At 48.2% G+C, this 56,041-nt stretch carries 57 protein-coding genes and 5 tRNA genes (2 of these 62 running past the window's edge); 30 read left to right on the forward strand and 32 right to left on the reverse strand.

Features of this window, described 5'->3' with window-relative positions:
- A protein-coding gene (locus tag EHO60_RS00505) for a sigma-70 family RNA polymerase sigma factor (RefSeq protein WP_135766212.1) crosses the window boundary here: on the reverse strand, positions 1 to 416 show its 5' portion. Its footprint begins 169 nt before the window's first position; only the first 416 of its 585 coding nucleotides appear in the window; its start codon is at positions 414 to 416; its stop codon lies off the left edge, out of view.
- Between the two features lie 125 nt (positions 417 to 541).
- On the opposite strand from EHO60_RS00505, the gene EHO60_RS00510 reads away from it, so the two are divergent.
- Positions 542 to 1,171, forward strand: a complete 630-nt coding sequence (locus EHO60_RS00510; protein WP_135766213.1) for an NrsF family protein — start codon at positions 542 to 544, stop codon at positions 1,169 to 1,171.
- 4 nt (positions 1,172 to 1,175) lie between these two features.
- Here EHO60_RS00510 and EHO60_RS00515 read toward each other — a convergent pair whose 3' ends face one another.
- From EHO60_RS00515 to EHO60_RS00555, 9 genes are all read right to left on the reverse strand, one after another.
- Complete coding sequence (locus EHO60_RS00515) at positions 1,176 to 3,056, reverse strand: AAA domain-containing protein (protein ID WP_135766214.1); 1,881 nt, start codon at positions 3,054 to 3,056, stop codon at positions 1,176 to 1,178.
- 4 nt (positions 3,057 to 3,060) lie between these two features.
- A complete protein-coding gene (locus EHO60_RS00520) occupies positions 3,061 to 4,062 on the reverse strand; it encodes a PLP-dependent cysteine synthase family protein (protein ID WP_135766215.1) in 1,002 nt (333 codons plus the stop codon).
- 38 nt (positions 4,063 to 4,100) lie between these two features.
- Positions 4,101 to 4,727, reverse strand: coding sequence for a 3-isopropylmalate dehydratase small subunit (leuD, locus tag EHO60_RS00525; protein ID WP_135766216.1), 627 nt, complete (start codon positions 4,725 to 4,727; stop codon positions 4,101 to 4,103).
- Between the two features lie 11 nt (positions 4,728 to 4,738).
- Positions 4,739 to 6,136 (reverse strand): 3-isopropylmalate dehydratase large subunit, encoded by a 1,398-nt coding sequence (leuC, locus tag EHO60_RS00530; protein ID WP_135766217.1) that lies wholly within the window; start codon positions 6,134 to 6,136, stop codon positions 4,739 to 4,741.
- Between the two features lie 158 nt (positions 6,137 to 6,294).
- Positions 6,295 to 7,746 carry an FHA domain-containing protein gene (locus EHO60_RS00535; RefSeq protein WP_135766218.1) on the reverse strand — a complete coding sequence of 484 codons (1,452 nt, stop codon included), beginning with the start codon at positions 7,744 to 7,746 and terminating at the stop codon, positions 6,295 to 6,297.
- 4 nt (positions 7,747 to 7,750) lie between these two features.
- On the reverse strand, positions 7,751 to 8,548 hold the full coding sequence (locus EHO60_RS00540; protein WP_135766219.1) for an ATP-binding cassette domain-containing protein: 798 nt from the start codon (positions 8,546 to 8,548) through the stop codon (positions 7,751 to 7,753).
- Positions 8,549 to 8,557: 9 nt separating this feature from the next.
- Complete coding sequence (locus tag EHO60_RS00545) at positions 8,558 to 9,145, reverse strand: D-sedoheptulose 7-phosphate isomerase (protein ID WP_135766220.1); 588 nt, start codon at positions 9,143 to 9,145, stop codon at positions 8,558 to 8,560.
- 3 nt (positions 9,146 to 9,148) lie between these two features.
- A complete protein-coding gene (locus EHO60_RS00550) occupies positions 9,149 to 9,937 on the reverse strand; it encodes an LBBP_01157 family protein (RefSeq protein ID WP_135766221.1) in 789 nt (262 codons plus the stop codon).
- The gene (locus EHO60_RS00555) at positions 9,938 to 10,831 is read right to left on the reverse strand and encodes a glycosyltransferase family 2 protein (RefSeq protein ID WP_135766222.1); all 894 of its coding nucleotides are present in this window, start codon (positions 10,829 to 10,831) and stop codon (positions 9,938 to 9,940) included. It lies immediately after the preceding gene.
- A gap of 105 nt (positions 10,832 to 10,936) precedes the next feature.
- Here EHO60_RS00555 and EHO60_RS00560 point away from each other — a divergent pair, with 105 nt between their 5' ends.
- Positions 10,937 to 12,925 (forward strand): O-antigen ligase family protein, encoded by a 1,989-nt coding sequence (locus EHO60_RS00560; protein ID WP_246028078.1) that lies wholly within the window; start codon positions 10,937 to 10,939, stop codon positions 12,923 to 12,925.
- A 14-nt stretch (positions 12,926 to 12,939) separates the two neighbouring features.
- On the opposite strand, the gene EHO60_RS00565 is transcribed toward EHO60_RS00560, so the two are convergent.
- The 3 genes from EHO60_RS00565 to guaA all read right to left on the reverse strand — a co-directional run bounded on the left by EHO60_RS00565 (position 12,940) and on the right by guaA (position 15,013).
- Positions 12,940 to 13,026, reverse strand: a tRNA-Leu gene (locus EHO60_RS00565).
- Positions 13,027 to 13,071: 45 nt separating this feature from the next.
- A tRNA-Cys gene (locus EHO60_RS00570) sits at positions 13,072 to 13,142 on the reverse strand.
- 56 nt (positions 13,143 to 13,198) lie between these two features.
- Entirely contained in the window at positions 13,199 to 15,013 is a 1,815-nt protein-coding gene (guaA, locus tag EHO60_RS00575; protein ID WP_135766223.1) for a glutamine-hydrolyzing GMP synthase, read from the reverse strand.
- Positions 15,014 to 15,093: 80 nt separating this feature from the next.
- Between guaA and queF the strand changes: the two genes are divergently transcribed.
- Positions 15,094 to 15,513, forward strand: coding sequence for a preQ(1) synthase (gene queF / locus EHO60_RS00580; RefSeq protein WP_135766224.1), 420 nt, complete (start codon positions 15,094 to 15,096; stop codon positions 15,511 to 15,513).
- A gap of 2 nt (positions 15,514 to 15,515) precedes the next feature.
- Positions 15,516 to 15,785 carry a SemiSWEET transporter gene (locus tag EHO60_RS00585; RefSeq protein ID WP_135766225.1) on the forward strand — a complete coding sequence of 90 codons (270 nt, stop codon included), beginning with the start codon at positions 15,516 to 15,518 and terminating at the stop codon, positions 15,783 to 15,785.
- A 69-nt stretch (positions 15,786 to 15,854) separates the two neighbouring features.
- Here EHO60_RS00585 and lsa33 read toward each other — a convergent pair whose 3' ends face one another.
- Complete coding sequence (gene lsa33 / locus EHO60_RS00590) at positions 15,855 to 16,784, reverse strand: surface adhesin Lsa33 (RefSeq protein ID WP_135766226.1); 930 nt, start codon at positions 16,782 to 16,784, stop codon at positions 15,855 to 15,857.
- 272 nt (positions 16,785 to 17,056) lie between these two features.
- Between lsa33 and EHO60_RS00595 the strand changes: the two genes are divergently transcribed.
- Entirely contained in the window at positions 17,057 to 17,281 is a 225-nt protein-coding gene (locus EHO60_RS00595; RefSeq protein WP_135766227.1) for a ferredoxin, read from the forward strand.
- Positions 17,282 to 17,338: 57 nt separating this feature from the next.
- Here EHO60_RS00595 and fliM read toward each other — a convergent pair whose 3' ends face one another.
- The 6 genes from fliM to EHO60_RS00625 form a co-directional block, all read right to left on the reverse strand.
- On the reverse strand, positions 17,339 to 18,364 hold the full coding sequence (gene fliM, locus EHO60_RS00600; protein ID WP_135766228.1) for a flagellar motor switch protein FliM: 1,026 nt from the start codon (positions 18,362 to 18,364) through the stop codon (positions 17,339 to 17,341).
- Positions 18,361 to 19,347 (reverse strand): hypothetical protein, encoded by a 987-nt coding sequence (locus EHO60_RS00605; RefSeq protein ID WP_135766229.1) that lies wholly within the window; start codon positions 19,345 to 19,347, stop codon positions 18,361 to 18,363. The genes fliM and EHO60_RS00605 overlap by 4 nt, the downstream gene beginning before the upstream one ends.
- A 160-nt stretch (positions 19,348 to 19,507) precedes the next feature.
- Entirely contained in the window at positions 19,508 to 20,116 is a 609-nt protein-coding gene (locus EHO60_RS00610) for a hypothetical protein (protein ID WP_135766230.1), read from the reverse strand.
- Positions 20,113 to 20,985 (reverse strand): peptidylprolyl isomerase, encoded by an 873-nt coding sequence (locus EHO60_RS00615; RefSeq protein WP_135766231.1) that lies wholly within the window; start codon positions 20,983 to 20,985, stop codon positions 20,113 to 20,115. Before EHO60_RS00615 ends, EHO60_RS00610 begins: the two co-directional genes overlap by 4 nt.
- Entirely contained in the window at positions 20,982 to 22,403 is a 1,422-nt protein-coding gene (gene argH, locus EHO60_RS00620) for an argininosuccinate lyase (protein ID WP_135766232.1), read from the reverse strand. Before argH ends, EHO60_RS00615 begins: the two co-directional genes overlap by 4 nt.
- 9 nt (positions 22,404 to 22,412) lie before the next feature.
- Positions 22,413 to 22,847 (reverse strand): heme-binding domain-containing protein, encoded by a 435-nt coding sequence (locus EHO60_RS00625; RefSeq protein WP_135766233.1) that lies wholly within the window; start codon positions 22,845 to 22,847, stop codon positions 22,413 to 22,415.
- A gap of 68 nt (positions 22,848 to 22,915) precedes the next feature.
- Between EHO60_RS00625 and EHO60_RS00630 the strand changes: the two genes are divergently transcribed.
- From EHO60_RS00630 to EHO60_RS00640, 3 genes are read left to right on the forward strand one after another with little or no spacing between them, the layout of a single operon-like run.
- Positions 22,916 to 23,392 (forward strand): NfeD family protein, encoded by a 477-nt coding sequence (locus EHO60_RS00630; protein WP_425460259.1) that lies wholly within the window; start codon positions 22,916 to 22,918, stop codon positions 23,390 to 23,392.
- 39 nt (positions 23,393 to 23,431) lie between these two features.
- Complete coding sequence (locus tag EHO60_RS00635; RefSeq protein WP_135766235.1) at positions 23,432 to 24,358, forward strand: SPFH domain-containing protein; 927 nt, start codon at positions 23,432 to 23,434, stop codon at positions 24,356 to 24,358.
- Positions 24,359 to 24,366: 8 nt separating this feature from the next.
- A complete protein-coding gene (locus EHO60_RS00640) occupies positions 24,367 to 25,296 on the forward strand; it encodes an SPFH domain-containing protein (RefSeq protein ID WP_135766236.1) in 930 nt (309 codons plus the stop codon).
- Between the two features lie 69 nt (positions 25,297 to 25,365).
- Here EHO60_RS00640 and fliN read toward each other — a convergent pair whose 3' ends face one another.
- Positions 25,366 to 25,893 (reverse strand): flagellar motor switch protein FliN, encoded by a 528-nt coding sequence (gene fliN / locus EHO60_RS00645; protein ID WP_135766237.1) that lies wholly within the window; start codon positions 25,891 to 25,893, stop codon positions 25,366 to 25,368.
- An 81-nt stretch (positions 25,894 to 25,974) separates the two neighbouring features.
- Here fliN and EHO60_RS00650 point away from each other — a divergent pair, with 81 nt between their 5' ends.
- The 4 genes from EHO60_RS00650 to EHO60_RS00665 all read left to right on the forward strand — a co-directional run bounded on the left by EHO60_RS00650 (position 25,975) and on the right by EHO60_RS00665 (position 29,534).
- A complete protein-coding gene (locus EHO60_RS00650; protein WP_210409299.1) occupies positions 25,975 to 27,270 on the forward strand; it encodes an AAA family ATPase in 1,296 nt (431 codons plus the stop codon).
- A 135-nt stretch (positions 27,271 to 27,405) separates the two neighbouring features.
- Positions 27,406 to 28,230: a flagellar-coiling protein FcpB gene (fcpB, locus tag EHO60_RS00655; protein WP_135766239.1), complete on the forward strand. Its 825-nt coding sequence runs from the start codon at positions 27,406 to 27,408 to the stop codon at positions 28,228 to 28,230.
- Positions 28,231 to 28,296: 66 nt separating this feature from the next.
- Positions 28,297 to 28,758 (forward strand): hypothetical protein, encoded by a 462-nt coding sequence (locus tag EHO60_RS00660; protein ID WP_246028079.1) that lies wholly within the window; start codon positions 28,297 to 28,299, stop codon positions 28,756 to 28,758.
- On the forward strand, positions 28,758 to 29,534 hold the full coding sequence (locus tag EHO60_RS00665) for an RsmE family RNA methyltransferase (RefSeq protein ID WP_135766241.1): 777 nt from the start codon (positions 28,758 to 28,760) through the stop codon (positions 29,532 to 29,534). The genes EHO60_RS00660 and EHO60_RS00665 overlap by 1 nt, the downstream gene beginning before the upstream one ends.
- Here the strand turns inward: EHO60_RS00665 and EHO60_RS00670 are convergent.
- Positions 29,508 to 31,037 (reverse strand): hypothetical protein, encoded by a 1,530-nt coding sequence (locus tag EHO60_RS00670; RefSeq protein WP_246028093.1) that lies wholly within the window; start codon positions 31,035 to 31,037, stop codon positions 29,508 to 29,510. The genes EHO60_RS00665 and EHO60_RS00670 overlap by 27 nt on opposite strands.
- Before the next feature lie 506 nt (positions 31,038 to 31,543).
- Between EHO60_RS00670 and EHO60_RS00675 the strand changes: the two genes are divergently transcribed.
- The 3 genes from EHO60_RS00675 (at position 31,544) to metW (ending at position 34,667) form a co-directional block, all read left to right on the forward strand.
- Positions 31,544 to 32,848 (forward strand): O-acetylhomoserine aminocarboxypropyltransferase/cysteine synthase family protein, encoded by a 1,305-nt coding sequence (locus EHO60_RS00675; protein WP_135766243.1) that lies wholly within the window; start codon positions 31,544 to 31,546, stop codon positions 32,846 to 32,848.
- Between the two features lie 102 nt (positions 32,849 to 32,950).
- The gene (metX, locus tag EHO60_RS00680; RefSeq protein ID WP_135766244.1) at positions 32,951 to 34,069 is read left to right on the forward strand and encodes a homoserine O-acetyltransferase MetX; all 1,119 of its coding nucleotides are present in this window, start codon (positions 32,951 to 32,953) and stop codon (positions 34,067 to 34,069) included.
- Positions 34,059 to 34,667 carry a methionine biosynthesis protein MetW gene (gene metW, locus EHO60_RS00685; protein ID WP_135766245.1) on the forward strand — a complete coding sequence of 203 codons (609 nt, stop codon included), beginning with the start codon at positions 34,059 to 34,061 and terminating at the stop codon, positions 34,665 to 34,667. The genes metX and metW overlap by 11 nt, the downstream gene beginning before the upstream one ends.
- Here metW and EHO60_RS00690 read toward each other — a convergent pair.
- Positions 34,664 to 35,728, reverse strand: a complete 1,065-nt coding sequence (locus EHO60_RS00690; protein WP_135766246.1) for a D-alanine--D-alanine ligase — start codon at positions 35,726 to 35,728, stop codon at positions 34,664 to 34,666. The two genes, metW and EHO60_RS00690, sit on opposite strands and share 4 nt — an antisense overlap.
- Positions 35,729 to 35,771: 43 nt before the next feature.
- On the opposite strand from EHO60_RS00690, the gene EHO60_RS00695 reads away from it, so the two are divergent.
- The 6 genes from EHO60_RS00695 (at position 35,772) to EHO60_RS00720 (ending at position 40,611) form a co-directional block, all read left to right on the forward strand.
- A complete protein-coding gene (locus EHO60_RS00695) occupies positions 35,772 to 37,172 on the forward strand; it encodes a hypothetical protein (protein WP_135766247.1) in 1,401 nt (466 codons plus the stop codon).
- A 4-nt stretch (positions 37,173 to 37,176) separates the two neighbouring features.
- Positions 37,177 to 37,956: an MlaE family ABC transporter permease gene (locus tag EHO60_RS00700; RefSeq protein ID WP_135766248.1), complete on the forward strand. Its 780-nt coding sequence runs from the start codon at positions 37,177 to 37,179 to the stop codon at positions 37,954 to 37,956.
- A 10-nt stretch (positions 37,957 to 37,966) separates the two neighbouring features.
- Positions 37,967 to 38,734: an ABC transporter ATP-binding protein gene (locus EHO60_RS00705; protein WP_135766249.1), complete on the forward strand. Its 768-nt coding sequence runs from the start codon at positions 37,967 to 37,969 to the stop codon at positions 38,732 to 38,734.
- A gap of 68 nt (positions 38,735 to 38,802) precedes the next feature.
- On the forward strand, positions 38,803 to 39,552 hold the full coding sequence (mce, locus tag EHO60_RS00710) for a mammalian cell entry protein Mce (protein WP_135766250.1): 750 nt from the start codon (positions 38,803 to 38,805) through the stop codon (positions 39,550 to 39,552).
- A 52-nt stretch (positions 39,553 to 39,604) separates the two neighbouring features.
- Entirely contained in the window at positions 39,605 to 40,492 is an 888-nt protein-coding gene (locus EHO60_RS00715) for an NAD(P)-dependent oxidoreductase (protein ID WP_135766251.1), read from the forward strand.
- Between the two features lie 47 nt (positions 40,493 to 40,539).
- A tRNA-Pro gene (locus tag EHO60_RS00720) sits at positions 40,540 to 40,611 on the forward strand.
- A gap of 13 nt (positions 40,612 to 40,624) precedes the next feature.
- On the opposite strand, the gene EHO60_RS00725 is transcribed toward EHO60_RS00720, so the two are convergent.
- The 4 genes from EHO60_RS00725 to EHO60_RS00740 are packed head-to-tail and all read right to left on the reverse strand — an operon-like array spanning position 40,625 to position 44,295.
- On the reverse strand, positions 40,625 to 41,509 hold the full coding sequence (locus EHO60_RS00725; RefSeq protein ID WP_135766252.1) for a M48 family metalloprotease: 885 nt from the start codon (positions 41,507 to 41,509) through the stop codon (positions 40,625 to 40,627).
- Positions 41,510 to 41,550: 41 nt separating this feature from the next.
- Positions 41,551 to 42,408 (reverse strand): DUF2797 domain-containing protein, encoded by an 858-nt coding sequence (locus tag EHO60_RS00730; protein WP_135766253.1) that lies wholly within the window; start codon positions 42,406 to 42,408, stop codon positions 41,551 to 41,553.
- A complete protein-coding gene (locus tag EHO60_RS00735) occupies positions 42,405 to 43,001 on the reverse strand; it encodes an LIC_11883 family protein (RefSeq protein ID WP_135766254.1) in 597 nt (198 codons plus the stop codon). The genes EHO60_RS00730 and EHO60_RS00735 overlap by 4 nt, the downstream gene beginning before the upstream one ends.
- Before the next feature lie 31 nt (positions 43,002 to 43,032).
- On the reverse strand, positions 43,033 to 44,295 hold the full coding sequence (locus EHO60_RS00740; protein WP_135766255.1) for an exo-beta-N-acetylmuramidase NamZ family protein: 1,263 nt from the start codon (positions 44,293 to 44,295) through the stop codon (positions 43,033 to 43,035).
- Between the two features lie 65 nt (positions 44,296 to 44,360).
- Between EHO60_RS00740 and EHO60_RS00745 the strand changes: the two genes are divergently transcribed.
- On the forward strand, positions 44,361 to 45,599 hold the full coding sequence (locus tag EHO60_RS00745; RefSeq protein ID WP_135766256.1) for a lipoprotein LipL46: 1,239 nt from the start codon (positions 44,361 to 44,363) through the stop codon (positions 45,597 to 45,599).
- Between the two features lie 56 nt (positions 45,600 to 45,655).
- Here EHO60_RS00745 and EHO60_RS00750 read toward each other — a convergent pair whose 3' ends face one another.
- The 4 genes from EHO60_RS00750 to EHO60_RS00765 all read right to left on the reverse strand — a co-directional run bounded on the left by EHO60_RS00750 (position 45,656) and on the right by EHO60_RS00765 (position 48,872).
- Positions 45,656 to 46,207 (reverse strand): SRPBCC family protein, encoded by a 552-nt coding sequence (locus tag EHO60_RS00750; RefSeq protein ID WP_135766257.1) that lies wholly within the window; start codon positions 46,205 to 46,207, stop codon positions 45,656 to 45,658.
- Positions 46,204 to 46,530: an ArsR/SmtB family transcription factor gene (locus tag EHO60_RS00755; RefSeq protein WP_135766258.1), complete on the reverse strand. Its 327-nt coding sequence runs from the start codon at positions 46,528 to 46,530 to the stop codon at positions 46,204 to 46,206. Before EHO60_RS00755 ends, EHO60_RS00750 begins: the two co-directional genes overlap by 4 nt.
- Positions 46,531 to 46,806: 276 nt before the next feature.
- Positions 46,807 to 47,655 carry a flagellin N-terminal helical domain-containing protein gene (locus tag EHO60_RS00760; protein ID WP_135766259.1) on the reverse strand — a complete coding sequence of 283 codons (849 nt, stop codon included), beginning with the start codon at positions 47,653 to 47,655 and terminating at the stop codon, positions 46,807 to 46,809.
- A gap of 371 nt (positions 47,656 to 48,026) precedes the next feature.
- Positions 48,027 to 48,872 carry a flagellin N-terminal helical domain-containing protein gene (locus EHO60_RS00765; RefSeq protein ID WP_135766260.1) on the reverse strand — a complete coding sequence of 282 codons (846 nt, stop codon included), beginning with the start codon at positions 48,870 to 48,872 and terminating at the stop codon, positions 48,027 to 48,029.
- A gap of 570 nt (positions 48,873 to 49,442) precedes the next feature.
- On the opposite strand from EHO60_RS00765, the gene pdhA reads away from it, so the two are divergent.
- The 5 genes from pdhA (at position 49,443) to EHO60_RS00790 (ending at position 54,895) form a co-directional block, all read left to right on the forward strand.
- Entirely contained in the window at positions 49,443 to 50,423 is a 981-nt protein-coding gene (gene pdhA, locus EHO60_RS00770; protein ID WP_135766261.1) for a pyruvate dehydrogenase (acetyl-transferring) E1 component subunit alpha, read from the forward strand.
- Positions 50,423 to 51,397, forward strand: coding sequence for a pyruvate dehydrogenase complex E1 component subunit beta (locus EHO60_RS00775; RefSeq protein WP_135766262.1), 975 nt, complete (start codon positions 50,423 to 50,425; stop codon positions 51,395 to 51,397). Before pdhA ends, EHO60_RS00775 begins: the two co-directional genes overlap by 1 nt.
- Before the next feature lie 51 nt (positions 51,398 to 51,448).
- Positions 51,449 to 52,768: a pyruvate dehydrogenase complex dihydrolipoamide acetyltransferase gene (locus EHO60_RS00780; RefSeq protein ID WP_135766263.1), complete on the forward strand. Its 1,320-nt coding sequence runs from the start codon at positions 51,449 to 51,451 to the stop codon at positions 52,766 to 52,768.
- Between the two features lie 27 nt (positions 52,769 to 52,795).
- Positions 52,796 to 53,812 (forward strand): flagellar motor switch protein FliG, encoded by a 1,017-nt coding sequence (fliG, locus tag EHO60_RS00785; protein ID WP_135766264.1) that lies wholly within the window; start codon positions 52,796 to 52,798, stop codon positions 53,810 to 53,812.
- 120 nt (positions 53,813 to 53,932) lie between these two features.
- Positions 53,933 to 54,895 carry an alpha/beta fold hydrolase gene (locus tag EHO60_RS00790; protein WP_246028080.1) on the forward strand — a complete coding sequence of 321 codons (963 nt, stop codon included), beginning with the start codon at positions 53,933 to 53,935 and terminating at the stop codon, positions 54,893 to 54,895.
- 26 nt (positions 54,896 to 54,921) lie between these two features.
- Here EHO60_RS00790 and EHO60_RS00795 read toward each other — a convergent pair.
- Positions 54,922 to 54,995: transfer RNA gene (locus EHO60_RS00795), tRNA-Asp, on the reverse strand.
- A gap of 133 nt (positions 54,996 to 55,128) precedes the next feature.
- Here EHO60_RS00795 and EHO60_RS00800 point away from each other — a divergent pair.
- The 3 genes from EHO60_RS00800 to EHO60_RS00810 all read left to right on the forward strand — a co-directional run.
- On the forward strand, positions 55,129 to 55,800 hold the full coding sequence (locus tag EHO60_RS00800; RefSeq protein WP_135766265.1) for a CDP-alcohol phosphatidyltransferase family protein: 672 nt from the start codon (positions 55,129 to 55,131) through the stop codon (positions 55,798 to 55,800).
- A gap of 48 nt (positions 55,801 to 55,848) precedes the next feature.
- Positions 55,849 to 55,931, forward strand: a tRNA-Leu gene (locus EHO60_RS00805).
- A gap of 63 nt (positions 55,932 to 55,994) precedes the next feature.
- Positions 55,995 to 56,041 carry the beginning of a hypothetical protein gene (locus tag EHO60_RS00810; protein WP_135766266.1) on the forward strand. Its footprint extends 589 nt past the window's final position, so the window shows 47 of its 636 coding nt (coding positions 1–47); its start codon is at positions 55,995 to 55,997; the stop codon falls past the right edge of the window.

Below are 56,041 nucleotides of genomic sequence, written 5' to 3' on the forward strand. Positions count from 1 at the left end.
TCTCTTTGTCTATCGTCCAGGACGGAAAGCCAGGTTTCGATTCCGTCCGCCTCCATCCAGGATTCCTCTTTTTCCGAAGATTTTACCTGTGCAAAATCTTCCATCTCTGTGAGTACCAAAAGATCCCGTTTCTTCAACTTACGGAGGTAATCGATGGTTTTGTATCTTGCAATGGAAAATAGCCAAGGAGCAAAGGGACGATCCGGTCGATACGTTTCCTTTGCGCGATGGATTCCGAGCAGAATCTCTTGGATGAGATCCTCTCGATCCTCCGCATGGGAAATTCTGGAAGCTAAAAACGCACGAAGGATATCCCGGACCTGCCGCAAAAGGAGCTCGTACTCTCTGGAATCGCCTCCTTGAGCCGAACTCATTCGAGCCGCTAAACTTTCCCAGATTTTGCCCGTATCGGTCATGTAACCTTGCAACCCGCCCGACGAATCATAATAAGAGCGGCCAAGGGAACATTTCGACTGGATTTTAAAGATTGTCCAATCTTTCTTGTTCTTAGACGGAAAAACAAAAAAGGGAAGGAGGAACGATGCCCACTTATTCTGATTCTGATTCGACGGAAAAACTGATTCTTTCCTTGGGTGCGAATCTGAGACGCTCTCGCCCGTTAAGGATAGGCCAGCTTTTTTTCATCGGTGCTCTGATTTTAGGCGTATCTGCGGCTCTAGGATTTTTTCTCTCCTCTCTATCTTCTCGGAACGCATTTCCCGGTTGGTGGCCGGAACCTGTATTGATTCTAGGCTGGGGCTTACTTTCCTCCTTGGCTTTGTCCAAGGCCTCTTTTCCGGAGGAGAAGCGGAATTGGCTTCTTCTAGCCGTAACGGGTCCGATCCTCTGGCTAGGGTACGTGTCTTTTCATTTTATGCAAGAATGGAATACCCCCCACCCGGAACACATCGGACCTTGCCCTGCATTTCTGGCTCTCTTCGGGCTGATTTTCGGAGGGGTTTCCTCGTTTTGGATCCGCAAAACCGCCCCGGCAAATCCCTACGTTGCGTCCGTTGCCGTCTTAAGCCTTTTATTCGCAGCCTCTAACCTTACGTTGAAGTTTATCTGTACCGACCAGAGCGGTTATCATTTATTGTTATCCCATGCAAGCGGAACCGCTTCCTGGATCGCGTTGGCCCTGGTTCCTTTGAAAAATAAATTACGTTGGTGAAGCTCTAGTCCAGAAACTCCCATGCAGTTCTGACTTCTCCAATCGATTCCGCTTCGCTCAAAAGGTCCCGAAAAAAATCCTGCTCGCCTAGAGTGGCTCCGTCTCCGATTAAGACTAGCAGACGCTTTGCGCGAGTCATTCCTACGTTCCACCTTCGTTCTTCCGATAAAAATCCGATTCTACCTTCGGGGTTGGATCGTACCAAACTGAAAAGAACTCCTTTTCTCTCCCTTCCCTGAAAAGAATCCACGGTTTCGATTTCTATCCGATCCGCGATCTCCGGAAGATGCGAACGCAACCGATCCTCCAACAGGTATCTTTGGAACCTATAAGGAGAAATCAGAACCAGATCCTCCGGCTTCCATCCCGAATCCAGGATTTTCTGTAAGAGAGAAATCGTGAACTCCGCTTCCCAGGAGTTTCCCAGACTTCCATCGGAGAGCTCCTCCCCGGTATCCGTGCCGGAAGTATCCACAAAAACGAAACTTCCCGAAAAGGGAAAATCGGATTCGGGAAAAGGTTTCAGGAAACGTTCCCCTTCCGGTAACCCCGATTCGAGTTTTCCGGCGTAAAATTTTCGATTCGGAAAGGATTGGATCGGAGTCGTCATCCTGTATTGGGTATCCAATAGAAAAACCCTACCGACGGATTCCAATTTTTCCAAAAATCTTTCCATCAAAGGGACTTTCAGCAAGGGATCTTCGGAAAGTACGGTAGGTGGCAACTGCCTTGGATCCCCTGCAATCACGATCTTCTTCCCCCGTAAAATCGGAACCCAGGAGGAAGGTTCCGTCGCCTGGCTTCCTTCGTCCAAAACGGAATAATCGAATTCCATTCCGTTCAATAGGGAGGAAGAAGCTCCCGTATGAGTGCACGCGATCACTGGATGGGATTCCAGAAGATGATTGACGAGAATCCTTTGCCTTTCCCGGATTCCTTTCCGTAATTCTTTCGCTTCCTGATAAAAGCGTTTTCTTTCCTCGGCCTCTTCTCGTCCGAAATTGCGTTTGTATTTACCGGCTTTTTTTAGAAGTTCCGCAAGATCTTTCTTATCTTTTTCGATCCATTTGCTTTCTGGATGTCTACGAAGAGTCGCATCCAAGGATACGTTCAGTACGGATTCGCTCATCCTGGCAGGATGTCCGATCCGCAGCACGGACACTCCTAGCCTTCCCAAAGATTCCGCAATCAGATCCGTGGCGGCATTCGTCGGAGCGGAAGCTAGGATTCTCTTTCCCCTTCCGGACAAGATACGAATCGCCTCGCAAATCGTTTTCGTTTTCCCGGTTCCGGGCGGTCCGTGTACCAAAATCAAATCATCGGTTTCTAAAATAGCGGATATCGCTCTTTTCTGCGATTCGTTGAATTCGGCCAGGATCTCGGGATCCGGTTTGTAATTGGTGGCCTTTAGATCTATAGCTTCCGAGAAGAGGTCTCCGAAAAATCTCGCACGGGTTCCTTTTTCCGCACGAATGACTTTTTCCAAAGCCTTATCCCATTCTTTATAGCTGGTCTCGTCCGGTAGAATCTCCAGCGCCAACTTCCCTTCCTCCATCCAGTCCGGAATCTCATCCAGGCTAACGGTATAGGAATCTTCCGAGCACTTCGTAAGAACGGAGGTAGCTTCCGAATCCTCCTTGAAAATGCGTACGGGAGCTCCGGCGCGAAAGAATTCCGGAACGACTCCGGGTTTTGTGGGTCGAAATCGAACGCGCCAATTCCCTTCGGAGCCCAATTCCGAGTCTTCATACACCAAAGGATAAATACAAAGACCCGAAGCGATCTTTGTATTTCGGTCGGAGGAGGAACTTTCCTTGTAACGGGCAATCTCCGCGTCCCTTTCGGTCAAAAGCGACCTTCTTAGGTCCTCATACCGAGAACTCATATCATCAAAGTCTATCCGGAGAAAGTACTACGATTCTATATGGAGTGGCTTTAGAATCCTCTCTCGAAGGAAGACTCTCCGCGTAATGAAGAGCGGAAGCCAGAGTCGTGCCCGTGGTTAAACCCGCGAATATTCCTTCTTTTTGATACAGTTCGGATTGGTAACGAAGAGCTTCTTCCCGATCCACACCTATGTACTGGTCCGTGACTTTTGGGTCGAAGGATTCGGGGAGTCGGATGCTGTTATCCCCTTGCACCATACGGCGAATGAACCTGGAGTTTTTACTCACTCCCATGATCACTTGCAAAGAAGGTTTCTTTCCTTTCAAAAAGCGGCCTACTCCGGACAAGGTTCCCCCCGAACCTCCTCCTGCTACGAACGCGTCCACTCCTCCGTTCAGGTCCCGCCAAATTTCCGGTCCCGTAAATAGAAAATGCGCGTTCGTATTCGCCATATCCTTATATTCGTTGAGTATGACGCTGCCTTTTTCCGAATTCTTGAGATCCTTCGCTTTTTCCAGTAAGGAGTCGTCCCAATTTCCTTTGGCAAGTTGCAGGACTTCCACCTGGGCTCCGTAAGATTTTAATTCCCGGATCTTCTCCTGATCCGTATCGGGAGCAAGAATCACTTTGAATCTATATTGGCGTATCGAAGAAATCCATGCGAGGGAAATCGCTGTGGTATTGTACCCCGCTTGTAAAATACTTCCGCCGGGTTTTAATTCCCCTCTTCTCTCCGCCGAAAGTACCATGGAAAGAGCCGTTCGATCTTTTACGCTACCGGTAGGATTGCAGAACTCTGCCTTGAGATAGATTTCCACGTTCGGAAGGTGGGAGCCGATCTTGTTCAATCGGATCAAAGGAGTGTTGCCGATCATCTGAAGAACGTTCTCTTTGATCGGCTTTGCGACGCTTAATTCCCGTCCGAAAATTCCCTGTACATTGTTAAGCGCTCCGAGAAGGCTATTGCCGAATTCATCGATCGAACGGGATATTTCGTCAAACATTGCCTTCTCCTATCAGGGGTTCGAAAACTTCGAACCGATCATTTTTTACTAGTATACAGCCAGGGTTCTTCCTTGCGGTTCTTTTCTTCGAAAAGACCGATTTTATCCGCATGCTGTAGGGTTAATCCTATGTCATCCAAACCGTTGAAGAGACAGTATTTTCGGAAAGAATCCACTTCAAAAGAGTATACTTTCCCTTCCGGACTGATCACGTTTTGCTTGTCCAGATCGATCTTGATCTTTGCCCCGGGAGTCTTTCCGATGGATTGGAACAATTCTTCCACTTCTTCGGTTTTTAAAACCACAGGAAGGATCCCGTTTTTGAAACAATTGTTATAGAAAATATCCGCGTAGGAAGGCGCGATGATCGCGCGGAATCCGAAATCTTCCAGAGCCCAAGGCGCGTGCTCCCGAGAGGAGCCGCATCCGAAATTGTCCCTAGTTAGTAATACGGAAGCGCCCAGGTACCTCTGTTGGTTCAGGTTGAATTCCGGGTTCGGCTTGGTACCCGCGTCATCCAAGTATCTCCAATCGTGAAACAGATGGATCCCGAAACCGCTCCTTTCGATTTTACGTAAAAATTGCTTCGGAATGATTTGGTCCGTATCTATATTCGGACGGTCTATCGGAACGGCTAATCCTTCATGGGTTGTAAACGGCTTCATCAAGATTTCCTTTATTTCCAGTTTCGAATGTCTACGAAATGACCTTCGACTGCAGCCGCAGCCGCCATCGCAGGTCCGACCAAATGGGTACGTCCGCCTTTTCCTTGTCTACCTTCGAAGTTTCGGTTCGAAGTGGAAGCGCATCTGTCTCCCGGTTCCAGAACGTCGTCGTTCATAGCGAGGCACATGGAACATCCCGGGAGCCTCCATTCGAATCCCGCTTCCAGAAAGACTTTATCCAACCCTTCCTGTTCCGCTTGGCGTTTGACTCTTCCGGATCCGGGGACTACAATGGCCTGGACTTTCTGGGAAACCTTCTTCCCTTTTACGGTGGCGGCGGCGATGCGAAGGTCCTCGATTCTGGAATTGGTACAGGAACCGATAAATACCTTATTGATCCCCACGTCCCTGATTTTTTGGCCAGGCTTCAGATCCATGTATTTCAATGCGGATTCGATGCTGATTTTTTCCACCGGGTCCGAGGCGTCTTTCGGATCCGGAATTTCTCCTGTTACGGGAACTACTTGCCCGGGAGAAGTTCCCCAAGTGACTTGCGGTGCGATTTCCTCTGCTTTGAGCACGACGGAGACGTCGAACTTGGCTCCCTCGTCCGTGACGTATCTCTTCCAACGCTGCAAAGCCAGATCCCATTCCTTTCCTTTCGGGGAAAAATCTCGATCTTTTAAATACTGAAACGTGACTTCGTCCGGCGCGATGAGTCCGGCTCTTGCTCCCGCCTCAATGGACATATTGCAGATCGTCATCCTCGCTTCCATGCTCAATGCGGAGATTGCGGATCCACGGTATTCGATCACGAAGCCGGTCGCTCCTCCGGTTCCGATCTTTCCGATCACCGCCAAGATAATGTCCTTTGCAGTGACATGAGGAGAAAGCGCTCCATCCACCCGGATCTCCATGGTTTTTGCTCTTCTTTGCAGAAGTGTCTGAGTCGCCAAGACGTGCTCCACTTCCGAGGTACCGATTCCAAATGCGAGAGCGCCAAATGCCCCGTGGGTGGAAGTGTGGGAATCTCCGCAGACGATGGTCATTCCAGGATGCGTTAATCCCATTTCCGGAGCGATGACATGAATGATCCCTTGGTCCGGGTGATTGATATCATAGAGGGTGATTCCGTTTTCCTCGCAATTTTTCATCAGAGTACGCATCTGGGTTGCGGAAACCGGATCCGCGGAATCAATATTTCGGATCCGAGTGGAAACATTGTGGTCCATCGTAGCAAAGGTGGCGTCCGGTCTTCGAACGCTTCTCCCTGTCATCCGCAATCCTTCGAACGCTTGGGGACTCGTAACCTCATGTATCAGATGTCTGTCTATGTAGATCAGATAAGACCCGCCTTCCAGTTCTCCGACCAGATGGTCTTCCCAGATTTTCTCAAACATCGTCTTCATATGATCGCCTGTCCTATAAGGAAAAATAAATTCGTTTCTAGTTTAGACTCCCGATCGGAAAACGGAGGGAGTTCGGGGTTCGCCGGCCGGTGAGGCTACCTCCATGCTAAAAAGGAGGCCTTTTTCGTAAAGAAGGAATGAGGAAGGTCTCTACGGACTTATTTTCCTCGAAATACCAGTAAGGCTTTACCGATCCCGATTTCATCGAAGTCGTACAGGATTCTCGGCCTTAGCACTTTTTTCCCGTTCAGATACGTTCCCGATTCCGAAACCAAATCGTACAGAATAAATCTGTTCTTCACTCTCCGGATCCTGGCGTGGTTGCCGCTCACTCCCTGCTCGTACAAGACCAAGTCGGCCAGCTCCGAGTTTCCGAGAACGGTCTGGCTCTTTTGCAAAGAATATTGTTTTCCAGGATGCCTTCCTTCTTTCAGAATCAAAGTGGCTTTTTCGTACGCTTCCCCGTCTTCGAATTCCTTTACTGCGACGGGGGTCAATCTGTCCGTTTGGATCCGATTGTCTTCCGAATACATCAATTGGTACTGATCCCCGTACATTTTTCGGTAAGCGTCCTGTTCGTCGTCTAAAGTATGCAATCTCTCTTCCGCGATCGATCCCGCGTGTGACGGGCTCCGCCTGTCGTTTCGTTTCAAAACGAATAGAAAGGCGATCATCGTAACGATCAGAAGGAAACCGACGGTAGGGAGAAAAATCCTAGGATGGAGAAGGAAGAGAATAGACCGAGTCGTCCAGGGCAGAGTATAGTCGTAAAGGATCTTCCCGAAGTTTCTGGTCTCCAATTCCACATAAACCTTGTCCTCGCTTCCCCAATTCCAATCCTCCCCGAACGGAGAATCGTACCTGACCGTCCAAGGTCTTTTTCGGAAGAATTCGATATCGGTCAGGACACGACTGAGAGAATCGGTACGTTGGATGGAATGAAAAAAACCTCCGTAGATTTCCGCAAGTCTCGCCGTACCTTCCGATGGGTTTCCTAGAATATTCAAGGGAATGTCCCGGAGGTATCCGCCTCTCCGTGCTTCCTGGGAAGGCATAAATTCCCGATCGAAAAAAACGAGAAGGACATAGTCCCGTTTTCCTATATGAGGAGAAATCTTCTGAAAAACATAATCCAGATTGGAGGAAGTATTTTGGTTCGTCTTCCCGCCGGGAAGCTTCGCCTCCTTCAAGGCTGTAGCTTTACTCAGATCCGATTTCGGTAAAAACACATCATCCGTAAAAAAAACGAAGCTGAACCGATCCTCTTCTCCGGAAGCCTGAACGATCCGTTTTAGGATTTCGGTTCCTTGCACGTTGGAATCGAAGGAATCGGACATCTGAACCAACAAATGCAGATGAATGGGCCTGGTTCCCTCTTCTTGAAAGATTTCCGGTTGCAATACGCGCCTGATCCTGGAATCCTTTCGTTCTCTTAAAACCAAGATCTCTCTTTCCGGAGAGGATTTGCGGTTTTCCTTAATTTTGAGCGTTACTTTCGGATAGGAAGAAACGTTTCCTTCCTCCAAAACGATCCCCTTACTTTCCGCATAGGAAGCGGAAAGAGAAGAAAGAAAGCAGAAGAGAAGAATGGTCCGAAAAATGACTCTCATCGATCTAAGCAAAGTATGGGGGAAAGGAGTCTATTTCAAACAGTTTTCTTGCGTAATCGGTTTTTGGAGCCCAGGTCGAAAAAGAATGGGAAAGCGTCTCTACCAAGCGTCCTCTTTTCAACACGCTGATCGTATCCGCAAAATTCGATACGGAGCCTAGATCATGGCTGATGAATACCAGACTTCTCTCTTTCTGTCGGACCAAACCCGACAAAAGGTCCAGAATTTCCCGACTAGTAATCGGATCCAGAGCGGAAGTCGGTTCGTCCGCTAGAATCAATTCCGCATTCGAATACAGCGAAAGTAATACTAGAATTCTCTGCCTTTCCCCACCGGACAGAGAATGGGGGTGCGCATCCCAGGCCGATTTCGGATCGGAAAGTCCTATTTTTTCGAATAACTCCAGGCAGATCTGTCGATCGGAGAGTTCCGGTTGGAGCACGGAAAAGTATTCCAGCACTTGGGAAGAAATCTTTCGATAGGGATGGAAACCCAATGCCGGACTTTGGGGAATCAGACTGATCCGTTTTCCCCTCCATTCTTTCCATTTTTCACTCCAACCGGAGCCCTGCATCTTTTCTCCGAAAAGAAAAAAATCTTCCCATCTGGACTCCAGATTCCGATCCAATAATCCCAACAGAAAATTCGCAAGCGTGGTTTTTCCGCTCCCGGACTCTCCGATCACCGCATGAATTTCGCCTTTTCGGATCCGAAAATCGCATCGATCCAAAAGAGGAGTGGATCCGGAAAGGACGGTCAACCCTGTAATGACCACTGCGTCTTCCGAATTACGAGCCGCCAAATCCGCGTCCTAATGCAACTGAAACAGTTCCGACTCTACGATGGAACATAGGATATGTCCGATGAGAATATGCGATTCCTGGACGCGAGCCGTCTCTCCGCTCGGAACAATCAAATCCAAGTCGCTTTTTCCTTTGAGCTTGCCCCCGTCCCCCCCTAAAAAACAGATCGTTTTCATTCCGAGACTTTTGGCCTTCTCCACGGCGGAGATCACGTTTCTGGAATTCCCGCTTGTGGAAATCCCTACGAGCAAATCTCCTTCCTTTCCGAACGCTTCCACCTGTCTGGCAAAAATTTCTTCGTATCCGTAATCGTTCCCCCCGGCGGTCAACACTGCCGAATCCGCCGAAAGAGAAATCGCAGGAAGCGCTCTCCTTTCGTTTCCGGATTTGTATCGAACCACCAATTCTGCGGCGATATGAGAAGCGTCGCAAGAGGAACCTCCGTTTCCGCAAAAAAGAACCAGATTTCCGTTTCGAAGCGTTTCGGCCAATATTTGGCCGGATTTTACGATTTCAGGAAGCAGATGATCCAGAACCGCCTGCTTTGTAGCGATGGAGGATTGGATTTGTTTCACCGCAATTTCTTTTAGATCCATACTTTATATCTTCTCTCTTTTGGACCGAATTCGATTCAAAACGGATTCCAATTCTCGTTTTGCGGAATCGAATTCATATAAGGAAAGATTTTCGGAATGAGGAAAATCCCTGTTTCCGCTTACGTTTAGGAAATACAATTCCTTTGAAACCATTTCCTGCACTCTTACCGCAGAGTTCTTGCGGAAAAAATCCTCGAATTCCTTTCCCATAAACACTAATAGAACCGCCAATACGTTCGGCCTCAAATGGATGATCACTTGCTGGCTCCAGATCGGTTCCCATGCAAGGACCTCCTTCCAGGAATCCGAGGATTTACGAAGCTCCGGTTCTTCCTGTAAAAGAGACCAAGATTCCTCATCCCAATCGGGCGTTTGAATACCGGAAAGAATTCCCTTGAGACTCTTTTGGTCGGAGGAAAGGATTCGGTTCAAATCGGCCTCTCCTAAAAACACGACTCCGTTCACTTTTCCGTTCAGCTCGTTCAAATAATTTCCCGTTACGAATAGAATGGAATATTCTCTGCCCGACTTTTCCTTTCCCTCCAATCGAAACAGATGCCGATTGTTCTTGGTCAATTTCAGAGTAGTCGACTCGAAGATCGTACCACTCTGCTTTTTACGGGTCAGAAAGAACCGGTCCACTTTCTCCCTCAGATCTTTCAATTCCCAAGTATACCCTCGGCTTTCCCGTACTGTCGGTTCCCCGGGAAGATCCTGCTCCGAGTTTTTTCTCTTCCAGAACAGAAATCGGCTCCAAAAAGAACCTTTCCCCTTGTTTCGCCCCTCAGACATCTAGGCTCCGTAATCCTCTCGGAGGTTGGAAGGTCTTTGGATCAAATGATCGCTAAGTTCGTAGATTTTGGCTTCCTTTAAAAAAGTGGAGTAGGCGGAAGAAACTGCGATCGCAAATCCCGGAAACCCGTCCAGAAATCCCAGTTTAAAAAGATAGATCTCCCAAAACTTTACGAAAGGTTTATAGATCGTGCGCGTCAACCGAAACACCTTGCCCTTTCGAAACCGAGTCCAGGCTACGATGGAAGAGAATTTATTGATCGTGTCCACTTGGTGAGACAAATCGCGAAAACTGTAATGTAAAATATCTCCGGAAATTTTTTTTCCCTTTCCGTCGACGACTAGATAGTCGTGCGGATTCTCCCCGGTCCAGCGCGCCTTGGATTTGCGAAAGATCCTGTATTTCGTCTGAGGATACCAACCGGAAAAACGGATGAACCTTCCCATGTGGAACGTAAGTCTAGCCACCTTAAGTCCGTCCAGAGCTCCGTCCTCCGGACTCTCCAAAAAAATGCGGAGAGACTCTTTCAATTCGTCGCTCAACCTTTCGTCCGCATCCAAAGAGAGAATCCACTCGTTTTTACAAAGGGCGATCGCATCGTTTTTCTGTTCCACATGCCCGCTAAATTTTTGGGAACGGAATTTCACCTCAGGGAAGGATCTACTGATTTCCTCCGTCTTGTCCGTACTATTCGAATCCAGAACGACGATTTCCTCGGCGATATCTCGGCAGGAACGAATACAATCTCCGATATTTCTTTCTTCATTGTACGTGATGACCGCGACGGAGAGGTGTTTGTTGAATCTGGGGTGGGAAGAGACAAGCGTAGCCGGATTCGATTTCTTCCTTTTTTTGCTCGTCGATCGAGGGGATTCTATTTTTTTTTCGGACATATAATCTGGCGAAAGTCCTGCGGATTTCCGTCGGGATCCCAGGATAAGAGCTTTTCTTTCCTTGTCAGCGGTTTTTTATGGGATTCGGTCGGACCCACCCCTTCTATGAAAATCGAATCATTTTCCTTAGACCGTATGGAATCCGGAACTCTTTCCAGATTGTCGGAAAAAGGGTCTTTTTACTCCCTTCTCTTTTTACTCATTACCTTCCCTTTATCAGTTTCCGTCTCCCAAATATTTGCGGGCCTTGCGGTTTTCCTTTTCCTTGTGGCGGGACCGAGAGTTTGGGAAAAAAGCCGTCCTTTTCTATTTCCTTTCGGCCTAATTTTAGGCGTCTATCTCTTCGTATTCCTATCCTCGGTTTGGCATTTGGACGGAAACGGAGATTTCTGGAAGAATTTTGCAAAGCAATCCGAAGCCGGGGACTTTTGGCTCTGCCTGATATTCCCCGTTGCCGCGGCACACGCAGCGGAGGAATCGAATTCGCGTAAGATCCGGAGATTCATCTGGATTTCCTTCTTTCTGCTCCTGCTCTCTGGACTGGTTTCCATATTCAGCGAGTACCGACTCGGGAAATTTATTTCTAACGGTTTCCAGTATGCTCCCGGAGACAGGAAACAACACCCTGCCGGTCTCTTGTTCGGAATCCAGAGTTACCTTCCCATCGGATTGATGAATACTCATCTCACGTACGGAGGTTTGCTATCTTTGTACATTCCAGGTCTAGCGGCGGGTTTCTTCGCTTCCATTCGACGGAAATCCGGTTTCAAGATCGGATTCTACGGAATCCTTCTCCTAGTTGGGGCCTGGCTGTTTCTATTGAACCAAAGCAAATCTGCCTGGTTAGGGGTCGGTTTCGTTTGCGTAGTTCTTTTGCTTCGATTCGGATTACCGGGAAAAATCGGGTTTTCCCCGCCCAATATCGCCGTTGCAGGCATCATAGCCGGTATTCTTTTTGTGTGCATCGGCTTCAGCTTCAAATATCTCTATGAGAGGAATTGGCTCTTTCATCGAACCGTCTCCCAGGTTTTAGAAGTGCAGACTCCGGAAAATCAGAGATATTGGATTTACCGAAACAGCCTCCCCTTGCTGGAAAAAACCTACGCCCTAGGACTGGGCGGAGGAAAATTCAAATCCGCCCATCACACCCTATCCGACCGCTCCGTCCAAGAACAGGAACAGCTGTGGTACGAATTGGAGATCACTCCGAACAGCCACGCTCACAACGACATGCTGCACTTTGCGATCGTAGGCGGTTGGGTTTCCGCACTCTCGCTTCTACTTTTTTTTATATTCATTTTCCGTGATATAACCCCTTCCCTTGGAGACCAGGAAACTCTTTCACCGATAGGAGTCGGGTCTCTTTGGGTGGCCGGATTTTTTCAATGTTATCTTTTGGACGACGAGGTCGCTTTGCCGTTTTATGCGCTGTCCGGGATCCTGATCGGAAGCCGTAGATTCCAGGAAAAAACGAACTTTCGATATACCTCTCTTCTCCTGATTTTGCCGTTTCTGCTTAATGCCTTCTTTTGGATCTGGCGCTTGCAGACTCCCCCGGCTCTGGCATATTCCAGACAGATCCGAACGGAGAACCCCGATTATGAGAAATTGTTGGAAAAACGAATTCTCCCTTTTCGCTCCGAGGTAGCGATTCGGCAGGATCGGCTTTTGGAAAAAGTTCTGGTTCCGAACGATTGGGCGGAGAAGCCGTTCCAAATCGAAGGATGCCTGACGCATAGATGGCCCAACCCGCCTTCCCTTCGAAAAGATCCGTTTCGGTTCGGAATATATCTTTCTCCGAACGCCAAAAATCCGCCGAAGCAAGCCTTGGTTACCGTAGTAAGCCGGGAGTCCTTCGACGAAGACCAATTGTACTGGTCCCACGCTCAGGTAGAACTCGCCTCCGAGAGAATCTCCCTGAAATCCGGATGGAATTCTTTTCTTTGGAAGGAGACAATTCCGCTTGCCCCTTCCCCCAAGTTTCCTACGGGAGTTTTTTTCCGGGATTTTAAGATTGTCTGGGAAGGATTTCGGAAGGACCAAGATGTGGACCTTCCCGCCTTCGACTTCGGCGACCTTTGCGATTACGAATGACCGAAAAGGATTCTTGGTACCTGGAGCGGGACTTGAACCCGCACGAGCGTGAACTCACAGGATTTTAAGTCCTGGGTGTCTACCGATTCCACCATCCAGGCGTCATAGGAGATAGGTTCGCCGACATCCGACGATTCGCGAACTTAAGGCGTCGCCCGGATTCGAACCGGGGATCAAGCTTTTGCAGAGCCATGCCTTACCACTTGGCCACGACGCCGTTATGAGGTATAATTTCGTCGAGGGGCGAGGTGTCAATAGAAATCTATTTTATCGCTATTCCCATTCGATCGTGCCGGGAGGCTTATTGGTGAGATCGAAAAATACGTACCGAATTTTCTCGATCCCTAATAACTTGGATTCCAATTCCCGTAAAACGTTCCGATCCAAAGGGAAGAAACTCGCAGTCATGGCTTCTTGGGAATGAACCGGTCGGAGAACGATACTCCTTTCTTCCTCAGTCTTTCCTACCGGCAAAAGAACCACAGGCATTTGCCAGATTTCGCCGTAGATTCCTGCAGATCGGAGAACCGACTCGACCACGGCATCCGCTTCCCTTAAAAGATCCGAATCTTTCCGATCCAGATCCAGCGGCTGAAAAAGAAAGGATGCGTCTTTTATGGAAACGTTTTCCGGTCCTACAAAAAGAGTCACTCGATTGATATGAGAACTTCGATTCGTGATGGCGGTCGATATACGATTCCAGTCCTCCCATTCTTTCTCTCCGGAAAGAACTGCACAGTACGCGTAAGATCTCCTGTCCCCTTTGACACCCACGGACGCGACAGGCAAAATGCTTCCCGCCACTCCGGAAAAATCCGCAAGAATCGCGTCCAGTTCGGTCTCGGCTTCTCGAATGATTTCCCTCTTTTGGGAAATCATTCGGACAACCAAACCCGGTCCGGGAAAAGGATGGCGCAATGTCCATTCCTTAGGAAGCCCGAGAACGGTTCCTAGTTCCCGAACCTCGTCCTTGTAGAGATCCTTGATGGGTTCCACCACCTTCCCCTCTTCCATCAATTTTTGTATGGCTTCCACACGATTGTGGTGGGTTTTGATCGTATGGGAATGTTTCGTCCCTCCGCTTTCGATCGTGTCAGGATAAATCGTTCCCTGTCCTAAAATCCATTCTTCGGAGTTCAGCCCCAATTCCTTAGCGCAATCCTCCTGAGCTTCCAAAAATAGATTTCCGACGATCTTTCTCTTCTCCTCCGGATCTTTCTTTCCCTTCAGCCTGGAATAAAATAGCTCCGAAGAATCATGAACATGCAGGTGGATTCCCTGAAGAGTCAAGTTTTCTTGCAGGTGTAAGACCTCGTCCTTCCGCATAAAACCCGTATCGATCAGGACGCCTTTAACCCGATCTTGTCCGAGTGCCTTTGTAAGAAGGAGATAGGAAACCGTGGAATCCACTCCCCCGGAAACGAGTAAAAAGACTTTCTTATCCTTCGGAATCGCGGATTTCAATTCTTGTAGTTTGAGGGCCAAATACTGGGTAAGATCCCAGGTATTCTCCGCTCCGCAAATCCGGATAAAATTCCGTAGCAACTCGTTCCCCTTTTGGGTATGGGTCACTTCGGGATGGAATTGGATTCCGAATCTATGAGCGGAGACGTTTTCGACCACCGCGTATTTGCAGTCCGTAGAGGAAGCCGTCGCCCGAAAACCTTCCGGTAGACGGACCACTTCGTCCCCATGGCTCATCCAAACCACTTCCCCGCCGGAATAACCCTGCAACAATTCGGATCCGTTCCCGGAGAATAGGTCCAAAGACGCCTGTCCGTATTCCGCAGTGCCGGCCTTTCGAACCTCTCCCCCCAAAAGCTTCATCATCAATTGGTGACCGTAACAGATCCCTAAAATCGGAATGCCTAGATCGAAAATTTTTTCGGAAATGGAGGGCGAACCCGTCTCGTACACGCTTTCCGGGCCTCCAGATAAAACCAATCCGGAGAATTTCGCGTAAGATTCCGTAGGTTCTTCGTTGGAAAGAATTTCGGAATAGGCCCCTAACCTTCGGATACGGGAGGCGATCAAATGTGCGTATTGGCCGCCGAAATCGACGACACCTATGACTTTGCGTTGGTTCATGGCGAGAGTTCCGAGTCCCTGCTTTGTAAAAGGATTCCCAGGGAAAAGTTCCGGAAAACTCTGGTTTCAGAGGAGGACGAATGGACGACCGACAGCAAGAAACAGGAGCTTCTTCCTACGAAGGAAGACAGGAACACATTCCTACTCTGAAACTTCCCGATATAGAATCTTTCGCCAATGTGTACGAAGGTAAGGATTACACAATCGATTTTACCATACCGGAATTCACCGCGGTATGCCCCAAGACCGGTTTGCCGGATTTCGGTACGATAGAGATTTCCTACATTCCTTCGGACAAATGCGTGGAGCTGAAATCTTTGAAAGAATACATCCTCGCTTACCGCAATTTGGGGATCTTTCACGAAAACGTGGTCAACCGAATCTTGGAGGACTTCGTAAAATCCGTCCGTCCGAAATACGTAAAAGTAAGAGGAGATTATAATCTTCGGGGCGGGATCAAGACCGTGGTAACACGCGAATTCCGATCGGAGGCGGGTTAGGAGTGGAACCGACGAGTTGGATCGGATATACCGCTTCCTTATTGACGACGATTTCCTTTCTTCCCCAAGTGATCAAAGTTTTGATCGAAAGAAAGACCCGAGACATCTCGCGGAATATGTATCTGGTATTGACTGTAGGATTAGGCTTCTGGCTGGCTTACGGAATCCTTAAGGAGGATTTACCGATCATATTGGCGAATTCCGTCACGCTGGTTTTCACTATGGTGATTCTCTATTTCAAACTGATGGAGAAGGAACCGGAAGAGAACTGATTTCTTCCGAATCAAAAAACGCCGGGCGTGAACCCCGGCGTTTTTTCCCGAGCGAGATTCCGAAAGAACTTATTTCGGAAGTGCTTGGTCTTTCAAGGACTTACGCTGATTTTCCAAATCCTTTTTGGCGTCGTCCATGGAAGATTTCACTTTTTCCTTTTCTTCCTGTCCGGATTTTCGGATGGCTTCCCGCTCTTCCTTGCCCGCATTTTTCGTATCTTCCAGGAGTTTGCGGTTCTCCTCTTTAGCGCCCTCGATCAATTCGCGATTTCTTTGTTTCTGATCTTCCATTCCCTGAAGGATCAAAGCCTTATTTTCCTGGAAGTCCTTCAGGATCTCCTGGATACGCGCTCTCTGTTCCTCCGTAACGGACTGTATCGTGGCCGAATCGTTTTCTAGTTCCGCTTTTTCAGCATCCGTCAAATTCCCTTCCGTGAGATCCTTTCCGTCGGAACTGACCTTCTCTCCCGCGTCGGCTGTCGCTTGTTTTGTAGGATCATCGGCGTCCGTTACGGAAACGGATCCGTTGGATACGAGCGTATGCGCCGATTTACCGTTATCCTCCACCTGAAAGTCGGTACCACGAACGGAAGCGACCACCGTAGGGGTGGTGACATTGAATTGGCTGGTCTTTCCTAGCTTGGTGGATACTTTGGAAAAGATCTTTCCTTTGTTCATGTTCAGATCCGTGAACAACTCTCCGTTCTTGGAATCTATGAAGATTTTTTTCAGGATCAGAGAGGTGTTTTCTTTGATCCGAATCACTACCCCGTCGGTAAGTTGTAAATCGGCATAGGAGTCCTTGCCGGTTTCGATACGGTCTTCCGGCATGAGAAAGGAATCCGGAGTAGACGCCTTTTCCTTTCCGGCCTTGTCGAAAAGTTTTACGCTCCCTTTTGCAAAAGTGATTACCCCACCCTGCAGATCTTCCTTGGCCTTGCGACAATCGATAAAACCCATCGATACCGCGAGAATACAAACGATAGTAATCCGTTTCATTGAATTTAGTTCTCTCCCTTGGGAAATTGCTTTCCAGGAAGAATATAGAAGAAATAAATTTCCGTCCACATTTTTCCTCTCCGAACCTTTCCGACAAACCTACTTGTCTTTCCGGGATCTTTTGGAATGAGAATCGAATCGCTCGTCCGAACCGGAACCCCGGCCTCGATTTCCCGGGAAAATCGTTTGCCGTCCAGACCGGGACTCGAAACTGTAGTGAAAGAAGCCGTTTTCCGCAAGCAGTCAGGAAACTTTCGAGGAGAATCTAGCGTATGGCACAGACGAAAATAGCCTATGTAGACAAGGACAACTGCACTTCCTGTAACCAATGTGCGGACAATCTACCCAAATACTTTCAAATGGACGACAACGATACGTCCGAAACCCATATCGGAGGAGAATCCATAAACCAAGCTCCGATTCCGGAAGAAGAATGGAAAATCGTCCAGAAAGAAATGGATGAATGTCCCGGAGAGTGCATTCATTGGAAAAAATAATCCGAACTCTAAAAAGAATTCGTTCGGAGAAAAGCGGGTCGTAAGGCCCGTTTTTTTTTAATATTCCTGTTCGGAACGGGTGGAACCCAGTAGCTCGTCCGGAATGTCTTCCACCCTGTCACCGATCTGAATCGCAAGACGGTTTCCGACTCGCCCGGGGAGGCATTTGAATTTCTTTCGTTCCCCCACTTTGACTAACATATCGGAACGGGTCGTGGTGTTTTCCAGCTTCACTACGTCTCCTATATTCAAATTCATAAAGTCCAAAATCGAGATGTCCACGGATCCTACTTCCGCGATCACTGGGATCTGAACTTGATCCAACCGTTCCTGAATGATGGAGCGGTTTTCATCCAGCTCACCTTTCCGGATGGAAGAATACCAGTATTGTGCGGACAATTTGTTGATGATCGGCTCGATCGTGATGTAAGGGATACAAAGGTTCGTCAAACCTTCCACTTCTCCGATTTTGGTCTCTAGGTTGATCAAAACCACCATGTCGTTCGGAGGAACCACCTGGGCGAATTGCGGATTGGTTTCTATGTTTCCCAATCTAGGACGAAGGTCGATCACCGTAGACCAGGCCTCGCGCATGTTTCCTAAAATACGGACGATGATCCCTTCCATAACGCTCATCTCGATCTCGGAGAGTTCCCGGGAGATCTTAGCGGTTTCTCCCTTTCCTCCGAAAAGTCGGTCGATGATCGTAAAAGAAATCGAAGGATCTATCTCCAAAATTGCGGAACCCCGCAAAGGGTCCATGTTGATCACCGCCAAAGTCGTCGGGTTCGGAATCGAACGGATAAACTCCTCATACGTAAGCTGGTCCACAGCCGCGACGTGAACGTGAACGAGAGCCCGAAGCTGGGCGGAAAGTCCCGTCGTCGCAAGGCGGGCAAAGGTCTCGTGCATCATCTGCAAGGTTCGGATCTGGTCCTTGGAAAATTTGTCGGGACGCTTGAAGTCGTAGATCTTGACCTTTTTTTGTTCACCGACCGAGGAGTATTCGTCTTCGCTGACTTCCCCGCTGGAGATCGCGTTTAAGAGCGCATCGATTTCGTCTTGCGATAAAATTTCGGTCATTTCCGCACCTTAGCTATAAGATTAGCGACTTTCCAAAAAGCTCCGGTTTCTTCCGGAACTCTTCGAAGGGTATATTCGTATTCATAACGGACAGGGATCTTGTTCAACCTTCGTTCCACCGCAACTTTGACCTTGGAGAGATTCGGATTGATCTTTTCCACTCCGAGGATCTTATAATATTGTAGCATGCCCGCTCGGTTTTCCATCAAGAATTTACGGAACTCTTCCAGGATGAAGTCCTTTTCCGATTCTTCCGACTGAGCCCATTCCCTGGAAAAACGATCATACGCTTGCACGTATTCGGGAAAATCGATCCATTTGAAGTGAAGCTTCCAGTTTCCTTTCTTTTCCGCACCCAGGAACAAATGGATCACCTCCTCCGGTTCCATTCCGTCGGATACCGGATCTTGGTACGGGATTCCGGGTAGAACCCAATCTTTCCTTCTTTCCTCGATGGAAAAATACGGATGATTCTCCGATCGGATGAAATGATCCCGGTATTCGGAAATATTAGGATAGAAATATGCAGTGATGAAATATTTTCTTCCGGTCTCCAGTTGGTACAGTCTGTCCAGACGTATCTCTTTGGAGAAAGTTTCGTCCTTATGGAGGATGATCTCCTTTACTTCGTCTCCGACCAGATTTTCGACCTTGTTCCTTCTTTTAAGGATCGGATCTTCCGAAATTTCCTCTTCCTGCCTGGAAACGGTCCGACCGTCCTCGTCCCTTACGATTACCTGAAAGGAACGAAGGTCTTTTCCGTACGGAAAGATCCTCAGTACTTCGTTGCCTGTGTTCCGAACGGAAACATGAACCTTGACCGGCTCGTTTTCCCGGTATTGTATTTTAGGTAATTTTAAATCTACGATTCCTTGCTGGCGCAGATAATTTTCGGAGACCTCTCCCCTTGCGTCCCTTTTCGGGAAGGCAAACGTCGATTGTGCAAGAAAAAGCAGTAATGTTCCGATTAGCCAGAGCTTCATTCCGTTCAACCTAGGTTTTCAAGAGAACCCGAAAAGGAATCGGACAAAAAGTTCGGTCCAAAACCTAGAGTTCTCCTAGTTCTTTCGGCAGAAACCTGCAAAAACTCCGGAAAAATACGAGGATTTGGAGGAAATTACGTCTCGAAACGGCGGAACAATATCAAGTCCCCGCGTCTTCGATGATAAAATCTGCGATACGATTCAGGCGCTTTAATGTGGGCTGCAATTTTCCGTATTCCTGGTAGCAATCCCGCATTTTATCCAATAAGGGGTAAATCAAACCTGCGGTCTTTGGGGAAATGTACAGACTGAAAATATTCGCTTCGGAAAGTTTCTCGGCGGAATCCAGACTTTCGAAAAAACGGTTCAACTCTTTGATCAAGGATTCGTCGACTAAATCGTTTCTTTCGAAGATTCCTTCGGCTTTCAGAATATAATCCATTAAGGTTTGCTTTAACTTGACCTCGTCCTCGGTTGGACGACGCTTTCCGGTTGTCATAGCGTTGACCTTACTGTATTTGGCCATGGATTCTTCGTAGACTTGGTTTAGGGATTGTCTGGTCTTTTGGGCAGCACGAAAGAATTTAGCGATCGTCACGAAGTCGACAGGGACATCCTCTCTCGCCTTCGTTTCCTTGACGACGGTCACCTCTTCCTTTTCCCCTAGCGAAATTTCCGCGAGTGCTTCCAGCACTTTCGCAGTTCCTCTAGAATTGCTTATTTCCTTAGCGAGCAGGAAATAGATTTTTTTTTCCCCGTCGGAACTCATGGAGCGGGACTTCTCCGATCCACTACGAGTATTTTGCGGATCGAGGATTTGGAATTTCCGGAAGCCACGATACGATCCGCGACTTCACCACCGCGAACAAGCTGACCAAAAACGGTATGCAAACCGTCCAAATGAGGGGTATCCACCAGATTGATGAAAAACTGGGAGCCGTTCGTATTCGGACCGGCATTCGCCATTGCGAGAGCTCCTTTTATCGCACGGTGACTGTTTAGAACTTCGTTGTATCGATATCCCAGGCGATACAGGATTTCCATCACCGACAATCCCTTGGCCTGCTCCAGGTTCTTTTCGAATTCCTCTTTTTTGTCTTCGAATTCCCTCATGCTCTTGATTCCCATTTCCTGGACGACTACCCTTTGCAGTTGTCCTGTATAATAAGGAAGCTGTCCTACCCTCAGCTTATCCATGCCCAAAGATTTTGCGTTGATTTCATCCTCGAATCTGTATCCGGGTCCTCCGGTACCATCTCCGTTCGGACAGCCTCCCTGAATCATGAAATTTTCGATGACACGATGAAATGTCAGACCGTCGTAAAAAGGTTTCTTTTGCTTTTGTCCGTTGCGTGCGGTGAATTCCTTTTCTCCTTGGGCAAGATCGATGAAGTTCTGCACCGTTTTAGGGGCATCCTTATCGAACAATTCCAAAACCATATCTCCTTGTGTCGTTTGGATGACCGTATAGAGAGCCGGTTTATCAGGCAATCCCAGATAATTCTGGTCCATACGGTGAACCACGACGGGAACTTGTGTGTAAGGTTCCGGACGGTATTTTTGCTCCGAATAGGGATTATTTTTGCATTCGATCGAAATGCCGATCAAGCAGATTAATAAGAAAAAGGTGCGATTCATTCTTTCGTCCTAGAAGAGGTTTTTAAAGATTCCGACGCGATTTTCAATTGTTCGATCTGTCTGGCCTTAGCCGTTCCTCCGAAACTGTTCTTTTTATCCGCTGATAGTTCCAATGAGACGGCCCGATCATATTCCTTTCCCGTAAAGAAAGGGGAAATCGCGGATCGGGCTTCTTCGGAGATCGTAAAAAGGGTTTCTCCTTTTTCCCCGCATTCCGAGACCAATCTGCCGACCAACTCGTGCGCCGTTCGGAACGGAACCCCTTTTTCTCCCACCAAAAAATCCGCTAGATCTGTTGCGGTTGCGAAACCCTCTTTCAAGGAACGTTCTCCTCGGGAAGGGCGAAATTCGAGTTCTCGAATCATCTCTTCCAATCCCTCCAAACTGATCAAAAGGGTTTCCACACAATCGAAGAGCGCCAACTTATCTTCCTGCAAATCACGATTGTAAGTGAGGGGAAGCCCTTTCAGGAGGACCGCCATGTGATTCAGATTGCCGATCGTACGAGCCGCCTTTCCTCGGATCAATTCCGCTATGTCGGGATTTTTTTTCTGGGGCATGATGGAAGAACCCGTAGTAAGTCCGTCCGGCAATCTCACCAGACCGAATTCCTGCGAGGAATACAGAATCAGATCCTCGCAAAGCCTGGAGGCATGGATCATGCACTGCGTTCCTGCAAAAAGGAATTGGAGGAGATGGTCTCTGCCGCTGACGGCATCCATACTATTCGGGGAAATCCTGGGAATCCCCAACTCGGAAGCAAGGAACTCCCGATCGCTGGAATAATTGACTCCTGCCATCGCACCTGAGCCCAACACTAGCTCGTCATTGGTGGAAGCCGCGAATTCGAAAAAATCCCTGTCACGGGTAAACATCCAAAAATAGGCCAATAAAAAATGAGACGCCCGGACCGGCTGGGCCACTTGCAAATGCGTGTATCCCGGAATGATAGTATCGATATTCCGTTCCGCCTGAAGATACAAGGACTCTCGCAAGGAATCCAATCGGTCCAAAACTTCCAGGATCCGATTTCGGATGTACAATCGAACGTCTTGCGCCACCTGATCGTTGCGGGAACGACCGGTATGCAGTTTCTTTCCCACCTCGCCTTCCAATTCGGTCAAACGGGCTTCCACATGCATGTGAATGTCCTCCAACTCGGAACGAAAGACGAAGTCGCCGGAATCGATTTCGGATTCGATCGTATTTAAACCTTTCAGGATCTTTTGCAATTCTTCCTGGTTCAAAATTCCGATTTTATGAAGCATCCTCGCGTGAGCGCGACTGCCTTCCAAATCCTCTCTGTACAATTTTCGGTCAAAAGAAATGGACTCGCCTATCCTTTCCAGAATGGACGCAGCCTCTCCCTTAAACCTTCCCCCCCAGAGTTTCCCTTTTTGATTTTTCTTTTCTGACACGGATCGATCTCACTTTTCGGAGTAAGACTGTAACCAGTCTTTCAATGTCTCCAGTTCTTCCTTGTCCAGCTTTGCTTCCGAATGCAAAAGAACGTATTCTTTAGGAGGCATTTCCCCGTCTTCTATTTCTTCCAGAATCTTTTCCGCCGAATCCGCCTGCTCACTCCGTTTCATCCCCTCCCAGTCGGAAAAGTTCAATTCTTCCTTTCCTTCCTGCACATGTCGGATCAGATAGAGGGAAACCGGAAAAATTCGAGAATACCAGGGCCATTTGACCAGATCCGAATGGCAGTCGTAACAGGCTTTACGAAAAATCTTTTTGACGCTTTCTTCCGATTGGATTTCCTTAGCATTCTTCCCCGAAGGAAATTGCAACGGGATGAACTGCAATCCTGCAAACAGGACAAGGGATCCGATTCCTACGCGAATCAAGATTCTTTTCATGGGTTTCCTGCTACCGTAGTGAAGGGAAGGGATTTTGGAAATAGAATTTTAACGTTTCCACGGACCAAATCATGGACTTTCTACAGAACGGTATCGGAAATTCGACTCTCTGGATTATAGCGGGAATAACGCTGATGATCGGCGAGTTATTCATTCCGGGAACCTTCGTGGTGTTTTTAGGAATCTCGGCGGTCCTGGTCGGAATTCTTTCCTATTTTTTGGATTGGAACATCTGGATCCAATTCGCACTCTGGGCGACGCTTTCCGGAATTTTGATCCTGATCGGAGGCGCTACCCTTAGAAAGTTCTTTCCTTCCAGAACCGAAAAATCCCCTCTCTCTCCGGAAGAAGGTCCCGGCAGAATCGTTTCCGTCACAAAAGACGTTTTGGTGGAAAGAAAAGGTGGAAGAATTTTGTTCCAAGGAACAGAATGGGACGCCATAAGCAAAACCAGGCGCATCCCTTCCGGTAGGAAAGCGGAAATCATCGAGCGAGAAAACCTAACGTTTATCGTGAAACCCGTGGAATTTCCGGAAGAAACATAAAGACTCAATCCATAAAAATACAGGAGGTCGGAAAACGAAATGTTTTACTTTACCTTATTTGTCATCGCTGCGATCTACTTAGTCCGAAAGACTTTCATTATCGTCCCTCAAAACTATAGTTTTTTGGTCGAGAGATTGGGAGTATTTCGGGGGGCGCTACCTGCCGGACTCCATTTTTTGATACCGCTCATCGACCAGGTCCGGTACCGACAAAATCAGAAAGAGATCGCGATGGAGATTCCCCCGCAAACCTGCATCACCAAGGATAACGTATCCATTCTGGTGGACGGAATCCTGTATCTCAGAGTCGTGGACCCTTATAAAGCCTCGTACGAGATCGAAAATTTCAGAAGCGCAACGGTGCAATTGGCACAAACCACCTTACGTTCGGAAATCGGAAAATTGGTTCTGGATCATACCTTTTCCGAGAGAGACGATATCAACTCTCACGTAGTCCGGTCTCTGGACGAGGCGACCGACCCTTGGGGAATCAAAGTGACCCGTTATGAGATTAAAAATATTTCTCCTCCTAAGGAAATCCTGCATGAAATGGAAGAGCAGGTAAAGGCCGAACGAGTCAAGCGGGCCGAAATCACCATCTCCGAAGGGGAAAAAATCGCTCGGATCAACCGTTCTATGGGAGAAAGACAGGAAGCCATCAATCTTTCGGAAGGGGAAAAAACCAGAAAGGTAAATGAGGCGGAAGGCAAGGCAAAGGAGATCGAACTGATCGCCACTGCCAAAGCCAAGGGAATTCAAATGATTTCGGACGCGGCCGGCCAAAAAGGAGGCGAGGAAGCGATCCATCTCCAAATCACGGAAGATTATCTTGCGGGGTTGGGAGAAGTGTTCGAAAAGTCGAAGACAACCGTTCTTCCGCTCGAGGTAGCCGGAATCACCGGCTTTTTCGAAGGGATTTCCAAAGTAACGAACCAATTGCCGAAGACTGGCAGCACGAAGGGGTAATTCGAAACATGGAAGACATTCTGAAAATATTCACCGGAATTTTCTGGTTTGCGTTCACTCTCTACCTCGCGTATAAGATTTATCGTTCCATCCGCATCGTTTCGGCCCAGGAATGCATCATCGTGGAACGATTGGGAAGATACAACCGAACCCTTCATGCCGGATTCCACCTCTTGGTTCCATTCATCGACGAGGATTCCTATTATCATACCTTAAAAGAGCAGGCGATAGACGTTCCACCCCAGACTTGCATCACGAAGGACAACGTAAAGGTGGAAATGGACGGAATCCTGTATTTGCGGGTATTGGATCCTCAAAAGGCCAGTTACGGAATCGACGACTATCAATTTGCCGTCACCCAGCTGGTGCAGACCACCATGCGTGCCATTATCGGTACCATGGACATGGACACGACCTTCGAAACCAGGGAAGTGATCAACAGCAAGATTCTGGAAGTGCTGGACCAGGCAGGAGAACCTTGGGGAGTTCGAGTCAATCGGTATGAAATCGTGAATATCACTCCTCCCAAATCCGTCATCGAAGCGATGGAAAGGGAAAAGAAAGCGCAGATCTCCAAAAAAGCGCAGATCTCCCTTTCGGAAGGAGACAGGGATTCCAGGATCAACCGTTCTTTGGGAGTGAAGGAAGAGGCGATCAACAAATCGGAAGGGGAAAAACAAAAGAGGATCAACGAAGCGGAAGGTGCCGCCAAGGAGATAGAATCCATTACGACTGCGACGGCAAAAGGAATTTCCTTACTCGCCACTTCCATCCAGAACCAAGGTGGAAAGGAAGCCGCACAATTCAGGATCGCTCAACGTTTCATCAAAGAGGTGGAAAAACTCGGCAAAGAAGGAACGAATCTAGTCCTGCCTTTGGACCTCTCGAATTTCTCTTCCGTAATGAAGTCTGTACTCGGAAAAGAATCGAAACTTTAAACAGAAAACGGAACCGTCCGACAGGCGGTTCCGTTTTATCCGACTCGGGTTTCTCTGTCGGAAACTTCGTTACATCATCCTTCGATCCGGATGAACGATCTCTGTGATTCGGATTCCGTAATAGTCATCCAGAACGACGAGTTTTCCCTTTCCTACGAGTTTTCCATTCGCGAGAATATCCAGGTCCTCTCCTACCGCATTGTCTAATTCCACGACTGCTCCCTCGCTGAGAGCCAACACGTCCTTGATGTACATGTTCGTGCGTCCTAATTCCACCGTTAAGGCCACGTTCACATCTAGGAGAAGATTCAAGTTGGCGGTATTCGAAGAAGAGGAAGCCCGGGAACTAGGTTTGGGAGGTGCCGGAGTGGAAGAAGGCCCTAACGCAGCCGCGATGTCCGCAAAAGAAGGTGCACCTGCCCCTCCACCGCCACCACCCGTTGATCCGGAAGCGCCGGCATCTCCTCCCAAAAGGGAATCGAGCTCTCCGCTTAGGTTAAAATCGGCAGATCCGCCCTCCCCGCCTCCGGATGCGCCGCCGCCGCCTCCGGTAAGAAGTGCATCGATATCGTCCTGGGAAAGAGATCCTTCACCCATAAGGGGTTGCCTCCAAGGGGGTTTTCTATTTTCTTCGACAGTACCGAAGGATATTACAAGAGAAATTCTTCCGGAGAAACCATGAAACCCGAAGATTCCCACCACAGCACTGGCAAAAACACAGGATCTCACCTGGATTTCAGTCGTGCCAAAGAGCTTTTGCTCAAAGAACTTCTCTCTTCCGGAGTTGCGGAAAGGGAACTTCCCTCCTTTGTCCCGGACAAAAAAGATCTGAAAGTGGAATTTCCCATTCCCCCGATCGAAAAGTCCCAATTATTAGATTGCCTACAAATCGTAAAAAATCACGTAGAAAACCTGCGAATCCACACCTTCGAACCCGGGTATTATTGTCTCCAAGCCCTGAACGAAAATCTTTTTGAAACGAGAAACATCTTAGATAACGCGAAATTTCGATTTTATTCCGGAAGAACCCAAAATCGGGTGGAAATCACGAAAAAAGGAGACTTTTCCCGAGAAGAAATCTTTGCAGCGATCGATCTCTTCCGATATTTACGCCAGTCAAAACGGGAATCCGTACAGAATCCAAAGGAACTTCTTTTAAGACTCGGAATCGAGGTCTACGAGCCGGAAGAGGCCAAGAAAAAAGGGGACTGGATAACCTTTGATGCCATTGCCGGCTACGAGGACGTAAAACGACAGATTCTGGAATCCATCATTCTTCCTTTAAAATCTCCGGAAACGTTCCGACAAGTGGCCGAATTGACTCGCAAATTTCCGGGAAGAACGAAACCCAGAGCCGTTTTACTGGAAGGAGAGCCTGGTGTAGGCAAAACCTCTATGGCCAAGGTGGTCTCCTGTATGACGAACATTCCCTTGGTATATGTTCCTGTAGAATCCATACTCAGCAAATATTACGGAGAAAGCGCTCAAAATATGGCCTACGTATTCGACGCCGCGGCTCTTTTCCCCTCTTGCCTGCTTTTCCTGGATGAGATCGATTCCCTAGCCGGTTCTCGCGACGACGGTCTATTCGAAGCTACAAGAAACATCCTTTCCGTCCTATTACGGAAATTGGATGGGTTCGACGGTGGGCAAAAATCGGTGACTTTGGGGGCGACAAACCGAAAACAGGATCTAGATAAGGCCCTATTGTCCCGCTTCGACCGCTCCATTTACTTCCCCCTACCGAATCTAGAGGAAAGAAGTTCGATTCTGGGAAATTATGCGATCCACCTAACCGAAAAGGAAAGAATCCTACTTTCTGAAAAATTGGAGGGCAAATCCGGCCGGGACATTCGCGATTTTTGCGACTTTACGGAACGCAGGTGGACTGCCCGATTGATCGAAAAAGGATTGAAGCCCCTTCCCCCACCGTATGAACTGTATTTGGAAATCAGTTCTAAAACGGGAAAATAACCGTTTTCCTCCATGAAAAAAGGTTATCTTCCGATTCAATCTGGAGTCTATTTTTCCGATACTATATACAGGAATTTTTCGAGAATACCGAAAAATTTCAATCCGCTGACTAAAAGTACCAAGGAATAGGGGACAATGAAACTCAAAGTCGCATTTTGCCTAGCCATTTTGGCAGTAACCGGCCTACTGGATGCACAACAACAAAACCAACAAGGCCAAAAGAAGGACGATCTCCAAGCTGGAGCGGCGATCCTAGATACGGAAAAAGGACTGGATGAGCGCATCTTCGAGCTAAATCAAAGACTGACCCGACATACGGTTTTGATGAAGATGAAGGTTCGAATCCTGCCCTTCCGCACTGTTCTTTTTAAAGGAAAATCCAACGGCGACGAATGCGTGCCTGCCGTTAGCCAGGAAGATCCCGCAAACAATTGTATCCGGGTGGAAGTTTACGATTTCATTAAGGACGACGAGCGTGGCCAAGGAAAAATCGTACAAGGCGGACTCGCGAAATTTATGGAGATCTATTTCGACGGCCAAAACAGCAATGATCCGGATCCCCGTATGGAGCCTCCGAGAAATATGGCTAAATTGATCAGCAAAATATACAAAAATAATTTTCTGATCGAAGATAAGGTGATTTCCGAGATCATCGACCGTACTCCGAACGGACAGCCCGCTCACAATGATAAGGTGGAGATTTATTTCCAAAAGAACGGTTATCCCGAATACGGAAGACCGGAAACCCCTGGTGAAAAAGGTGTGGGAAAATATCTGATGACGAGCGTGGAAAACACCAAAACCCACCCCATCAGAAACGCCTTTAAAAAACAGTTCTACATCAAGCACCTGGACGATTTCGACCGTCTCTTTACGAAGATTTTCGATTATAACGACCAATTAGGAAACGAAAACTACAGAGAGAACGTAGACATCATGAAGGAGTCTCTGAAGTACTAAGTGAGGTATATTGTTCCCTGTTCGTCGTGCCGAACCGAACTTCGTATTCCTGTAAATCTGGGAAAGTTGACGGTCCGGTGCCCTCGCTGCTATCATTCCTTTTTGTTCGATCCCGACGATAAGTCCTCTTACGTCGGAGGCAGATACGAATCGGATGAGGAAAATCCGAATCCCCGCTCTTTACGGGGATTTTTTCTTTTTATGGAAGACCTCTGGAGAAGAACCAAAGAAAGACTCTTTCCGAAGAGAAACGAAACCTTAGGTTGGCAATCGCCTTCTTCCCCGAGAGAATACGTGGATCCGAACTCCCGCTCCTTTTATCGAAAAAGTTTTGCGCAACGATTTGCCCGCAACTTCCTATTGGCGCTGATATTTATCGGAATCGTTCGTGCCTGCTTTTTTAGCCGAGACCGTATGATTTTTCAGGAAGAAACTCTTCCCCCCATCCAGGAAGAACCGGAGCGACGGATGCCCCCTCCCTCTTCTCCCGACGAGCCAAAGGAAGAACCTCCCCAATACGAAATCTGATGAATCTACTCCTCCTGACTCCGGAAGAGCTGATTCGAGATTCGGAATACTCCGTCCGGGATCGACAAAGGGTCGATCATATTCTGAACATATTAAAAAAACGAGAAGGAGAATCCGTTCGAGCGGGGATCTTGAACGAGTCCTTAGGTAGCTTCCGTATCACTGCGGTTCGGGAACGTGAAATCAAAGGAAGTTATAGAAGAATCCTATTTGCAACCCCCCGTGCCCCCAAGTTGGTATTATTCTCCGCACTGCAAAGGCCCCCTACTGTGGAGAAAATACTCCAGCTCGCGGGAACCTGGGGAATCTCCGAAATCGGATTTTTCAATTCCGAACTTTCCAGAAAGGAATACCTCACTTCTCCCGTCTGGAGAGCGGAAAATCTAAGTACGGAATTGAGACTCGGAATGGAGCAAGGCCGAAACGTATTCGAACCTAGAATGCGCCTTTTCTTTTCCCGCCCGCAAGACGGAAAAAAACCCGTACTAACAGACGATTGGAAGGCGGAACTTTCTTCCTTTCCCGGAAAGTTGTTCTATCTGGACCGAAAAGGGGAATCGTTAGCTTCGCTTACGGAATTCGAAAACGAAAATACCACTCGAGCGTTCTTATTAGGACCGGAGCCCGGATGGAGCCGTAAGGAAAAGGAGGGGTTTCGTAAGGTCGGAGCTCTGCCTATCCGCTTATCCCGCTCCGTGCTTAGGAGCGAGCAGGCCTTGGCCTTTCTTCTGTCCCAGCAGGAAGAGATCTTAGAACGTAAGGGAATTCGAAAATAGAACTTTCTGTTCGTCCTGGGTAATGAAACGATTCGAAGTGCTGTCGTACACCCAACGTCGGATGTCTTGCAGACGAATCGTTACCACTCCTAAATTCAAAGCCAATTCGATCGCTCCTACGGAATTATTGTCCAGTTTGAATGCGTCGCTATTTTGGTTGAAATTCTTTTTGGTATAATAGCCGGAAAGCACCAGAGTATTTCCCAGAGGAATATAAAGTCCCAGGAACACACGTCTATGATTCGTGCCTCCGTATTTTTCGTAGTTCGCCTCTATGGATAACCTGTAAAAAGCGAGGATCACGGAAGTGAACGTGCCCTTCACTTTGGGACCGTTCGGATCCAGGAGTCTAGCGGCTTGCAATTTCGTTTCAGGGATATTCGAGCCCACGTTCGCCTGAAACCGCTCCAATTCATAGAAGCTGTCGAAATACATAGGAATATAATTCGCATCCATATTCCGATATTCCGGTTTGATTCTGGCGTAAATATCCTTTCCACCCACCTGAAATACCGCACCGTAATGGGTTCCTTTCGCGTTATTCAGATTACGGATCGTATTTATATCGTAGTACGGGGTTAGCTCCACGTATTTGGAACTTAAGAGTTTGTATTCCGCGTCGAGTCCGGTGATCGTCAATTTTTCGGTGGTCTGCACGAGAGGGTTATTGTTGGAGTCCAGTCTCAAACGTCCCGTGGTATCGAAGGAGAGTTGGGAAGGAGCCTTAGCGTCAAAAGCGGTAGTGGCACCGATCGCGAAACGGTTTACGAAATTATCCTGGTTGAACAATTCCTTCATCTTCTGTTCCGGTTTCTTTTCGATCGGAACCATCTGTTCCTTCTTGCCGTCCTCGGATAAGGCCCTGTATTTTTCCCTGTCTTCCGGATCCACACCGGCTTCCTCGTAAACCTTATTCCGCCCCGCTTCGTCGGCTACGTTTCCTTGGCCTACGGGCATCATGGCGAAAAGCCTGGATCTACCGGTCAATATATCGAAGAGTTTAAATCCTACCGCAAGAGGTCGGACATATACCCTCCCCGCTCCGATTTCCCGGGAATAAACGGAATTGGTAAAGACCTGGACTCCGCCGTAATCGGAATTGATATCCGACATGAGCCCGACGTTATAATTGTCTATCCTTTGGTTGTTTACATATCTGTAAACTACAGTCCCGTGTCCGATATATCCGTCGAAAATCTTTCCTGCATAAAAGGAAAAGGTGGTTTCTCCCGGTTTGTACTGTCCGTACGTCCCGTACCAAATATTATTGATGAACCTCAGATATTCGCTTTTTTGATCGTAATCGATCTTACGTATGCTCCCCACTTTCAAGTTCGGATCGGTGGGAGGAGGGTTATAGATCAGAAAGTTCACCGGAACCGTGAGGGACATTCCGAAATCTCCCCCGAAATTCAAATTCAAGGTCGGAGCGATATAAAAATAATAGTTGTTCTGGTACTTGTTGATACCCGCGTCGTAAGTAAACGCGTCCGCAGGCTGCATAAATTGCCTACCGGGCGGAAACCACAATTGGGCTTCCAAATCGGAAGTTCCGATCAAGGGCGCTAAAACCGACGCTAGCAGAAAGGTCCCTGGAAGGATGAAACGTCTTTTAAATTCCGCGATCGATTTTAACTTCATAATCCGTCGGCCGAAATAGGGACCTCCCTGTTTCGGGCCATCAAAAACTTATAGATAGTATCGTAACCCTTGCCGGGAATCTAAATCAAAACCCGCCAGGGGAAAACCGGAAAGCGGACCGGAAACGGTTCCAGAACGGGAATTCTCTTCAGTCACTTTCTTCCTATCGGAACCAATTCATTGGGGCGAATTTTCCCGGTTTTGGAAATATTTTTCAAATGTTTTCTTTTCTCTCTTACTATTTGGAGTTATTTCCGGTTTACCTCAGGATAAATACGTTATATTGAATATTTTATCCTATTTAATAGATTTTAATTGACTATATTTGATGCCATTTTAAGTTTTGTTGGAGAAGGAGTTAGAATCAAATGCCCAGACAATACAAACCCGAAACGATTGCATTGCACGGAGGACAATCTCCGGATCCGACCACCACTTCCAGAGCGGTCCCTCTGTACCAGACGACATCCTACGTATTCAAAGACACGGACCATGCGGCACGCTTGTTCGGCTTACAGGAATTCGGAAATATCTATACCAGATTGGGAAATCCGACTACGGACGTTCTAGAACAAAGAGTGGCAGCATTGGAAGGCGGGATCGCAGCCTTGGCTACAGCTTCCGGCCAATCCGCGGAAACTCTGGCTCTACTGAATATCGTAGAATCTGGCCAAGAGATCGTCGCCTCTTCTTCCCTATACGGAGGAACATACAACTTACTACATTATACTTTTCCGAAATTCGGAATCAAGGTCCATTTCGTAGACCAATCCGATCCGGAAAATTTTAGAAAAGCGTCCAACGATAAGACCAGGGCCTTCTTTGCCGAAACGCTCGGAAACCCGAAGCTGGATACTCTGGATTTGGATGCGGTATCGAAAGTGGCCCATGAAATAGGAGTACCTCTAGTCATAGACAACACACTCCCCTCTCCCTATTTGGTGAATCCGATCGAGCACGGAGCGGATATCGTCGTGCATTCCTTAACGAAATTCCTCGGCGGCCATGGGACTTCGATCGGAGGAATCATCGTAGACTCGGGAAAATTCGATTGGGGAAACGGAAAATTTAAGAATTTTACGGATCCCGATCCGAGTTACCATGGACTAAAATTTTGGGATGTTTTCGGAAAGTTCGAACCTTTCGGCGGCGTAAATATCGCCTTCATCATCAAAGCTCGCGTCCAGGGATTACGCGACCTAGGTCCTTCGATTTCCCCTTTCAACTCCTGGAACATCCTGCAAGGAATCGAAACCTTACCCTTACGTTTAACGCAGCATTCGCTTAACGGACAAAAAGTCGCGGAATATCTTGCCAAACATCCCAAGGTAAGTTGGGTCAATTATCCCGGACTCGCTAGCGACAAAAATCATTCCCTAGCAAAAAAATACCATAAGCGAGGACTTTACGGCGCGATTCTCGGATTCGGTATCAAAGGTGCCTTACCGGAAGCGAAAAAATTCATAGATCATTTGGAGCTTTTCTCCTTATTGGCGAACGTCGGAGACGCAAAGTCCTTAGCGATCCACCCTGCCTCCACGACACACCAACAGTTGACGCCTGCCGAACAACTCTCTGCCGGAGTCACCCCCGAGTTCGTACGCTTGTCGATCGGTCTGGAACATATCGACGATATTTTAACCGATCTGGAGGAAGCTCTGAAAAAGGTGTGACGTCCGATTCTATTAAGAAAAACGTATAAAAAAGGCCGCTTCTCGGAGTTTTCGATCGGGAAAATTCGGAGGGTGGCTTTCTCGATTGGTCGGAAAAGCAGGATGAATGTAAAAAAATCGGTCGGAATCGTCCAAACTCAGACTGTGCAACTTCCCGACCTGCGTCTGGGCAACGGCTCCATCCTTTCTCCCCTTTTGATCGCATATGAGACCTACGGAGTTCTTTCCGAAAAAAAAGACAATGCGATCCTTGTTTGCCACGCGCTTTCCGGAGACGCGCATGCGGCCGGATTTCATTCCGACTCCGACAAGCGTCCCGGTTGGTGGGATGAATATATAGGTCCGGGAAAAGCCTTCGATACGGATAAATATTTCATCATCTCCTCCAATGTGATCGGCGGCTGCAAAGGTTCTTCCGGTCCCTTAACAACGAGTCCGATCAGCGGAAAACCTTTCGGATCCAGCTTCCCTTTCGTTTCGATAGAGGATATGGTTGCTGCACAAAAGTTGCTGGTGGCACACCTAGACATAGATGTCTTATTCTGCGTGGCCGGCGGATCCATGGGAGGAATGCAGGCCTTGCAATGGAGCATTTCCTACCCGGACAGCGTTCGGAATTGTATCGTTTTAGCTTCCACTGCGGAACACTCGGCGATGCAGATCGCATTCAACGAAGTAGGAAGACAGGCGATTCTTTCCGATCCGAATTGGAACAACGGCTTGTATGAGGAAAATTCGCCGAGAAAAGGTCTCGCGTTAGCCCGGATGGTCGGACATATCACCTATCTTTCGGACGACAAGATGAGGGAAAAATTCGGCAGGAACGCGCCGAGAGGAAACCTTCTCAATTCGGACTTCGCGGTCGGAAGCTATCTGATTTATCAGGGAGAAAGTTTCGTGGATAGATTCGACGCAAATTCCTACATATACGTGACCAAAGCGCTGGATCATTTTAGTTTAGGAAAAGGAAAAGAACTCACCGCCGCTCTCGAACCGGCCAAATGCAGATTCTTAGTGGTATCCTACAGTTCCGATTGGCTCTATCCTCCCTCACAATCCAGGGAAATCGTCAAGAGTCTGGAAGCATCCGATAAGAGGGTTTTTTACGTGGAATTAAATACGAAAGAAGGGCACGACAGCTTCTTACTCGCAAATCAAAAACAGGAAGACGTGCTGCGCGGATTCCTAGAAAACCCGGCGACTGAAACTCATGGATTCTAAAACAATTCCGGGAATCGCATTGAAGGAAAGGCCCGATTTTGCCTACATTCTGGACACGATCGCTCCGGGTTCGAGAGTGCTCGACTTGGGTTGCGGAAACGGAGACTTGCTCTATCTCCTTAGTCAAAAAGGAATCCGAGGGCAAGGGATAGAAAAGGACGAGGACGCCATCGTGGAATGCATTCGCAAAGGAGTGTATGTTCACCACGGAGACATAGACGAAGGCTTGGAGCATCACGAAGACAAACGCTTCGATTATGTGATACTCAACCAAACGATCCAGGAAACCAGACACCCCGGAGACATCATCAAGGAATGCCTTCGGATCGGAAAGCGCCTGATCATCGTCTTTGCGAATTTCGGCTACTGGGAAGTCCGCTTTAAAATCCTTTTGCGAGGAAAAACTCCCGTAACCGATTTGCTCCCGTACCGGTGGTTCGATACTCCGAACCTTCATTTCTTATCCGTACTGGATTTCGAGGAGTTCTGCCAGATCCGAGGCTTTACGATCGAGGACCGCGCGTTTTTCCGGGATTTGAAACAAATCAGATTCAGGCCGAATTTCTTTGCGAAATTGGCCCTATTCCAAATCCGTTAATTGCTTCCTACGGGAATCTTGCCCGCCCTCTCCAAACCCAGATCGATCAAGGATCTGTAAATTTCCTCGATGGGAATCCCCGCGGCCTTGGCCTGTTGCGGGACCAGACTCGTTTCGGTCATTCCTGGAAGCGTATTGGTCTCCAAAACGAAAGGCTCCCCGTCCACCAAAATGAAATCGGTTCTAGAACAACCTTCGCACCCTAGAGCTTGGTGAGCGGCGATCGCTTGGTTTTGGACTTTGGAAAAAACGGACTCAGGAAGTCTCGCCGGAGTGATTTCCTGAGAAAGTCCCGGTTTGTATTTCGATTCCAGGTCGAAAAATTCCCCACCTGGAATGATCTCCGTAGGGGGAAGCGCCATCCTAACGAGTTTTCCGGAAACTCTCTTTTCCCAAACGCCGCAGGAAACCTCCGTACCGGAAAGAAATTTCTGGAGAATCGCACGGTCTTCGTGTTTAAAAAACTCCTCCAATTTCGGCTTCAAATCCTCTCTTCGATCGATCCGAAAAGTATGATAACTTGAACCGCCTTCCACAGGTTTCAGGAAGAGTGGAAATTCGAATTCGGAAGAATCCAACACCTTGGGGTCGCTCTGAAAATCGCTCTTTCCGATCTCCCAAAACGGAGCCACATTCATTCCTACGGAACGAAACAGACGATTGGCGCGAATCTTATCCATCGCGATCGCCGACGCTTCGACGGCGGAGCCAGTATATGGAATTCCCAATACGCTTAAGAAGCCTTGCATGCAACCGTCTTCCCCGAAAGCCCCGTGCAACCCGAGAAAAACGATATCGCAATCCAGGCTGGAGAAGGCCCCCGCTTGGACTCCGTTTTTCGTTTCGAATTCTTTTCGGTACGAGTCTGGATCGGTCGGTACTCCTTCCGGCAAAAATAACCGATATTCATTAGGAATCACCCACTTGGCATCCTTCGTAATAAGAATGGGTTTGACCAGATGTCCCATGGAAACCAATGTCCTACATATGAACGCACCTGTCCTTAGGGATATTATGTGCTCCGTGGACGTTCCTCCAAACAAGACCGCGATCTTTAACAAACCAATCTCTCCTTTCTCTAAACTAAAGGGAAAATCCTGAAGAATGAGATTTCCTAGAATTCTCCTTATCCTTTTCTTCCTCTTTTGTACGGAAAGTCTATTTTCGGAATTCCCGTTCAAACCGGTTTCCCCCTATCCTTCCGAGTACAGTCAATTCTGGTTTTTGTACCAAAACGAAAAAAGACTAGGAGAAGAGGAACAAATCTATCGCCCCTTCTTTTCCTATTATAGGGAAACCAAATCGAATTACAAATACAGGACTTTCCTGTTTCCAATTTTCTATTCGGAACAAACGGATTATTGGAGAGTCTGGTCCTTTTTATTCTTCGCAACAGGCACGGAGACCTTTCACGACGACCAAGGTTGGGACGAAGACACCCTCTCTCCTCTTCTGATCTGGGGCAAAGGAGACACTGCCAGAGAATCCTATTTCGGTTTTTTTCCTTTTTACGGAAGACTCCGGAGCAAACTTTCCTATGCCGAATTGAACTTCACGCTTTTTCCGATGTATACGAATTGGAAGTACAAAACGTACAATGCCCATTCCGTACTCTGGCCGATCTTTTTGTACGGAAGTTCCGACGTCCGGAGCGAATTCCGCCTTTTCCCTTTCTTTTCACGGAAAGTACATAAGGGAAAATACGAACGATACTCTCTTCTATGGCCGTTTTTCCAATGGGGAGAAACCTTTCAGGACAAACGGGAACCTGCCTCGTACTGGATGTTCTGGCCTTTTTATCTTTCCAAAGATTCGGCGTACGGAAACTTAAAAGTTCGGTCCTTTCTTTGGTTCCCCATCCTAGGCGCACTTTTTTCCTACGGATATGATAAGCGAACCCAAGAGATGGACTGGAACGCCCTGTTTTTTCTTTTCCAGTACGGTAGAAACGACGACGAGGATTATAGAAAAATGATCTTCTTCCCTTTTTACGGTTACTATCGCTTTGCTTATAAGGAAACCCGCTTTTTGACTCCGTTCTACTTCCGTTTGAGTTCCGATACCTATCACATCAAATCTTCCGAAACCTATCTGATTCCGTTCTGGTGGAGGACGAACCGAACCTATGTCCAATGGGGACGGGAAGAAAACTATTACAAACTCTGGCCTCTTTTCCGTTGGCACGAGGATCGGGACGGAAATCTCACCTGTAATCTTCTTTCTCTTTTTCCGTTGAAATCGGAAATTGTAGAGAGGATTTGGGATCCGGTCTGGTCTATCGTCGAATACCAAAGGCTATCCAACGGGGAAAAAAGACTCTCCTTGCTGATGAGGTTGTATACGCAAAGATGGTCCAAGGAAGAGTTTCACGTGCATATCCCTTTCCTAGTCGAGTATTCCTCTACTCCGGAAAAAACATCCTACCAATTCCTGTACGGATTTTTCGGGGTGGAAAAAGATAGGGAAAAAACCACCGTTCAAATTCTCTGGTGGATTAAGATATAAAAGAATGTTCGAAACTTTCAAGGAAAAGACGAACCAAGTCCTGTATGCGGCGGGATTTACGATCTTACTCATAGCGGAAACGTTTTTAAGCCTGCGTTTTTCCGTCGAAAAGCGTAAGGAAATCTTGGACCAAATGTTCATCGCCGGAGTCGGAAGCCTATTTGTGGTTTCTGTCGTCGCGGTTTTTACTGGAATGCTTTTGACCTTGAATACCGGACTAGGCTTAAAGGATTTCGGCGCGGAAGGACAAGTCGGCCTCCTCTTGACGGTTACCTTAACTCGGGAAATGTCCCCTTTCATGACCGCTTTGATTTTGGCGGCTTCCATAGGGTCCGCAATGGCCGCCGAAATCGGCACGATGAAGGTCTCCGAGGAGATCGACGCATTGGAAGTGATGTCCATCGATCCGGTTCGATTTCTGGTCTTTCCCAGGATCCTAGGTTTTTCCATCATGGTTCCCGTTTTGTGCGTTTATTCCAGTATATTAGGAATCTGTGGAGGAGCCGTCGTCGGACATTTCCAATTAGGTTTAGAATTCATCGTCTACTTCCAGGACGTGTATGAAAGAATCACTTCCATTCCCGGACTCAAGGATCTGTACACCGGACTATTCAAAGGTTACATATTCGGACTCATCATTTCGTCCATCTCCTGCTCTCACGGCCTAAGAACGAGCGGCGGAGCGATCGGAGTGGGACGAGCGACCCGAGAGTCTGTGGTAAACTCTTTCTTAATGGTCATCTTCTTCGGATACGTGATCACTGCGATCTTCTATAGACAATAGGCGGACCGGAATGGAACCTTATGCGATAGAAATCGTCAACATGCACAAGTCCTTCGGTACCCGAAAGATCCTGCGGGGAATGGACTTACAAGTCAGAAAAGGAGAAACGAGAGTGATTCTCGGACCCTCCGGAACCGGCAAATCGGTGACCTTAAAACATATCACCGGCCTCCTGGATCCGGATGCGGGGGAATGTCGGATTTTCGGCGATAAAATTTCCGGCGCAACGGAGACAGAAAGGAAAAGACTTCGCTCCAAAATGGGGGTATTATTCCAATCCGGAGCGCTCATCAACTGGATGACGGTTTTCGATAATGTGGCGCTTCCCTTACGGGAGCACAAATTATTTCCCGAAGAGGACATCCAGAGGATCGTTTCGGAAAAGTTGAGACTCGTGGACATGACGATCGCAAAAGACAATTATCCCAACGATATTTCTGGAGGAATGAAAAAAAGGGCCGGGTTGGCGCGCGCCATCGCTTCGAATCCGGAAATCATTCTCTACGACGAACCTACTTCCGGCCTGGATCCCGTCATGTCCAACGTGATCAACGAATTGATCATCCGGATCCGCCAAGAAACGGGGGCAGCCCAAATCGTAGTGACTCACGATATGTCCAGCGCCTATATGATCGCGGACCGGATTTCCTTCTTTTACGGAGGACAAGTTCTTTTTACCGGGACGCCGGAGGAAGTCAAAACTTCCGACAATGAATTCGTTCGCCAATTCGTCACGGGCTCCACGAAGGGCCCCATGGTATTGGAAACGAAATCCTGAAAAAATGGGTCCTAGATGAAGCGGCTCCAAGCGAAAGTCGATACTAGTAACGGAGAATCGGATAAAAAATGAAATCGTTTCGCTATCTTTTGGTCGGCGCCATCTTTTCCGTGGCTTTAGTTGTGGTCGGTTATTTTACCGTCATGACGGAAGGAGGCCCCGTACAAAAACGAGGCGAATTTATAAAGATCAATTTCAAAAATGCGGACGGCATAAAGGTGGGAAACAAGGTCACCGTGCAGGGGGTTCCCTTCGGATACGTTTCCAATATCCGACTCATCCAGATCGACGAGGAAGGAAGAGTTCTTCCGTCCGGAGAAATCGGAATCGCTACCAGGGTGGAAGTCACCATTTTGTTAAAGGAACCCCTGCGCATGTATGAGAATTACGATATCACGATTCGAAACGAAAGCCTTCTTTCAGGAAGATTGATTTCCATCGATCCTGGAACGGCGGACGCTCCTCCCGAGGCAAAACTTCCGCCGGGTACCACGTTTCAAACCGTCGACTATAAAAAAGGATCCTCTCTCAAAGGTAGAGTTCTACAAGATCCGTTAGTCTCTCTCTCCGAATTGATCGCCGAGAATAGAGGGGACATTCGCAGAACCTTTTCCAACGTCGCAGACATCACTACGAAGGTGAATAATGGAGACGGAACTCTCGGAAGATTGATCAATCGGGACGATCTCCATACGAATATCAATACGGTGCTTACCGACGCACAGATTGTGCTCCGGGAATTGCGGGAAGGTCTGGAAGATACGAGGGAACAGGCTCCGGTTACGAGCTTCATCCGCGCTGCTCTTAGCTCGTTCTAAATCGGATTCTTTTTCCTTGCAAGCTGTCGCTGCCGGGAGGAAAAAGCCAGCTATGTCGTTTTTGCCTGAAATCGCGATCCTTGGAACCGGAATCATGGGAAGAGGAATGGCCGTGAATCTCGCCGCCAAAGGCTTTCCTCTTCGCCTATTCGCAAGAAACCCGAAAAAAATCCAAGATTTGGAATCTCCGAACGTGTCCATTCATACGGACCCGAAATCCGCCGCAAAGAACGCCTCTTTAGTCGTTCTTTGCCTAACGGAAGATTCCGTAGTCGAAGACATCGTATTTGAAAAAGGAATTCTGGAAAGCGACTGCAAATACCTTCTGGATACCGGAACCACTTCTCCGGAACTCACGGAACGGATCGGAGAAGCTTGTCTTTCCAACGGAATCGCGTTCCGAGACGCGCCTATGACAGGTTCCAAAAACGCGTCCAGAGACGGCCAAATTCTATTTATGTTAGGAGCGAAAGACCCAGCGGAGATTTCCGAAATCTCTTTCTTCTTCGAAACCTGCGGCAAAAACGTCGTTTATTGCGGCGGCATCGGGGATGGCCAAAGAGCGAAAATTGCGTTAAACATGGTACAGGCGGGAATCTTTCAAGTCTATATGGAAGGATTCCAATTAGCCGCAAGTCAGGGAATTTCCCCGGACATTCTGAAAGAGATTCTGATCCAATCCGCAGCGAAATCTGGAATTAGCGAATTCAAATTTCCTTTCGTATTTTCCGGAAACTACGAGACCCATTTTTCTCTTAAGAACATGAGAAAGGACGTAAAGCATGCCTTAGCTTTGGCTAAAAATTCCGGAACTCCCCTAACCCTCTGTTCTCATTTGGATGGAATTTACGATCAAGGGCAGGAATACGGGTTGGGGGAAATGGACTACTGCAGTTTAAACGAGGTCACTGCAAAGATCCGATCCCGGCAGTCCGGCTAAAATTGCCTTGCCTTTCCGCTTCGTCGGAGAATTCTGTCCTTGAGATTCGGGATGTAGCGCAGCGGTAGCGCACTTCGTTCGGGACGAAGGGGTCGCTGGTTCAAATCCAGTCATCCCGACTCTTCTCTTACATCAAAGCCCGTCCTCGGAAACTGATTCCTCTCCTTCCTTCCCTCCTAAAAGAGTCCGTATCTTTTCTCTGTACCTTTCCCGAAAAAAGGATTCCGGTTTCGGCTCACCGATTCCGGCCGCTTTTAAACGCTTTTCATTGTCGGCTATCCTATCGTCGTCCATCGGATGGGTGCTCAAATATTTTCCGAGAGGCAAAGAGTCCTCTTTGTCTCCCGAATGCTTCTGTCTCCAAAGTTTGATTTCCCGAAAGAAATTCGCGCTTGCTCCTGGATAATAAGGAGTCGCCCTCATGTATTGGAAACCTAATGCGTCCGCTTCCTCCTCCGCTCCCCTGCTATTGGCCAAAGAAAGTAGATTGGAGGAAATAGAGGCCATGCCCGAAGCATGCTGCGCCAAGTCCGGACCGAGCACGTAAGCTAGAACCAGATAGATCGCGAAATAAGTAGCGATGCTCGAGGACAACTGTTTCATGGAATGTCTTTTTTCGGCGTGGGCGATTTCGTGAGCCAAGATGCCGGCCAAGGTTGCCTCGTCCTTGATGAAATGCAAAAGGCCCGTATAAACGAAGATATAACCGCCCGGAGCACAGACCGCATTGATAACGGAATCGTCGTTTAAGATCGTGACCTTATAGGGAAATTCCTGCTTAAACCGGATCTCTTTCGCCTTCAAAACTCTGGAAGCCACGTCTTGCACGTAAACACGTAGCTTTTCGTTACGCATTACGTGCATTCCTTCTTTTCCTTGGACGGCGGCGTCGTAAAATTGCTTTCCCAAGAATTCATCCAAGGTAATCGGGAAAGCGGTTTCCACCACCCAACCGCAGGAGTTGAAAAATAAGCCGAGACAAAGTACGAAAGAAAAGGCGAAACGTCTAGAATTCATAGGAGTCCTTCCAGAAAACAGGAAGATTTATTCTTTGTCGATTAGGATTCGACGGAAAGACGGACCTCGTAGCCTGCATACGCTCGTAAATTGATGACTCCGTCCTCGAAAAGCATGTATTGGCCCTTGATTCCCAGGAACTGAGAATCGATTTTCGCCTCCTTTTCCGGCTGAAAGGATTTCGCTTTTGCCGGATATCGAAGCAATGGATAACGGATCTTAGTGGATTCCCTCGTAGGAACCACTCGATAGACTACGTCAAGATCCCAAGCTTCCAGTTGGGATAGAAGCTCGTCCTTTTTCAAGGCAAGGTCTGCCGGAACGGAATCGGTGGTCACCATGGTTTGCCACTTGGTCTTATCGTCGATGATGGAGGAGAATTTCTTTTCGATCACTCCCGCATCCCTTCTGGACCGGACCTCCAATAAGGGAATCGCTTCCTGGGCGCCCTGGTCCACCCATCGATTCGAAACGGGCTGTTCTTTCGTAATTCCTACTTTCAATCCGCTGGTATTGGCAAGGTAAACGGTATGTTTTTGAAAACATTGTTCTTCTCCCCAATCCGGTTCCCTGCAAGTACCTAGATGAAAATGACAGATTTCCGGTCTGAGGATGCATAAGTCGTTTTGCGCCAGGGACTGAAAGCAGGAAAAACAGCTTCCCTGGTTAAAACTTTTTTTCGTATGTTTTCCGCAGTGGATACAACGGATGTCCCCGGTGAATTCCAAGGAAACTTTTTTGCCTAAGAACGAAGGGATCCTAAAATCCTGTTTCGGAAACGTCGCAGATGATTTTCCCGAATTACCCTCCTGGTATTCTGCCACCACCCAAGAATACTCGACCGGATCCAGACCATCGTGGTCCAGCATACGAAGATAACCGGAAGACAATTCTTTCATGGAAAAAAATACTCCCTTCCACCCAGCGGGCGAAGCAATTCGTCCACCTTCACTTCCAAAATCGTGCGAAGTTCGGAGTCTTGCCAGTCAAAGACTACGATCGTATCGCCGGATACGTAATGGCTCAATTTTCCGTTATTCAGATAAAACAAACGTAATTCGCCTTTGTCCCCATCCTTCGAGGGAACGAATAAGGCTCCCCTCCCGGCCAAGGTGCTCCCCTCGTACCATTTTGCGGAAATCGGAACGACGGTCGGAAGAGACAAATCGGGGGAATACGCGCGAGTAAGACTTTCCTTCGGAGTCGGATTTTCCCCGAACTTTCCGGATTCCAAAAAGGAGCAGTTGAAATGATCCGCTAATCTGGGAAAGTCGCTCGGACAAGATACGGGGAATACCTCCTTTTCCTGCGAAAAAGGGACTCCTTTCCGGACGCTTTGGGCGATCTTTGCGAACGCGTAATATTTTAAACGCCCCAGAACTTGCTTCAGGTTATATTGCTTCCATTCTCCGCCGGAATGCTGCGGCTCCGCGACCAAATTCGGCTGGAATAAGATTGTCGCCGTTACGAGGAGCACTCTGAAAAAATTCATTCAAAATTCCTAATTCGAAAATAACCGATCATTAATACATCAGGTATTTCCGGAGGGATCGATTCATATTTTCCTCCGATTCCGAAAAGGATTTTTTAAAATCCGCGTATTCTATTCCCGAGTCGATCGATCGTCTAAAACGTTCGGTTCCCCAGAGAAAATCTATGTTATGCGAACCGTCCGGATATTGTCTCCATCGGAAGTCCTTGTATTTTTTCTTCAGAACGGAAACGAGAAGATACGCCATCCGAATCGGATCGTAATTTTTATTTACGACCGTCAATCGTAACCCCCTACAGATTTCCCCTTTGAACGGTCCGAAAGTGGGTTTAAAAAATACGCTCTGGTAATAATAATCCCCTTTGCTACCCTCGTTCAATTCGGAAAGAAGAGCGTCCGGCTCGTTCATCCAAGGCGCGCCGAAATACACGAAAGGAGCCTGGGTCCCGCGACCTACGGAGACATTTACTCCTTCCAAAAGCACCAAGCCCAGATAGTTCCGCGCGGATTCCAACATGGGAAGATTGGGGGAAGGAGTGATCCACGCGATTCCTTCTTTTTCCCAATCGAATCCTCGTTTCAAATTTTTAGGAGAGATCACTTCCAGTTTGATTTTGTTGGAAAGGTATTCCCCGTTGTAAAACATGGCCGCCTCGCCCATCGTCATTCCGGTGAAAAATAAGGAAGGAAATTCCCCCGCGAAATTTAAGAATTTCTTTTCTAGATTCTCTCCGCGAGCCCCTAAATACAAGGCTGGATTCGGGTGATCCAAAAGTATAAATCGAGTCGTTTCAACATCCGGAAGATTGTCCATCAACCGTTTTAGAACGCTCAAATAAGTATAGCATCTCATTCCCATATCCATCACGTCGAATATGATGGCGTCCCCCCCTTTCAAAATGGCAGGGATCTCCGAGTTTTTCACCTTGTATATATGATAGATGGGTAACTGGAACGTTTCATCGACGGTTACGGGGGACTTACTGAAATCCTCTTCCAAACCCAAGAATCCGTGTTCTAGTCCTATCAGGTGTTTGATCTTGACCTTCTTTTCTTTGAATTCCCTAAGGATTCTTTCCGGATACTTTCCGATTCCCGAAGGATTCGTGACTAGGATCACGGTTTTGCCGGCGAGCGAGGGAAGTATTTCTTCGTAAAAAGCGACTTCCGACGGGATGATTTTGGAATTGGAGATATGTCTACGAGAAGAAGCTTCTGCGCACGAATCGGAGGTAATTGTCAGAAAAAAAATGATTAAAGTTAGGATTTTTTTGTTTCTTTCTTTGAACCGCATGTAAGAACCCTTATTTGTTCACTAAATAGACAGAATTCTATTCTTCAAGGAGAAAAAGGAGCGATATGGCTATGTTGCCCATCCTGCGGATTTCCGCTCTAACCCTCGTCCTCTCTTTCGCTATTGCTTGCGCCACCGGAAGTGCTAGCGGTCGTAAAAAAAAGGAATACTACGAAATTAATGGAGACCAAGTCACCGTGATGGGAGAAGCTCCCATCTATAACGGTGATAAAACGAACGCAAAACAGCGCGCGTTAAAAGACGCGAAAATCAATGCGGTTCGGAAGGTGGTCGGCGAACAGATTACCAGCAAGAGCCAGGCTTCCGACGGAGAAAGTCTAGGCTCCAGCCTCTTATCCAAGACGGATGCATTCGTGAAGTCTTACGATATCGTGGATGAGGCCGAAGGAAAAATCGATACCCAGCCGATCCTAAAATTGACCGTAAGATGTACGATCGAACAAAGCAAACTTTCGACCGCTGTGGATTCTCTCTTGGCGGACGTGGGAAACCCGAGAGTCGTCATCGTCGTACCTTCTAAGGTCGGAGGCCAACCGGTTGCCCCTCTAACCGCGAATAACATTGCGGAAGCGGAAATCGCCAAGAACCTGAAGAAAGCCGGTAACAAAGTCGTGGATGCTGCCACCGCGGCTAAGACTGTCAATAAATCTCAGGTAGATCCTAGCACCGTGGATGCAGGATCTCCCATAGTCGCCCAAGCTCAGGCCTCCGGAGCGGAAGTCATGATCATAGGAAATGTGGAAACGGAAGACCAACCTGTAGTTTCCAGCATCGGCGGAAAAAATCTGGATCGTCCCCTTTTCAATACCGCAGCCACCGGGTCCTATAAAGTGATCCTACTTTGGGGAGACGGTAAGATTGTGGATTCCGGAACCGGCGACGGTAGAGCCGCAGACATCACCCAAAAAGTTTCCCGCGAAAAGGCCGTCTCCCAATGGGCGGAAAGCGTAGCGAAAAAGGTGAACAAACAGCTCAAGGAAGAATGGTTCAACCTTACGGAAAACAACACGATCATCCTGAAATTCACCGGTTTGAATGCGGACGAGTCGACCAAATTCAAGGACGACCTGACCGAGTTCACCGCAGCGAAGGATATCAACGTCCGTACTTCCGACGCAAACGGTTCGGAATGGGAAGTAACCTACCCTGGCAAAGACGCTCTGTTTATGGACGAGTTGGTTTATAAAAAGGACCGCGGGTTCACCTTCTTGGCCACCAAAAATATGACCGTCAAATCCGCTACTCGCGGAGTGGTCACCCTGGAGTTCAAGCCGAACAACTGATCGGATGGAAAACCTTGCGTAAGAAAAACCGGCGAGAGATCGCCGGTTTTTTGTTTTTACCGCGGGATTTGTTCTTTGATTCTCTTTCCGTATTCGGATTCGTATCTGAAAAAACTTTCCCAGAATCTGGGAACCTTCTCTTTGGACAATTTGGAAACCAATACATCCAGATGAGAATGCCATCCGGCCGATACCATAAGCTTCTCGTTTTCTTTCGATAATTTATAATGTTTTAAAGTAAGAAGAACATCCTCGCCTTTCTGTGCCAGCTCGAAACTGACTTCCGAATCCGGACCCCACGTAAAACTTAGGAACCTAGGCGGATCGCACGCGATCACGGTTTCATTCCCGATCGCCCCGTTTTCCATATGCTTGAATCTTTCCGGATAGATTTTTTCTTCCGAAAGTTCCGAATGCAGAAAATGCAATTCCACCTTGCCTCCGACCTTCAATTCCATCGGTCCTTTCGCGAGCCAAGTCCCTCGCTTTTCGGAGTCCGTTAAATATTCCCAAACCGTTTCGATCGGTCCCGGAAGGATTCTTTCGAATTGTATTTCCTGTTCCGAAGTGAAATTTCCGAAATTCCTGTTCGTATTCGTGTCTCTCATTTTAAATCTCTCTCCTTTCTTCTTTGGTTCGCTTTCAATTCCCTTTCCAACGCGTTCAAACGCCCTTCCCAGAATCTCTTGGCTAGATCCAGCCAATCCTGAATTTCCTTCCAACCGGTAGAATCCAAGGAGTGAATCCGCCTTTGGCCTTCCACACGGACTTGGATCAGATTCGCCTCCCGGAGCACTTTCAAGTGCTGCGAAATCGCGGCGGCGCTGATATTGAATCGGGAAACGATCTCTCCGGAGGATTTTTCTCCGTCAAAAAGGGTCTCCAGTATTTTACGCCTTGTAGGATCCCCTACGGCATCTAAAGCGAGCATACCCTATATTTAAGCTATAACTTAATTAAGTCAATACTTAAATTTAAAAAAATCTTTTTCTGAAACAGGTATCCTCGGCTTGAAACGGGAGAAGGTTCGAAGCCGAGACGTGGATTTTTGCACGGTACCCCGTACTTTTTTTCGGAAACTATTTAGAAAAATCGAATTTAGACGAATAGAGATCTAACGAAGGATTGCGGGAAATTTTTGAAACCGCAGAAAGAAAAAAACCACCGGAAGAAAACTCTTCCGGTGGCACTTCCGTCCCGAGGAGAACTACATCTGGAGAAGCTTAAGAACCGAATTCGGTTTTACGTTGGCTTGCGCTAACATCGCCGTACCACTCTGCACGAGTATTTGTTTTGTGGTCAGCGCAACCATCTCCTCCGCCATATCGGCGTCCCGAATTCTGGATTCCGATGCCTGCATATTTTCGTATGCCCCCATCAGTCCTTTTGCGGAATGTTCCAACCTATTGAAGTAGGCCCCCATATCCGCTCTTTGCTTCATGATCTTCCCGAGCGCCGCATCGGCAAAGCCGATCACGTCGTTCGACTTCGTGGGAGTGGATACGGAAATCGCTTTTCCGTCCGCGCCCACAAGTTTCAAAGCCCGGGAAGTCATCGTTCCGATGTAGAACCTCTCCCTCTGGTTCTGATTCGGTCCCATGTGAAACCACATAGAGGCTACTTTCGAACCTCTTGCGAACTGCCCTTCGAAAAGTTTGAATCGATTGAACTCCGCTTGGGAGGCAATCCGATCCACCTCGTCTACCAGCGCAGATACTTCCACCTGGACCAACTGTCTGTCCTCGGGGCTGTAGATTCCATTCGCGGTTTGGATGGCCAAAACCCGGATTCTTTGGATGATGTCCGATGTCTGCTGAAGAAAGCCTTCCGCAGTCTGGATGAAGCTCATCCCGTCTTCCGTATTTCTCTCCGCCTGCCTCAAACCGTTTACCTGGGTACGAAGCTTCTCGGAGACAGCCAAACCGGAGGCATCGTCGCCGGCAGAGTTGATCCTCATGCCCGACGAGAGAGCCTTCATGGTTTTATCCACAGCTTGTTCGTTGAACTTTAGAGAACGGTGTGAATTCACCGCGCTCAGGTTGTGATTGATAATCATCCTACACTCCTTGTAGAGATTCCCGGAGGATCTCCCTATCCTCCGGTCGGACTATGGTCTGTCCGGTGCTCCGGGATGGACCCGGTCGGACCACCCGACAGGCCATTTTCTCCCGAGGAGTTAATGATGATTCAATTACGTACAACGAGCACGGATTCCGAAAAATCCGTCGGTCCTATACCGCGAGAAGCGATCCCGTAGAAGAGGAACCGGAGAAAGATTGGACAAGATTCTTAGAGTTCGGCCAACCCTGCTCCCGTTTCTCTTCTACCATCCTGAGACGACGATAGCCGCTTTGCGGCGGCTTAGAGTCGGGATGGAAAGATTCCCGGTGCGGGAGCGAATCCGCTCCCGCTGCCGGAAAGTCCTAATTACCTGAGTAATTGAAGGACGGACTGGGGTCTGACGTTGGCTTGAGCTAACATTGCAGTACCGGATTGAACCAGAATCTGGTTCTTGGTAAATGCAACGGTTTCTTCCGCCATGTCTGTGTCTCTGATACGCGACTCTGAAGCCTGGATGTTCTCGTAAGCGACCATCAAACCTTTCGACGCATGTTCGAGTCGGTTGAAGTACGCTCCAAGATTCGCTCTTTGCTTGCTGATTTTCATCAGGGCGTCATCCAAGAATCCGATGGCATCGTTGGACTGTTCCGCAGTGGAAAGAGTCAACAGCGTTCCGTCGGCTTTAATCAGATTCAGAGCTTTAGCGGTCATCGTAGCGATATAGACCCGCTCCCTTTGGTGTTGGTTCGGACCGATGTGGAACCACATCGAAGCGCTTCTAGAACCGCGGGCAAAATCCCCTTGGAGTAGCGCCATTTTGTTGAACTCTGCCTGAGAAGCGATCCGATCGATCTCGTCGATGAGCTGAGAAACCTCTACTTGGATCATTTGGCGGTCTTCCGCGCCGTAGATACCGTTGGAAGATTGGATGGCAAGAACCCGAACGCGCTGAATGATATCGTTGGTTTCCTGCAGATATCCTTCGGTGGTCTGGATCAAGGACATGCCGTCCTCGGTGTTTCTCTCCGCTTGACGAAGCCCTTTTACCTGAGTTCTCATTTTTTCGGAAACGGCAAGACCGGACGCATCGTCACCGGCGCGGTTGATACGCATACCGGAAGACAGAGCTTCCATGTTCTTTGCCACTTCGTTGTTCTGGAACTTCAGGACGCGGTGGGAGTTAATCGCGGCTAAGTTGTGGTTAATGATCATGAGTTTCCTCCTTGAAACAGATCATGAGCCCGGCGTCCGTGCCGGGATCTTTTGCCTTGGTTTGGTTTTGGTCTTTATGGTTTTCTATCTTTTAACGAAGGCCCGAATTCGGAAGAATCCTCTCCGGAATACGGTTTCCTTCAGATATATCTTCGGTGGCGCAGTTTGTCGGGATTAATTTTTAAGATTTCGTTCGATTTTGCTCAAAAATGGTGTTTTTTACTCATTTTTGAAATTTTTTGAAGAATCAAAAGAAGAAGAAAATTTACTTTTTTCCGGAAAAAAGATCTTTTTCACGCACATCTAACCCTTCGATCGATTCCGAAATTTCCCTAAGTTTTTTTTTAAATCCTACGGAGAAAAAATTCCGATTCCGGTTTTCTCTCCGTGAATCTCCGCTCGGATCTCAAAACTCCCCGTTTAGAAATTTCTTTCCGAAAAGAAGTTCTCTCCGCCCGCACCGAGCCCGAAAAAGCCCTGGCCTTCCGGAATCCGGCTTGCTCTCCCCTCTTCCGGTTCCATTCTTTGGGATTGCAACAGACAAAGAAAACGATCCGTCTAACGAAAACGATGAGCCAACCCAAAACCAAAAAAGACACCCAAGACCTTCACGAACTTTATAGACAAATGTTATTGATCCGCCGCTTCGAGGAGGCCGCGGCAAAATCGTACAGCATGGGAAAAATCGGAGGATTTTGCCACTTGTACATAGGTCAAGAAGCGGTGGGAGTCGGTGCCATCGCGGCTCTAGAAGAAAGGGATTATATCGTTTCCACCTACCGAGACCACGGGCATGCTCTTGCAAGAGGACTCGAACCGAAATCTCTAATGGCGGAACTCTTCGGGAAAAAAACGGGGATCGCCAAGGGAAACGGCGGATCCATGCACTTTTTCGATAAGACGAAAAATTTCATGGGAGGGCACGGCATCGTCGGAGGTCATATTTCTTTAGCTGCCGGAATCGCGTACGCTTCCAAATACAGACAGGACGGCGCAGTTACGTTATGTTTTTTCGGAGAGGGAGCCGCCAACATCGGATCCTTCCATGAAGGAATGAACCTTGCAGCGATTTGGAAACTTCCCTTGGTCATGATCTGCGAAAACAACCATTACGCGATGGGAACTCCCGAATACAGAGCCCTATCCGTCAAAGACGTGTCCGTACGCGCCGCAGCATACGACATCGCGAGAGATCATATAGAAGGAGACGAAGTCAGAAAGGTCCGGGACCACGTTCAGTTCGCCATCGACCGAGCGAGACGCGGCGAAGGCCCCACCCTCATGGAAATCTCCACATACCGTTTTCGAGGACATTCCATGTCCGACCCGGCGAAATACCGTACAAAAGAAGAACTGGAGAAATACAAGCAGGGGGATCCGTTGATCAAGGCGGAAAAGGAACTCTTACAATGCGGCTGGTCCCGGGAAGAATTGGACGGCCTCAGCGATTCCATACAATCCATCGTGGATGATTCTTTGAACTTTGCGGAAAAGAGCGAAGAACCTCCCTTAGGTTGGCTTCACAAACACGTTTACGCGGAGAATATCTGATGCCGATTCTGACGTACCGCGAGGCCTTAAATCGGGCCATGACAGAGGAAATGGAAAAGGATCCGAACATCTTTCTTATGGGGGAAGAAGTCGGACACTACGAGGGGGCGTACAAAGTCTCCCAAGGAATGCTGGCGAAATTCGGGGAAAGAAGAGTGATAGACACCCCCATCTCCGAAAACGGATTTGCGGGCGTAGGAATCGGGGCCGCAATGGTGGGCCTAAGGCCCATCATCGAATTCATGACCTGGAATTTCTCCCTAGTCGCGATTGATCAGATCATAAACTCCGCCGCTAAAATGAACTATATGAGTGCCGGCCAATTTCCGATTCCGATCGTCTTCCGCGGAGCTGGAGGGGCCGGAGGAAGATTGGCCGCGCAACATTCCCAATCCTTCGAGAGTTGGTACGCTCATATTCCCGGCCTGAAGGTCATCGCCCCGTACACTCCCGCGGATGCGTACGGATTATTGAAAACTTCGATCTTAGACAACAACCCGACCATTTTTATAGAAAGCGAAGTACTGTACGGAACGAAAGGAGAAGTTCCGACGGGAGAATTCTATATTCCGATGGGAAAAGCGGACGTCAAACGGGAAGGCACACAGCTTACGATCATTAGCTGGTCCCGAGCCCTGATGTACGTATTGCCCGCCGCGGAAAAGTTGGCCAAGGAAGGAATCTCCGTAGAGGTGGTGGATATCCGGAGCATCCGTCCTTTGGACGAAGAAGCGATCTTGGCCTCGGTTCGAAAAACCAATCGGGCCCTGATCGTAGAGGAAGGTTGGAACGTGGCCGGATTCGGAGCCCAGCTCGCCTATCTGGTCCAGAAGGAAGCCTTTGACTACCTCGACGCCCCGGTGGAAAGAGTAACCCAAGAGGATGTGCCTATGCCCTATGCGGCCAATCTAGAAAAAGCCTCCCTACCGAGCGAAGAGAAGATAATCCAAAAGGTAAGAGAGATGATCAAATGATCCAATATACCGGAAGATTCCAACATTCTGTTATTCTAATAGGTATTATATATGGCTAAAATCGCCGAAATGACCCAACTCAGCCCGACGATGACCGAGGGCGTATTGGTAAAGTGGTTAAAGAAGAAGGGGGATTCCGTCGCCCCGGGAGAATCGATCGCGGAGGTGGAAACCGATAAGGCCGTGATGGAGATGGAGTCTTTCGATACGGGAATCCTTCTGGAAATCATCGCGGGAGAAGGCTCCAAACTTCCCGTGGGAGCTCCCGTAGCGATCATCGGAAAATCGGGAGAGGACATCAGTTCTCTTCTCGCTGAGGCCAAAACAAGAAGTTCCTCCCTGCCCAAGCCGGAAACGCCGACTTCTCCCGCCCCTGCACTTTCCATAATCTCAGAACCTCCCCAAACAGCTCCCGTCAAATCGGAGCCGCCACAAATTCCCGAAGCGGAAGAGGAAGACTCCGTACGTCCAGCCTCATCCTCTCAGAGGGGACTCTCAACTCCGGCTCTTGAAGGAAGAATCAAGGCCTCTCCCCTTGCGAAACATATCGCCAAAGAAACAGGAATCGACTTAGCGAGAATACACGGAACCGGACCGGACGGAAGAATCCTGAAACGGGATGTGGAAGCGAGCCAGGTCCTAGTACGGACAAGCCTTTCCACATCCGCGGCTCCCTTAAAAGAGGAAAAACAGCAGATTTCCGGAATGAGAAAGACCATTGCCAACCGCTTGGTCCATTCCAAAACCCACCAACCTCATTTCTATCTGGACATAGAGTTGGACGCGGAGCCTCTCGTAAAATTGCGCGAGAACATAAACGCGGATCTCAAGGCTTCCGGAGAAGAGACGAAGATCAGCCTAAACGATTTTGTCATTAAGGCTTCCGCGTTCGCACTTTTGCAAGTCCCGGAGGTGAATTCCTCCTGGAGAGAGGATCATATCCTGCGCCACGGAAGAGTAGATGTCGGGGTCGCAGTCTCCATCGAAGGCGGACTCATCACCCCGTACGTCCGAAATGCCGATCTCTGCTCCATTTTGGAAATCGGCAGGAAAGTAAAAGAACTTGCCTCCCGAGCAAGAGAAAGAAAACTAAAACCCGAAGAATATTCGGACGGAACGTTCACAGTATCCAACCTAGGCATGTTCGGCATCGATCGCTTTGCGGCCGTCATCAACGAGCCGGAAGCGGCGATTTTAGCCGTAGGGAACGCGGTCCCGAAACCCGTGCTAAAATCCGGTGCGATCGTTCCCGGCATCACGCTCTCCGTTTGCCTTTCCTGCGATCATAGAGTCGTGGATGGAGCGGTGGGAGCCCGTTGGTTGCAGGTCTTTCGGGAAGTGCTCGAGCACCCGTTGCGCCTTCTCGTCTGAATCTTCTTCCCCACGGAGAGATACAGCTTGGCGGAAAAAGACTCTAATTCCCGGATCCAAAAAGTTAGAAAAGCGGCCTTGCTTCTGCTTTCCTTGGACAAGGATTCGGCGGCCAAAGCGCTTTCCCAATTGGAAGAAGGCTTGATCGAGGAAATCATCCAGGAAATGGCCAAGATCCGGACGGTTTCCAAGGCCGAAAAAGAGGGTGCTCTTTTGGATTTTCAGGAATCCCTGAGAGAGCTTGCGGGCGAATCGCGGGGAGGCATCGACGCCGCCCGGGATCTACTGTACAAGTCCGTAGGCAAAGAAAAATCGGAATCTATATTAGGAAAACTAGATAGAAAAGACACGGAGGAGGACTTCTCCTTTTTGAACGACGCGGAACCGCAAACTCTTGCGCAACTTCTTCTTCCGGAAAATCCCCAGACGATCGCGGTCACTCTTGCCTTTTTAAATCCTAAAAAAGCCGCGGAAGCTTTGAAATTCCTGCCCAAGGATCTACAATCCAAGGTCGCGCTAAAATTGGCGAATACGACCAAAACTCATCCGGATGCGATCCGACAGATCGCAAGAGTTCTGAAGAAAAAATACGAGAATCGGGACAAGTCCGAATTCAGCGAAGCGGGCGGAACGGAAGCGCTTGCGAGTATCTTAAATCACATGGACAAGTCTCTCGAAGAGACCATCCTGAGGGACCTGGAGGAGCATTCCCCGGAACTGGCCTCTCAAGTCAGAGAAAAGCTCTATACCTTCGAGGATGTGCTCCTTTTGAATTCCAAGGAAATGCGTTTTGTGATCAATCGTCTCGGGGACGACGATGTGATTGCGACCGCGCTGCGAGGTTCCGGCGACGAGATCCGTGCTCATTTTTTCGAAGCCATGTCCAAAAACCGAGCCAACGATATTTTGGAACAGATGGAATTAAGGGGAAAAGTAACCTTAAAAGAGATTACGGATGCGAGAAACAAGGTCCTGTCCTTACTGCGGGATCTGGAAGAAACCGGAGAAATCGTTCTCAAAAAAGACACGGAAGAATTCATCTAAAGAAGCGGAGAAGAGCCTCTAAGGCGACTCGTTTTTTGAGTCATACAAGTGCGAGCAATCCGGGAAAAAGTTTCGCGATTCCCGAATACTTCTGGACTGAAGTTCGCAAACGCTCTATACATGGTCTCGCCCAATATGCTGAAACGTGTCTTTAAACTAACGCTCGGATTTTTATCCTTACTATTCGTACTGTTCCTTTTCGGGATCATAATTACTTGGGCTCCGGACAAAACCGTAGCCGAGTTACAACCGAAATGGGCTCCTCTACCTTCCGTTTTTGTAGATACCATGGGAATGAAAGTGCATTTGCGGGACGAAGGACCTCGTACCGATCCGAACCCGATCGTTCTGATTCACGGAACCGCCTCCTCTCTTCATACTTGGGACGGATGGGTCGAAGAACTTAAATCCACTCGCAGAGTCGTACGCTTCGATCTTCCCGGATTCGGTCTTACCGGCCCTTCTCCGAACGGAGACTACTCCATGGATCTATATGTAAAATTCGTAATTTCCATCTTAGACAAGTTAGAGATCAAACATGCTGTGATCGCCGGAAATTCCCTAGGCGGAAACATTACATGGTTTACCGCGCTGAATCACCCGAAATATTTCGAAAAATTGATATTAGTGGACGCTTCCGGTTATCACTTCCAATCGACTTCGGTTCCGATCGGCTTTAGGATCGCGAGGATTCCGTTACTGCGCAATCTGGTAAGCAACGTGCTTCCCCGGTTCATCATCTCTTCCAGCGTAAAGAACACGTATGGGGATCCTAGCAAAGTTACGGAAACGCAAATCGATCGTTACTACGACCTAACCTTGCGGGAAGGAAATCGCAAAGCCTTGGTTCAGAGATTCCAACAGATGACTCCTGGAATGCATGAGGATAAGATTCGCGAACTCCACATTCCCACCTTAATCCTTTGGGGAGGAAAAGATCGGTTGATCCCTCCCGAATACGCGGAGAAGTTCCACGAAGATATCCAAGGAAGCAAATTGGTCGTGTTTGAAAATTTGGGGCATATTCCCCAGGAGGAGTCCCCGAAAGAAACCTTGCAGGTATTCCAGGAATTCATGAAATAGATTCGAACGAAACGGGGTGATAAATCCGGAGCTGACGGGACTCGAACCCGCGACATCCTGCGTGACAGGCAGGCACTCTAACCAGCTGAGCTACAGCTCCTCTTTCCGATGAACATCATTTCCTGAAGCTTGCTCCGGTCAACAATGTTTACCGGAAAAAAGGATGAATTTTTAAGTCCCTTTCCCATTCTTCACCAAAGGATGGATGTATTCTATCCGGATACGCAAAGAAAATGCTACAGGAAAAAAAGCCCAAAGATTTACTCGAGGATCGGATATTCACGGTCTCCAATTTTCTTTCCATCAGCAGGGTATTTCTTCTTCCGTTTTTCATCCACTTCACTCGAAAGCACATGGAAGCGCCGAAGCAAGGAGAGTATCTCCTCTTAGCGATCGGCACCTGCGTTTTAGCGGTTCTCACGGATTATCTCGACGGATTCTTGGCGAGACTTCTGGGACAAGAATCGGTTCTCGGAAGATATCTAGATCCGATCTGCGATAAGATCGTGACCGTAGGCGGACTCTCCGTCATTGTACATTATTATCATTTCCCTCTATGGATTCTCTGTGTCTATATTTTACGGGAAATCCTAGGAGTCTGGTTGGGGGGCTTTCTGTATTTAAAACGGGGAATCCAAGGGAAGCCGAATTGGTGGGGAAAAATCGGAGTCGGGCTCGTCGCGGTCACGGTTCTCTGGTACATGACTCTCCCTTTGTTGTACGGGAATTATCCGCAAGACCATCTCTTTTATCATCCGGAATATTCCGGTTATCTTTTAGTTACGATATTGACGATCGGAGTCGTCGCTTATGCTCGTAGGTATTGGGACATCGTATTCCACCCCGAGAGATTCGTATTGGATCCGAAGGATAAGAAACAGAAGAAGAAGTATCAGTTGGTATGAAATTCCTTGACACGGCAAGGTCCTCCCCCATTCTGTCAATCGCAGCCTGCTCGGGTGGTGGAATTGGTAGACACGCAAGCTTGAGGTGCTTGTGCCGGTTAGGTGTAGGGGTTCGAGTCCCCTCTCGAGCAAACGGAACATTGCAAACCAATCCCCTAAAATTCTCTTTCCGGCCCGGCCAACGGTAAGACCGAATGTCATCGAGCCCCCTATCCGTACAAGAATTTCTTAATAAAGCTAA

This window comes from Leptospira fletcheri (genome assembly GCF_004769195.1).
Taxonomy (GTDB): domain Bacteria; phylum Spirochaetota; class Leptospiria; order Leptospirales; family Leptospiraceae; genus Leptospira_B; species Leptospira_B fletcheri.

Excerpts from the sequence above, each read along its gene's own strand:
- EHO60_RS00510 (WP_135766213.1), top strand. The coding sequence starts at position 542 with ATGCCCACTTATTCTGATTCTGATTCGACGGAAAAACTGATTCTTTCC.
- EHO60_RS00515 (WP_135766214.1), bottom strand. The coding sequence starts at position 3,056 with ATGAGTTCTCGGTATGAGGACCTAAGAAGGTCGCTTTTGACCGAAAGG.
- EHO60_RS00520 (WP_135766215.1), bottom strand. The coding sequence starts at position 4,062 with ATGTTTGACGAAATATCCCGTTCGATCGATGAATTCGGCAATAGCCTT.
- leuD (WP_135766216.1), bottom strand. The coding sequence starts at position 4,727 with ATGAAGCCGTTTACAACCCATGAAGGATTAGCCGTTCCGATAGACCGT.
- leuC (WP_135766217.1), bottom strand. The coding sequence starts at position 6,136 with ATGAAGACGATGTTTGAGAAAATCTGGGAAGACCATCTGGTCGGAGAA.
- EHO60_RS00535 (WP_135766218.1), bottom strand. The coding sequence starts at position 7,746 with ATGAGAGTCATTTTTCGGACCATTCTTCTCTTCTGCTTTCTTTCTTCT.
- EHO60_RS00545 (WP_135766220.1), bottom strand. The coding sequence starts at position 9,145 with ATGGATCTAAAAGAAATTGCGGTGAAACAAATCCAATCCTCCATCGCT.
- EHO60_RS00550 (WP_135766221.1), bottom strand. The coding sequence starts at position 9,937 with ATGTCTGAGGGGCGAAACAAGGGGAAAGGTTCTTTTTGGAGCCGATTT.
- EHO60_RS00555 (WP_135766222.1), bottom strand. The coding sequence starts at position 10,831 with ATGTCCGAAAAAAAAATAGAATCCCCTCGATCGACGAGCAAAAAAAGG.
- EHO60_RS00560 (WP_246028078.1), top strand. The coding sequence starts at position 10,937 with ATGAAAATCGAATCATTTTCCTTAGACCGTATGGAATCCGGAACTCTT.
- guaA (WP_135766223.1), bottom strand. The coding sequence starts at position 15,013 with ATGAACCAACGCAAAGTCATAGGTGTCGTCGATTTCGGCGGCCAATAC.
- queF (WP_135766224.1), top strand. The coding sequence starts at position 15,094 with ATGGACGACCGACAGCAAGAAACAGGAGCTTCTTCCTACGAAGGAAGA.
- lsa33 (WP_135766226.1), bottom strand. The coding sequence starts at position 16,784 with ATGAAACGGATTACTATCGTTTGTATTCTCGCGGTATCGATGGGTTTT.
- EHO60_RS00595 (WP_135766227.1), top strand. The coding sequence starts at position 17,057 with ATGGCACAGACGAAAATAGCCTATGTAGACAAGGACAACTGCACTTCC.
- fliM (WP_135766228.1), bottom strand. The coding sequence starts at position 18,364 with ATGACCGAAATTTTATCGCAAGACGAAATCGATGCGCTCTTAAACGCG.
- EHO60_RS00605 (WP_135766229.1), bottom strand. The coding sequence starts at position 19,347 with ATGAAGCTCTGGCTAATCGGAACATTACTGCTTTTTCTTGCACAATCG.
- EHO60_RS00610 (WP_135766230.1), bottom strand. The coding sequence starts at position 20,116 with ATGAGTTCCGACGGGGAAAAAAAAATCTATTTCCTGCTCGCTAAGGAA.
- EHO60_RS00615 (WP_135766231.1), bottom strand. The coding sequence starts at position 20,985 with ATGAATCGCACCTTTTTCTTATTAATCTGCTTGATCGGCATTTCGATC.
- EHO60_RS00625 (WP_135766233.1), bottom strand. The coding sequence starts at position 22,847 with ATGAAAAGAATCTTGATTCGCGTAGGAATCGGATCCCTTGTCCTGTTT.
- EHO60_RS00635 (WP_135766235.1), top strand. The coding sequence starts at position 23,432 with ATGTTTTACTTTACCTTATTTGTCATCGCTGCGATCTACTTAGTCCGA.
- EHO60_RS00640 (WP_135766236.1), top strand. The coding sequence starts at position 24,367 with ATGGAAGACATTCTGAAAATATTCACCGGAATTTTCTGGTTTGCGTTC.
- fliN (WP_135766237.1), bottom strand. The coding sequence starts at position 25,893 with ATGGGTGAAGGATCTCTTTCCCAGGACGATATCGATGCACTTCTTACC.
- EHO60_RS00650 (WP_210409299.1), top strand. The coding sequence starts at position 25,975 with ATGAAACCCGAAGATTCCCACCACAGCACTGGCAAAAACACAGGATCT.
- fcpB (WP_135766239.1), top strand. The coding sequence starts at position 27,406 with ATGAAACTCAAAGTCGCATTTTGCCTAGCCATTTTGGCAGTAACCGGC.
- EHO60_RS00665 (WP_135766241.1), top strand. The coding sequence starts at position 28,758 with ATGAATCTACTCCTCCTGACTCCGGAAGAGCTGATTCGAGATTCGGAA.
- EHO60_RS00670 (WP_246028093.1), bottom strand. The coding sequence starts at position 31,037 with ATGCAGCCTGCGGACGCGTTTACTTACGACGCGGGTATCAACAAGTAC.
- EHO60_RS00675 (WP_135766243.1), top strand. The coding sequence starts at position 31,544 with ATGCCCAGACAATACAAACCCGAAACGATTGCATTGCACGGAGGACAA.
- metX (WP_135766244.1), top strand. The coding sequence starts at position 32,951 with ATGAATGTAAAAAAATCGGTCGGAATCGTCCAAACTCAGACTGTGCAA.
- metW (WP_135766245.1), top strand. The coding sequence starts at position 34,059 with ATGGATTCTAAAACAATTCCGGGAATCGCATTGAAGGAAAGGCCCGAT.
- EHO60_RS00695 (WP_135766247.1), top strand. The coding sequence starts at position 35,772 with ATGAGATTTCCTAGAATTCTCCTTATCCTTTTCTTCCTCTTTTGTACG.
- EHO60_RS00700 (WP_135766248.1), top strand. The coding sequence starts at position 37,177 with ATGTTCGAAACTTTCAAGGAAAAGACGAACCAAGTCCTGTATGCGGCG.
- EHO60_RS00705 (WP_135766249.1), top strand. The coding sequence starts at position 37,967 with ATGGAACCTTATGCGATAGAAATCGTCAACATGCACAAGTCCTTCGGT.
- mce (WP_135766250.1), top strand. The coding sequence starts at position 38,803 with ATGAAATCGTTTCGCTATCTTTTGGTCGGCGCCATCTTTTCCGTGGCT.
- EHO60_RS00715 (WP_135766251.1), top strand. The coding sequence starts at position 39,605 with ATGTCGTTTTTGCCTGAAATCGCGATCCTTGGAACCGGAATCATGGGA.
- EHO60_RS00725 (WP_135766252.1), bottom strand. The coding sequence starts at position 41,509 with ATGAATTCTAGACGTTTCGCCTTTTCTTTCGTACTTTGTCTCGGCTTA.
- EHO60_RS00730 (WP_135766253.1), bottom strand. The coding sequence starts at position 42,408 with ATGAAAGAATTGTCTTCCGGTTATCTTCGTATGCTGGACCACGATGGT.
- EHO60_RS00735 (WP_135766254.1), bottom strand. The coding sequence starts at position 43,001 with ATGAATTTTTTCAGAGTGCTCCTCGTAACGGCGACAATCTTATTCCAG.
- EHO60_RS00740 (WP_135766255.1), bottom strand. The coding sequence starts at position 44,295 with ATGCGGTTCAAAGAAAGAAACAAAAAAATCCTAACTTTAATCATTTTT.
- EHO60_RS00745 (WP_135766256.1), top strand. The coding sequence starts at position 44,361 with ATGGCTATGTTGCCCATCCTGCGGATTTCCGCTCTAACCCTCGTCCTC.
- EHO60_RS00750 (WP_135766257.1), bottom strand. The coding sequence starts at position 46,207 with ATGAGAGACACGAATACGAACAGGAATTTCGGAAATTTCACTTCGGAA.
- EHO60_RS00755 (WP_135766258.1), bottom strand. The coding sequence starts at position 46,530 with ATGCTCGCTTTAGATGCCGTAGGGGATCCTACAAGGCGTAAAATACTG.
- EHO60_RS00760 (WP_135766259.1), bottom strand. The coding sequence starts at position 47,655 with ATGATTATCAATCACAACCTGAGCGCGGTGAATTCACACCGTTCTCTA.
- EHO60_RS00765 (WP_135766260.1), bottom strand. The coding sequence starts at position 48,872 with ATGATCATTAACCACAACTTAGCCGCGATTAACTCCCACCGCGTCCTG.
- pdhA (WP_135766261.1), top strand. The coding sequence starts at position 49,443 with ATGAGCCAACCCAAAACCAAAAAAGACACCCAAGACCTTCACGAACTT.
- EHO60_RS00775 (WP_135766262.1), top strand. The coding sequence starts at position 50,423 with ATGCCGATTCTGACGTACCGCGAGGCCTTAAATCGGGCCATGACAGAG.
- EHO60_RS00780 (WP_135766263.1), top strand. The coding sequence starts at position 51,449 with ATGGCTAAAATCGCCGAAATGACCCAACTCAGCCCGACGATGACCGAG.
- EHO60_RS00790 (WP_246028080.1), top strand. The coding sequence starts at position 53,933 with ATGGTCTCGCCCAATATGCTGAAACGTGTCTTTAAACTAACGCTCGGA.
- EHO60_RS00800 (WP_135766265.1), top strand. The coding sequence starts at position 55,129 with ATGCTACAGGAAAAAAAGCCCAAAGATTTACTCGAGGATCGGATATTC.